This window comes from Paenibacillus sp. SAFN-054 (assembly GCF_051966755.1).
Taxonomy (GTDB): domain Bacteria; phylum Bacillota; class Bacilli; order Paenibacillales; family Paenibacillaceae; genus Paenibacillus_AQ.
The window spans coordinates 1-57,671 of record NZ_JBQCKS010000009.1; the positions used below are offsets into that span (position 1 = coordinate 1).

General features: G+C 51.7%; 52 protein-coding genes, 5 tRNA genes and 1 other RNA gene. 48 read left to right on the top strand and 10 right to left on the bottom strand.

The annotated features are described in order from the left end of the window. Window positions 1-88: 88 nt before the first annotated feature. The 23 genes from ACTHPM_RS25960 to trxB all read left to right on the top strand — a co-directional run bounded on the left by ACTHPM_RS25960 (window position 89) and on the right by trxB (window position 19,505). Window positions 89-165, top strand: a tRNA-Asp gene (locus tag ACTHPM_RS25960). A 72-nt stretch (window positions 166-237) separates the two neighbouring features. Continuing rightward, window positions 238-310 (top strand) — tRNA-Phe (locus ACTHPM_RS25965). A gap of 8 nt (window positions 311-318) precedes the next feature. Next, window positions 319-404 (top strand) — tRNA-Tyr (locus ACTHPM_RS25970). Between the two features lie 7 nt (window positions 405-411). Then, window positions 412-484 (top strand) — tRNA-Lys (locus ACTHPM_RS25975). Between the two features lie 148 nt (window positions 485-632). Then, the gene (locus ACTHPM_RS25980; protein ID WP_440421731.1) at window positions 633-1,802 is read left to right on the top strand and encodes a PucR family transcriptional regulator; all 1,170 of its coding nucleotides are present in this window, start codon (window positions 633-635) and stop codon (window positions 1,800-1,802) included. A gap of 104 nt (window positions 1,803-1,906) precedes the next feature. Then, on the top strand, window positions 1,907-3,031 hold the full coding sequence (locus ACTHPM_RS25985; protein WP_440398191.1) for an ABC transporter ATP-binding protein: 1,125 nt from the start codon (window positions 1,907-1,909) through the stop codon (window positions 3,029-3,031). A gap of 200 nt (window positions 3,032-3,231) precedes the next feature. Beyond that, window positions 3,232-4,170, top strand: a complete 939-nt coding sequence (hprK, locus tag ACTHPM_RS25990; RefSeq protein WP_440398192.1) for an HPr(Ser) kinase/phosphatase — start codon at window positions 3,232-3,234, stop codon at window positions 4,168-4,170. 12 nt (window positions 4,171-4,182) lie between these two features. Next, window positions 4,183-5,223: a prolipoprotein diacylglyceryl transferase gene (gene lgt / locus ACTHPM_RS25995; protein ID WP_440398193.1), complete on the top strand. Its 1,041-nt coding sequence runs from the start codon at window positions 4,183-4,185 to the stop codon at window positions 5,221-5,223. Between the two features lie 7 nt (window positions 5,224-5,230). Continuing rightward, entirely contained in the window at window positions 5,231-5,875 is a 645-nt protein-coding gene (gene ppaX, locus ACTHPM_RS26000; RefSeq protein ID WP_440398194.1) for a pyrophosphatase PpaX, read from the top strand. 97 nt (window positions 5,876-5,972) lie between these two features. Further along, a complete protein-coding gene (locus ACTHPM_RS26005) occupies window positions 5,973-6,512 on the top strand; it encodes an acyltransferase (RefSeq protein WP_440398251.1) in 540 nt (179 codons plus the stop codon). A 44-nt stretch (window positions 6,513-6,556) separates the two neighbouring features. Then, the gene (locus ACTHPM_RS26010; RefSeq protein ID WP_440398195.1) at window positions 6,557-7,738 is read left to right on the top strand and encodes an acyltransferase; all 1,182 of its coding nucleotides are present in this window, start codon (window positions 6,557-6,559) and stop codon (window positions 7,736-7,738) included. A gap of 270 nt (window positions 7,739-8,008) precedes the next feature. Continuing rightward, window positions 8,009-9,175, top strand: coding sequence for an ATP phosphoribosyltransferase regulatory subunit (locus ACTHPM_RS26015; RefSeq protein WP_440398196.1), 1,167 nt, complete (start codon window positions 8,009-8,011; stop codon window positions 9,173-9,175). 95 nt (window positions 9,176-9,270) lie between these two features. Then, complete coding sequence (gene hisG, locus ACTHPM_RS26020; RefSeq protein WP_440398197.1) at window positions 9,271-9,903, top strand: ATP phosphoribosyltransferase; 633 nt, start codon at window positions 9,271-9,273, stop codon at window positions 9,901-9,903. Window positions 9,904-9,936: 33 nt separating this feature from the next. Then, window positions 9,937-11,244: a histidinol dehydrogenase gene (hisD, locus tag ACTHPM_RS26025; protein WP_440398198.1), complete on the top strand. Its 1,308-nt coding sequence runs from the start codon at window positions 9,937-9,939 to the stop codon at window positions 11,242-11,244. Continuing rightward, window positions 11,234-11,842, top strand: coding sequence for an imidazoleglycerol-phosphate dehydratase HisB (hisB, locus tag ACTHPM_RS26030; RefSeq protein ID WP_440398199.1), 609 nt, complete (start codon window positions 11,234-11,236; stop codon window positions 11,840-11,842). The genes hisD and hisB overlap by 11 nt, the downstream gene beginning before the upstream one ends. After that, window positions 11,843-12,469: an imidazole glycerol phosphate synthase subunit HisH gene (gene hisH / locus ACTHPM_RS26035; RefSeq protein ID WP_440398200.1), complete on the top strand. Its 627-nt coding sequence runs from the start codon at window positions 11,843-11,845 to the stop codon at window positions 12,467-12,469. A 59-nt stretch (window positions 12,470-12,528) separates the two neighbouring features. Further along, on the top strand, window positions 12,529-13,263 hold the full coding sequence (hisA, locus tag ACTHPM_RS26040; protein ID WP_440398201.1) for a 1-(5-phosphoribosyl)-5-[(5-phosphoribosylamino)methylideneamino]imidazole-4-carboxamide isomerase: 735 nt from the start codon (window positions 12,529-12,531) through the stop codon (window positions 13,261-13,263). A 36-nt stretch (window positions 13,264-13,299) separates the two neighbouring features. Then, window positions 13,300-14,058: an imidazole glycerol phosphate synthase subunit HisF gene (hisF, locus tag ACTHPM_RS26045; RefSeq protein WP_440398202.1), complete on the top strand. Its 759-nt coding sequence runs from the start codon at window positions 13,300-13,302 to the stop codon at window positions 14,056-14,058. After that, entirely contained in the window at window positions 14,055-14,750 is a 696-nt protein-coding gene (hisIE, locus tag ACTHPM_RS26050) for a bifunctional phosphoribosyl-AMP cyclohydrolase/phosphoribosyl-ATP diphosphatase HisIE (RefSeq protein ID WP_440398203.1), read from the top strand. The genes hisF and hisIE overlap by 4 nt, the downstream gene beginning before the upstream one ends. A gap of 13 nt (window positions 14,751-14,763) precedes the next feature. Beyond that, window positions 14,764-15,588: a histidinol-phosphatase HisJ gene (gene hisJ / locus ACTHPM_RS26055; RefSeq protein WP_440398252.1), complete on the top strand. Its 825-nt coding sequence runs from the start codon at window positions 14,764-14,766 to the stop codon at window positions 15,586-15,588. Window positions 15,589-15,611: 23 nt separating this feature from the next. Further along, window positions 15,612-16,559: a ribose-phosphate diphosphokinase gene (locus ACTHPM_RS26060; protein ID WP_440398204.1), complete on the top strand. Its 948-nt coding sequence runs from the start codon at window positions 15,612-15,614 to the stop codon at window positions 16,557-16,559. A gap of 224 nt (window positions 16,560-16,783) precedes the next feature. Then, window positions 16,784-18,538, top strand: coding sequence for a tetratricopeptide repeat protein (locus ACTHPM_RS26065; protein WP_440398205.1), 1,755 nt, complete (start codon window positions 16,784-16,786; stop codon window positions 18,536-18,538). Between the two features lie 19 nt (window positions 18,539-18,557). Next, a complete protein-coding gene (gene trxB / locus ACTHPM_RS26070) occupies window positions 18,558-19,505 on the top strand; it encodes a thioredoxin-disulfide reductase (protein WP_440398206.1) in 948 nt (315 codons plus the stop codon). A 938-nt stretch (window positions 19,506-20,443) separates the two neighbouring features. Here the strand turns inward: trxB and ACTHPM_RS26075 are convergent. From ACTHPM_RS26075 to ACTHPM_RS26090, 4 genes are read right to left on the bottom strand one after another with little or no spacing between them, the layout of a single operon-like run. Continuing rightward, a complete protein-coding gene (locus ACTHPM_RS26075; protein WP_440398207.1) occupies window positions 20,444-21,046 on the bottom strand; it encodes a response regulator transcription factor in 603 nt (200 codons plus the stop codon). Next, window positions 21,043-22,182 (bottom strand): sensor histidine kinase, encoded by a 1,140-nt coding sequence (locus ACTHPM_RS26080; protein ID WP_440398208.1) that lies wholly within the window; start codon window positions 22,180-22,182, stop codon window positions 21,043-21,045. The genes ACTHPM_RS26075 and ACTHPM_RS26080 overlap by 4 nt, the downstream gene beginning before the upstream one ends. A 3-nt stretch (window positions 22,183-22,185) precedes the next feature. After that, complete coding sequence (locus ACTHPM_RS26085; protein ID WP_440398209.1) at window positions 22,186-22,923, bottom strand: ABC transporter permease; 738 nt, start codon at window positions 22,921-22,923, stop codon at window positions 22,186-22,188. Beyond that, window positions 22,923-23,861: an ABC transporter ATP-binding protein gene (locus tag ACTHPM_RS26090; protein WP_440398210.1), complete on the bottom strand. Its 939-nt coding sequence runs from the start codon at window positions 23,859-23,861 to the stop codon at window positions 22,923-22,925. The genes ACTHPM_RS26085 and ACTHPM_RS26090 overlap by 1 nt, the downstream gene beginning before the upstream one ends. 308 nt (window positions 23,862-24,169) lie before the next feature. Here ACTHPM_RS26090 and ACTHPM_RS26095 point away from each other — a divergent pair, with 308 nt between their 5' ends. The 13 genes from ACTHPM_RS26095 to ACTHPM_RS26155 all read left to right on the top strand — a co-directional run bounded on the left by ACTHPM_RS26095 (window position 24,170) and on the right by ACTHPM_RS26155 (window position 37,613). Continuing rightward, window positions 24,170-25,120 carry an ROK family glucokinase gene (locus ACTHPM_RS26095; protein WP_440398211.1) on the top strand — a complete coding sequence of 317 codons (951 nt, stop codon included), beginning with the start codon at window positions 24,170-24,172 and terminating at the stop codon, window positions 25,118-25,120. 111 nt (window positions 25,121-25,231) lie between these two features. Beyond that, window positions 25,232-26,131: an RNase adapter RapZ gene (gene rapZ / locus ACTHPM_RS26100; protein WP_440398212.1), complete on the top strand. Its 900-nt coding sequence runs from the start codon at window positions 25,232-25,234 to the stop codon at window positions 26,129-26,131. Between the two features lie 14 nt (window positions 26,132-26,145). Then, window positions 26,146-27,132 (top strand): gluconeogenesis factor YvcK family protein, encoded by a 987-nt coding sequence (locus ACTHPM_RS26105; protein ID WP_440398213.1) that lies wholly within the window; start codon window positions 26,146-26,148, stop codon window positions 27,130-27,132. 7 nt (window positions 27,133-27,139) lie between these two features. Further along, window positions 27,140-28,069, top strand: a complete 930-nt coding sequence (gene whiA / locus ACTHPM_RS26110) for a DNA-binding protein WhiA (RefSeq protein WP_440398214.1) — start codon at window positions 27,140-27,142, stop codon at window positions 28,067-28,069. 96 nt (window positions 28,070-28,165) lie between these two features. After that, entirely contained in the window at window positions 28,166-28,435 is a 270-nt protein-coding gene (locus ACTHPM_RS26115) for an HPr family phosphocarrier protein (RefSeq protein WP_127604616.1), read from the top strand. Window positions 28,436-28,746: 311 nt separating this feature from the next. Then, window positions 28,747-29,499, top strand: coding sequence for an SIMPL domain-containing protein (locus tag ACTHPM_RS26120; protein WP_440398215.1), 753 nt, complete (start codon window positions 28,747-28,749; stop codon window positions 29,497-29,499). A gap of 422 nt (window positions 29,500-29,921) precedes the next feature. Then, window positions 29,922-30,896 carry an ABC transporter ATP-binding protein gene (locus ACTHPM_RS26125; protein WP_440398254.1) on the top strand — a complete coding sequence of 325 codons (975 nt, stop codon included), beginning with the start codon at window positions 29,922-29,924 and terminating at the stop codon, window positions 30,894-30,896. After that, entirely contained in the window at window positions 30,893-31,744 is an 852-nt protein-coding gene (locus ACTHPM_RS26130; RefSeq protein ID WP_440398216.1) for an ABC transporter permease, read from the top strand. The genes ACTHPM_RS26125 and ACTHPM_RS26130 overlap by 4 nt, the downstream gene beginning before the upstream one ends. After that, window positions 31,741-32,547 carry an ABC transporter permease gene (locus ACTHPM_RS26135; protein ID WP_440398217.1) on the top strand — a complete coding sequence of 269 codons (807 nt, stop codon included), beginning with the start codon at window positions 31,741-31,743 and terminating at the stop codon, window positions 32,545-32,547. Before ACTHPM_RS26130 ends, ACTHPM_RS26135 begins: the two co-directional genes overlap by 4 nt. A 98-nt stretch (window positions 32,548-32,645) precedes the next feature. Then, window positions 32,646-33,701, top strand: a complete 1,056-nt coding sequence (locus ACTHPM_RS26140) for an ABC transporter substrate-binding protein (protein WP_440398218.1) — start codon at window positions 32,646-32,648, stop codon at window positions 33,699-33,701. 160 nt (window positions 33,702-33,861) lie between these two features. Continuing rightward, a complete protein-coding gene (locus ACTHPM_RS26145) occupies window positions 33,862-35,061 on the top strand; it encodes a DUF2087 domain-containing protein (protein WP_440398219.1) in 1,200 nt (399 codons plus the stop codon). Between the two features lie 142 nt (window positions 35,062-35,203). Next, window positions 35,204-36,313 carry a DUF4163 domain-containing protein gene (locus tag ACTHPM_RS26150; RefSeq protein WP_440398220.1) on the top strand — a complete coding sequence of 370 codons (1,110 nt, stop codon included), beginning with the start codon at window positions 35,204-35,206 and terminating at the stop codon, window positions 36,311-36,313. A 190-nt stretch (window positions 36,314-36,503) separates the two neighbouring features. After that, the gene (locus ACTHPM_RS26155) at window positions 36,504-37,613 is read left to right on the top strand and encodes a PdaC/SigV domain-containing protein (protein ID WP_440398221.1); all 1,110 of its coding nucleotides are present in this window, start codon (window positions 36,504-36,506) and stop codon (window positions 37,611-37,613) included. Between the two features lie 178 nt (window positions 37,614-37,791). Here ACTHPM_RS26155 and clpP read toward each other — a convergent pair whose 3' ends face one another. Continuing rightward, a complete protein-coding gene (gene clpP, locus ACTHPM_RS26160; RefSeq protein ID WP_440398222.1) occupies window positions 37,792-38,388 on the bottom strand; it encodes an ATP-dependent Clp endopeptidase proteolytic subunit ClpP in 597 nt (198 codons plus the stop codon). A 185-nt stretch (window positions 38,389-38,573) separates the two neighbouring features. Continuing rightward, window positions 38,574-38,648, bottom strand: a tRNA-Arg gene (locus tag ACTHPM_RS26165). Between the two features lie 303 nt (window positions 38,649-38,951). Here ACTHPM_RS26165 and ACTHPM_RS26170 point away from each other — a divergent pair. The 12 genes from ACTHPM_RS26170 to ACTHPM_RS26225 all read left to right on the top strand — a co-directional run bounded on the left by ACTHPM_RS26170 (window position 38,952) and on the right by ACTHPM_RS26225 (window position 52,730). After that, window positions 38,952-40,004, top strand: a complete 1,053-nt coding sequence (locus ACTHPM_RS26170) for a sugar-binding transcriptional regulator (protein WP_440398223.1) — start codon at window positions 38,952-38,954, stop codon at window positions 40,002-40,004. A gap of 112 nt (window positions 40,005-40,116) precedes the next feature. Further along, window positions 40,117-41,127, top strand: a complete 1,011-nt coding sequence (gene gap, locus ACTHPM_RS26175) for a type I glyceraldehyde-3-phosphate dehydrogenase (RefSeq protein ID WP_440398224.1) — start codon at window positions 40,117-40,119, stop codon at window positions 41,125-41,127. Between the two features lie 220 nt (window positions 41,128-41,347). Beyond that, entirely contained in the window at window positions 41,348-42,529 is a 1,182-nt protein-coding gene (locus ACTHPM_RS26180) for a phosphoglycerate kinase (protein WP_440398225.1), read from the top strand. Between the two features lie 99 nt (window positions 42,530-42,628). Continuing rightward, window positions 42,629-43,381: a triose-phosphate isomerase gene (gene tpiA, locus ACTHPM_RS26185; RefSeq protein ID WP_440398226.1), complete on the top strand. Its 753-nt coding sequence runs from the start codon at window positions 42,629-42,631 to the stop codon at window positions 43,379-43,381. 1 nt (window position 43,382) lies between these two features. Then, the gene (gene gpmI / locus ACTHPM_RS26190; RefSeq protein ID WP_440398227.1) at window positions 43,383-44,927 is read left to right on the top strand and encodes a 2,3-bisphosphoglycerate-independent phosphoglycerate mutase; all 1,545 of its coding nucleotides are present in this window, start codon (window positions 43,383-43,385) and stop codon (window positions 44,925-44,927) included. A gap of 68 nt (window positions 44,928-44,995) precedes the next feature. Continuing rightward, complete coding sequence (gene eno / locus ACTHPM_RS26195) at window positions 44,996-46,282, top strand: phosphopyruvate hydratase (protein WP_440398228.1); 1,287 nt, start codon at window positions 44,996-44,998, stop codon at window positions 46,280-46,282. Between the two features lie 215 nt (window positions 46,283-46,497). After that, window positions 46,498-46,731, top strand: a complete 234-nt coding sequence (gene secG, locus ACTHPM_RS26200) for a preprotein translocase subunit SecG (protein WP_440398229.1) — start codon at window positions 46,498-46,500, stop codon at window positions 46,729-46,731. A gap of 250 nt (window positions 46,732-46,981) precedes the next feature. Further along, complete coding sequence (gene rnr, locus ACTHPM_RS26205; protein ID WP_440398230.1) at window positions 46,982-49,684, top strand: ribonuclease R; 2,703 nt, start codon at window positions 46,982-46,984, stop codon at window positions 49,682-49,684. Between the two features lie 170 nt (window positions 49,685-49,854). Continuing rightward, complete coding sequence (smpB, locus tag ACTHPM_RS26210) at window positions 49,855-50,337, top strand: SsrA-binding protein SmpB (RefSeq protein WP_440398231.1); 483 nt, start codon at window positions 49,855-49,857, stop codon at window positions 50,335-50,337. 241 nt (window positions 50,338-50,578) lie between these two features. Then, window positions 50,579-50,943, top strand: a transfer-messenger RNA (tmRNA) gene (gene ssrA, locus ACTHPM_RS26215). 136 nt (window positions 50,944-51,079) lie between these two features. Next, window positions 51,080-51,694, top strand: a complete 615-nt coding sequence (locus ACTHPM_RS26220) for a TetR-like C-terminal domain-containing protein (RefSeq protein WP_440398232.1) — start codon at window positions 51,080-51,082, stop codon at window positions 51,692-51,694. A 226-nt stretch (window positions 51,695-51,920) separates the two neighbouring features. Continuing rightward, window positions 51,921-52,730 carry an SDR family NAD(P)-dependent oxidoreductase gene (locus tag ACTHPM_RS26225; RefSeq protein WP_440398233.1) on the top strand — a complete coding sequence of 270 codons (810 nt, stop codon included), beginning with the start codon at window positions 51,921-51,923 and terminating at the stop codon, window positions 52,728-52,730. 91 nt (window positions 52,731-52,821) lie between these two features. Here the strand turns inward: ACTHPM_RS26225 and ACTHPM_RS26230 are convergent, their stop codons facing one another. From ACTHPM_RS26230 to ACTHPM_RS26245, 4 genes are read right to left on the bottom strand one after another with little or no spacing between them, the layout of a single operon-like run. Then, window positions 52,822-53,682 (bottom strand): MBL fold metallo-hydrolase, encoded by an 861-nt coding sequence (locus ACTHPM_RS26230; RefSeq protein WP_440421733.1) that lies wholly within the window; start codon window positions 53,680-53,682, stop codon window positions 52,822-52,824. A 35-nt stretch (window positions 53,683-53,717) separates the two neighbouring features. Further along, complete coding sequence (locus ACTHPM_RS26235; RefSeq protein ID WP_440398235.1) at window positions 53,718-55,346, bottom strand: extracellular solute-binding protein; 1,629 nt, start codon at window positions 55,344-55,346, stop codon at window positions 53,718-53,720. 25 nt (window positions 55,347-55,371) lie between these two features. Further along, window positions 55,372-56,274 (bottom strand): carbohydrate ABC transporter permease, encoded by a 903-nt coding sequence (locus ACTHPM_RS26240; protein WP_440398236.1) that lies wholly within the window; start codon window positions 56,272-56,274, stop codon window positions 55,372-55,374. Window positions 56,275-56,288: 14 nt separating this feature from the next. Beyond that, complete coding sequence (locus ACTHPM_RS26245) at window positions 56,289-57,236, bottom strand: ABC transporter permease (RefSeq protein WP_440398237.1); 948 nt, start codon at window positions 57,234-57,236, stop codon at window positions 56,289-56,291. Window positions 57,237-57,671 lie beyond the last annotated feature (435 nt).

The window sequence follows — 57,671 nt, forward strand, 5'->3', positions numbered from 1 at the left end:
CCGGTGTAGCTCAATTGGTAGAGCAACTGACTTGTAATCAGTAGGTTGGGGGTTCAAGTCCTCTCGCCGGCACCATTTAAAATAATGAGGGACCGTGGTGTAGAGGCCTAACATGCCTGCCTGTCACGCAGGAGACCGCGGGTTCGAATCCCGTCGGTCCCGCCATTTATTTTAAATCAGTGCATTTCCACAAAGAGAAGTGGGAAGATTAACATAACCACTTCATTTTTTTTGTAAGGCTCGGTAGCTCAGTCGGTAGAGCAGAGGACTGAAAATCCTCGTGTCGGCGGTTCGATTCCGTCCCGAGCCACCTTATATGGAGGCTTAGCGAAGTGGCCAAACGCAGCAGACTGTAAATCTGTTCTCGTACGAGTTCGGTGGTTCGAATCCATCAGCCTCCACCAGTTTTATGAGCCATTAGCTCAGTTGGTAGAGCACCTGACTTTTAATCAGGGTGTCGAAGGTTCGAGTCCTTCATGGCTCATCCAAAAGACCATTAACCTTAGGGTTGGTGGTCTTTTTGCTATGTATATCCTTGGATTCATGCAGAATAGGATGAAGGCAATATCAAGGGCTTTCGGAATTTAATACATAATATGATAAAATAGAAAATAAAAACGGCAAAGTGGTGGATGACATCGATGGTGGAGATGGAGACGTTACGTAACAGGTTGGAACAGATTGTTGGAACGCCTTTGCGCATGAAGCAGCTGACCAAGCAGCAGTCTGAAAGCGTATATAATGATGCTGAACGTCAAGATTTGCCCAGTCCTTCGCAAGGCAGCGATCATTCTGCGGCGCATAACCTTGGGCTTAAAACGTCGGTCGTGGTCGATGAGATGATCTGGTACCCTCTTTATGTGAAGAACGGACACGTTCATGTGTTGGAAGCTCCTGTCCGGGAACTGAGCAAAGAAACCGCTCAGCTGATTGAGCTGTTGGTGGCGCAGGTAAGACCGGATATCGGAATTCCCGTGGAGGTGCAGGGAGACGAGGAACGGGAGGTCCAGCGTTTGAGTGCCTGGATTGTCGACCAGTTGGAACAAGAACGCGGAGACAGCGAGATTCCGGACGATCTTGAGCTCAAGCGGCGCTTGACGGGTGAAATGATCCCATTCCTGCTCACCTGCGAGAGCGTGCATGCTGCCGATGTGAATCGTGCCCAGCTCAAGAAGCTGCTGAAGAGCTATTTTGACGGGGAAGTCGTGCTCGTCCCTCTGCGAAACCACGAATGGCTGATTCTCGCCAAAAAAGAGCTTGTCATAGGTGCTGGAGAGGACAAGGACGAGGATAACGCCGAGTCGGAGACGGACATGCTTGCTGCCTTTTGCCTCGGATTGTACGAATTGATTGCCATTGAATGGGTGGGGACTTTTCATTTATCTGTGGGATCTTCTTTTTCGCCGGTCAAGTGGCTTCCTTCAATGGTGGCTCTTCTTAGAGAGACGATCTTTCTTGGCCGCACCTTTCATGTGGCGGAGCATGTTCATTTTCCGTGGGAGCTTCTGCTGGAGAGGCTGCTGTACAGCATACCGGTCGATCAGCGCAGATTATTTTTGGAGCAGGCCGGCGACCATGGGGTCCTGTTCTCGGATAATGAGACGCTGTCGACCCTCGAAACGTTCTTTCAACTGGATTGCAATGTGAGCGAAACAGCCAAACGTTTATATATTCACCGTAACACGCTTTTATACCGATTGGATAAGATCAAACAAGAGACCGGACTGGATGTCAGAAGCTTTGGAGATGCGGTTTTGGTGAAGCTGACGATGCTATTGTATAAAGTAACGAAAAGAAAATAGGTTTTTTGTGCAGTTTGTGTATAGCCAGTCTGCGAGATGTTCGTTAATATAGTATTATAAAAATGTATTCGATTTCATAATATACACTTAAGGGGGCAAATCTCATGGCAGGTGTACGTTTAGAGCATATTTTCAAAAAATATCCGGGTTCGGACAAAGCGACGGTTATGGATATCAGCCTTGACATTCAAGACAAAGAATTTTTGGTACTGGTAGGTCCTTCCGGTTGCGGTAAATCTACAACTCTTCGTATGATCGCCGGCTTGGAAGAGATTTCCGAAGGCAAACTTTACATCGGTGACCGCGTCGTGAACGACGTAGCTCCTAAAGACCGCGACATCGCGATGGTGTTCCAATCTTACGCTTTGTATCCACACATGAACGTATACCAAAACATGGCTTTTGGTCTGAAACTGCGTAAAGTGAAAAAAGACGAAATCGACAAGCGTGTACGTGAAGCTGCTAAAATCCTCGATATCGAGCATTTGCTTGACCGTAAGCCAAAAGCGCTTTCCGGTGGTCAGCGTCAACGTGTAGCCTTGGGCCGTGCCATCGTGCGTGATCCTCAAGTCTTCCTGATGGACGAACCGCTTTCCAACTTGGATGCGAAACTCCGCGGTCAAATGCGCGCCGAAATCACGAAGCTGGTTAAACGTCTTGAAACAACTTGCATCTACGTAACACATGACCAAACTGAAGCCATGACCATGGGTGACCGTATCGTTGTTATGCAGGACGGCATCATCCAGCAGGCTGCTTCTCCGGAAGAGCTCTACAACAGCCCTACGAACCTGTTTGTTGCCGGCTTTATCGGTTCCCCTACGATGAACTTCATCACAGGAACCCTGAGCGAATCCAACGGTGCTGTGCGCTTCCGTTCCCAAGGACTTGACGTTGAAGTTCCAGGCGGCAAAGCACAAACCCTGAAGAGCAAAGGCCTGATCGGCAAAGAAGTGATCATGGGCGTACGTCCGGAAGATATTCACGAAGAGCCAGTGTTCATGGAAGCTTCTCCAAACACAATCTTCACTTCCCATGTAGACGTAACAGAGAACCTGGGTCACGAAATGCTCCTCTACCTGAGCGGCGTTGGCAGCGACACTGTAATCGCCCGCGTAGACGGACGTTCCAACACTCGTGAAGGCGCAAATGTACGCCTTGCAGTAGATATGAACAAAATTCATATCTTCGATAAAGAGTCTGAACTGAATGTATTGTTGACGGACTAATCCAGGCGGTATGCCTGAAACCCAAAGCCGCCCGAAAGGGCGGCTTTTTTAATTGCGTTGGGTCGATTCCGGTTGTTGTTTGGCCATGATTGCATTCATTGGAAATTTCCTTTACGATGAGTACATTGGATTCGTTAGAATCGTCTCGGACAGCAACAAGGCTGGATTCTGAGCCAATCGGACAGAAAGGGAGACTTGGGATGGCTAAAAAGGTTAAAGTGGCAGAATTGGTACAGCAATTTCAGCTGGAAGTCATATCCGGTGAGCAAGGCTTAAAACGTATTATTACGACAGATGATTTGAACCGACCGGGTCTTGAGATGGCGGGTTATTTTGATTATCATCCCCAAGAAAGGGTACAGCTGCTGGGAAGAACGGAGCTGGCCTTTTTTAGCATGCTGACAGCTGAGGAGCGCAGGGAGCGTATGGAGCGTCTATGCAGCGAGGTTACGCCTTGCATCGTGGTAACGCGCGGTCTGGACGTGCCGGAAGAGCTTGTGAGCCTTAGCCAAGAGAAGCAGCTGCCAGTGCTGCGTAGCGGGATGGCGACGACGATTCTGCTGAGCCGGATTACGGGCTTCCTGGAAAGAAGATTAGCACCAACGACGACCATACATGGCGTATTGTGTGATGTGTACGGAGTCGGCATGCTGATTACCGGGAGCAGCGGTATCGGTAAGAGTGAAACGGCGCTTGAGCTTGTGAAAAGGGGACACCGGTTGATCGCCGACGATGCGGTTGAGATCCGCCAAACATCGGACAGCCAGCTGCACGGAACAGCCCCGGAGCTGATCCGCCATTTGCTGGAGATTCGAGGCGTCGGCATCATCAACGTCATGACGCTATTCGGTGCTGGAGCCATACGGAACAACAAACGGATTACGCTCGTTGTCCGCCTGGAGGCTTGGCAGCAGGATAAGCAGTATGACCGACTGGGTCTGGATGAGGAGACAACACGGATTATTGATACGGATATTCCACTCGTTACGATTCCGGTGCGCCCGGGACGAAACCTTGCTGTCATCATCGAGGTTGCTGCCATGAACTATCGCCTGAAGCAGATGGGTCTGAACGCAGCTCTGCAATTTACGAACAAGCTGACGGCCACCATTGCGGAAGACATGGAAGATATGGATTAGGAGAGTGAAAAAATGGCCACATTGCTTCTCAATCCGATCGCATTCTCGATTGGATCCCTGTCCGTACACTGGTACGGCCTCATCCTGGGGTTCGGTGCGCTGGCAGGACTTATGGTGGCTATCCGTGAAGGCAAACGTTTTGGAATTTCGCCGGAATTTTTCATGGATATGCTGCTGCTCGGGGTGCCTTCAGCCATTATCGGCGCGCGCATTTATTTCGTAGCCTTTAAATGGGATGATTATAAAGACAACCTGGTCGACGTATTTAAAATCTGGAACGGCGGCATTGCCATATATGGTGCGCTGATCGGTGCCATTATCTGTGCGGTGATTTACTTCCGTTACAGGGGATATAATTTCTGGCGTGTTGCGGACATTTGCGCGCCAGGCCTACTCACCGGGCAGATGATCGGCCGCTGGGGGAACTACGTGAACCAGGAAGCATACGGCGGTCCGGTTGCGGAGTCTTTCTTGCGGGACAAACTGCACCTTCCCAACTTTATCGTGGACCAGATGAATGTCCAAGGCGTGTATCACCATCCGACGTTCTTGTATGAATCGTTATGGAGCCTCGTGGGCATTATTATTTTATTCATTCTCCGCCGTCAAAGATTTTTGCGGGCAGCCGAGCTGTTTCTTTCCTATTTCATCTGGTATTCTATCGGGCGATTCTTCATCGAAGGCTTGCGCACGGATTCCCTTGCATTTGTCGGTCCGAACTGGCTGGCCTCGATCATGAACGGATTATGGAAGCCGATGGAATGGATGGGCTTCGAGCACGGAGCTCTGGATTCGGCATACGGCAACGTACGGATTTCACAGCTCCTTGCAATTTTGATCATTATTGTCGCCATCGTGGTGATTGTTGTCAGACGTATGACAGGAAAAGAGAAAGCCCATTACTTAGACCCGATTTACTCCACCAAAGCCCACCCGGACAATGTGCCTGAGTCGGAGTCAGTGATGGAGGAACGGAATGCAGAACGTGAAGTAAACCGCCCTGAGCCTGTTTCAACACATGATACAGAGGATGCGGAGGATAAAAAGGAGTAAATACAGCATGATCGATACCCTACTATTTGATTTGGACGGAACGATTATCGACACCAACGAACTGATTATCACCTCGTTTATGCACGTATTGGAGAAGCACCAGCTGACGCCGCTGACACGGGAGGAAATTATACCGAAAATGGGTGCGACGCTGGAGCAGCAGCTTCAGCATTTTTCCGGCATGGGGGATATTACCACGCTGATGACGTCGTACCGCAGCTACAATGATGATCATCATGACGCTATGGTTAAGCTTTTCCCGCATGTGGAGGAAGTCGTGAGTCAGCTGCATGCCAAAGGCATTCGATTGGGCGTGGTGACGACGAAGAATAAGCCCGGGACGATCCGGGTGCTTGAACTGTTCGGTCTATCCAAATACATGGGAGCCGTGATCACGCTGAATGATGTCGATCATCCCAAGCCCCATCCGGAACCGGTGTTAAAGGCAGTACAATTGCTGGGCGCGGATCCTTCGCGGACGCTGATGGTCGGGGACAGTCCGATGGATATTCAGTCGGCTAAAGCGGCCGGAGTCCGGTCCGCAGGCGTGGCTTGGTCCTTAAAAGGCGAGAAGGCGCTGCTGGAATACCAGCCAGACTTTATGCTGCAGGATATGAATGATCTATTTTCGTTGTTAGATAAATTGAACTAAAGAAAAAAAGGGAAAGTATTTCTCCTATTTTCCGAATGGAACCTAGGAGAAGCAAGGTTAAACTTTAGTTCATTTTATATAGAACAGGAGTAAAGGCATTGTGAGAAAAGTAACCCGGTATCCGGTGGAGGGGCCAAACGCGCTTTGGCAGATCTACAAGACCGTCAGCCCCTGGAAAGGGGTTAAAAACTTCATCTGCATCCAGGCGGCGCGGTATTGTCCGGTCCTTCCGCTTAAGAACTGGATTTATCGTCACCTCCTCGGCATGAAGGTCGGCGAACATACGGCCTTTGGCCTGATGGTGATGGTTGACGTGTTTTTTCCTGAGAAGATACAAATCGGAAAAAACTCGATTATCGGATATAATACCACCATATTGGCACATGAGTATTTGATCAAGGAGTATCGGCTTGGCGAGGTGATCATCGGAGACCAGGTATTAATCGGTGCGAATACCACCATACTGCCCGGTGTGACGATCGGTGATGGAGCTGTCGTTGCGGCAGGAGCTGTGGTGCATAAGGATGTGGCTCCGGGAGCTTTTGTCGGAGGAAATCCGCTGAGGGACCTGGGAAATAGCGCCGAAGTATCTACTGCCGAGGCAGACTCCTGCGGACACGAAACAAAGGTTCTTTAGGCATTCCGAATCAGGAGATCTATATTCAGGAGCGTTCATACATCATGATAAAAAAAGAGCGAATATATGAGCTCGACATTTTCCGTTCATTCGCCATTATGGCTGTACTTATGATCCATGCAACATCGCAGACCTTGGCCGAGACCAGGGGATCCTCCCTGTACCTGCCGTTTCTGTTTTTGAACACGTTCAGCAGTTTTGCGGTTCCGGTGTTTATTTTCCTAAGCGGATTTGTCTTGTTTTACAATTATATGGAACGTCCGTTGAATAGAGGGCTGCTCAAATCCTTTTACGGCAAAAGGCTGCTCTATATTCTGGTGCCTTATGTGACGTTTACCGTTTTTTATTTCATCTTCCAGTTATATAAACAGAATCGGCTCGACATGCCCTTTCCGCAGATGCTGGACGAGTTCGGACATGATCTGACCCACGGCACGGCCTATACCCATCTGTATTATGTCATTATCATGCTGCAACTATATGTGGTCTTTCCGCTCCTGCTCGGCTGGTTCAAGAAGCAGCGCAGCATCCGGCCATGGCTTGTCGTGATCGGCCTGATTCTGGAGTGGCTGTTCGTGTATCTGAACAAGTACGGCATGCACCTTCCAAGCAACAATTACTCGGGGCAGCATATTCACTGGGGACTGCCGAAAGGCAGCATTCTCATCTCTTACCTTTCCTATTTGTTTCTTGGAGCGGGAATGGCCATCTATTATGATCGGCTGAAGTCTTGGCTCGGAATTTCCGTGAAAGGGCTGAAATCCGGTAAAGGGCTGATCTGGATTCTAGTCTGGGTACTGTGGATCGTGGCCGGAGTTCTCCATACAGCCGTTTGGTACCAATACAATACCGTCGGTAGCAGCATGAACTCCCTGGTATACGAGCTTTTGCGAAATGTGCATGCGTTATTGTCCTGTATTGTGCTTTGGCATATTTCATACGCCGTCTATTATTACGGCTGGCGCTGGCTGCGGACGGCTCTGACCTCGATAGGGGCCTGCTCGTTCGGCATTTACCTCCTCCATCCTTTTATTCTGTACTGGTATAGGGTATGGTTCCATGGAGGCTCGAGCCTGAAGTATACGCTGCAAGTGGCAGGGAGCTGGTTTACGGCACTGGTACTGTCATGGATTGTAGTCTACCTCGCTTTTAAATTTGTGAAAGGATCCTGGATATTATTCGGGTCCAACCCATTAGGATCAAAAAAGAAGTCCGCGAAGGGCTAATCATAGTTCAAGGATGATGACTTGTTCTCATCGCCCGTTATTATCGGCACCGCCCATAGTCCACACATGCTGGAACGTTGGGTGGTTTTTTTATCTGAGGACCTTTCGGTTCATTGACGGACGCTTCAAGGCCATGTTAAAATAGCAAAACATCCTTTACTTTATTAGCAAGGTACCACTTTAATAAAATAAAGCATTTCGTGTTGATATGAACGTTCACGACGCATCATTGGTTGGGAACGGATTATGTATAGATGAGGTGAGATGGACGTGTCGAAACCAAAGGGTTTTGAAAAGCCGGTGGGAGTCCGTGATTATGTGCCGTATGCGGTTGACCGGCTGCGCGCGATTGAGCGCAACGTGCTTGACTGCATGAGCCGCTGGGGCTACCGGCAAATCATGACGCCAACGATGGAATTTTACGAGACGGTAGGAGTGGCCAGCTCCACGTCTGATCGAAAGCTGTTCAAGCTGCTGAATAACCGTGGCACCACTTTGGTGCTCCGTTCGGATATGACGGCACCCATTGCGCGTGTGGTGTCATCGCTTCTCAAGGAAGAGCCGCTGCCCATACGGTTGTCATACCATGCCAATGTATTTCGGGCCTTTGAGGAGGAAGCGGGAAGGGAAGCGGAGTTCTTCCAGACGGGCGTGGAGCTTGTAGGTGACGATTCGCCGGAAGCGGACGCCGAAGTGGTGGCGCTAGCCATCGAATCGCTGAAGGCGGCAGGCGTGGCTTCATTCAAAATCGCGATGGGCCATGTCGGTTTCCTGAACGGATTGTTTGAAGAGGTGCTGCCTGGACGAAGCGATGATCAGCGGGCACTGAAAAAACATCTCCTGGGACGCGATCATGTCGGATTCCGTAAAGCGATCCGGGAGCTGGCGATCAGCGAAGGCCAGCGGGAAGAGCTTGAAGGCATTCTGAGGCTGCGCGGGAACAAGGAGATCTGCGAACAGGCATCCGAGCTGAGCCGCCATCCGCTTGCGCAAGCTTCGACCGACCACCTATGCAAGGTGTGGGAAGTGCTTGAGGCGTATGGGGTGTCGGAGCATGTGCTGATCGACCTGACGATGATCGGCGACTTTTCCTATTATACGGGAATGACGTTTGAAGGCTATGCAGCCGAGCTTGGTTTTCCGGTATGCAGCGGCGGAAGATACGATAACCTCCTGCGCCAGTTTGGCCGGGATGTGCCCGCAACAGGCTTCGCTCTCAAAACCAACCGCATTCTGGACGGGGTCAAGGGCTCGGCAGGGGAAGAAACGCTTCCCATCCTGATCCGGTACACCGCAGCTGGCCGCAAGGAAGGTCTAGCCCGTGCAGCGGAGCTAAGGGAGCAAGGCGAGGTTGTCGTAACACAAATGATCGAGGACGGGCCGGAGGGCCTGCAGGAGTCGGCCGGACGGTACGGCAAGCTGGAGATGTTCTCTTGAAAAACGCATGGATTGCAGCCCACCGGCTTGAAGCTTTGAAGCGGGCTTGATCTGCCGGAAATCAAGAATACAGGACAAATAAGGAGGGAGTAAGCTTGACGGAAACATTGAAAGTAGCCATGCCGAAAGGACGGATCTATAAGAAGGCGGCGAATCTGTTCCGCGCCGCCGGACTTCCGATACCGATAGAAGTAGATGATACCCGCAAGCTGGTGATTGCTCTGCCTGAGCTGAACATGGAATTTATTCTGGCTAAGCCGGTAGACGTGCCGACCTATGTGGAGTATGGCGCGGCAGACATTGGTATTGTCGGTAAGGATGTGCTCATGGAGGAGAACCGGGACGTATATGAAATGCTCGACCTCGGCATCGCCAAATGCCGGATGTCGGTAATTGGACTGCCGAATTGGCAGCCCGGTATTCAGCAGCGCGTAGCGACCAAATATCCGAACGTGGCATCGCAATATTTTCGCGAGCAGGGACAGCAGGTAGAGGTTATCAAGCTGAACGGCTCCATCGAGCTTGCGCCGCTGATCGGCCTGGCCGACCGGATCGTCGATATGGTGGAAACCGGGCAGACGTTAAAGGAAAACGGGCTGGTGGAAATGAACGAAATATTCGAGATTACGAGCCGCCTTATTGCTAACCGGGTCAGCTACCGGATGAAGAACGGACAAATCCAATCGCTGTGTGATCGTCTTCAAAAGGCCATCGCAGCGGAAGTTTAAAGCGTAAAGGCAGGATGGAGAGGGGAGAAGAGCATGAAGATTGTACCGGTACAGGATTTTGATCTGCGGCGTGAAGTCGACTACGGAACACCGGAACAAAATGCAAGTGCGAAGCAGATTGTCAGTGATGTCAAAGCGGAAGGCGATGCGGCGCTGCTTCGCTACACGAAGGAGCTTGACCGTACCGAGCTGACCGTTGGTATGCTGCGAGTGACCGAAGCGGAGCTGAAAGCGGCTTATGAACAGGTAGAGGCGTCCTTTATTACGGCGATCTCCGCCGCTGCGGAGAACATTCGCGCTTTCCATATGCGGGAGAAGCGGAACTCCTGGATGGATCTGCAGCCCGATGGCAGCATTCTGGGTCAGATCATCAGGCCCCTGAAACGCGTCGGCGTGTACGTTCCCGGCGGTAAAGCCGCGTACCCTTCCTCGGTATTGATGAACGTCATTCCGGCCCAGGTCGCCGGTGTGCCGGAGATTGTCATGGTCACGCCGCCCTCCACCGGAGGCGGGGAAGGGATCAATCCTTATATTCTGGTCGCGGCTGCGGAGGCGGGCGTGAACGAAATATACCGCGTTGGCGGAGCGCAGGCTATCGCCGCTCTGGCATACGGCACGGAGACCATTGCGCCGGTCGATAAGATCTGCGGACCGGGCAACATTTACGTGGCGCTTGCCAAACGCGAGGTATACGGGGCTGTCGATATCGACAGCATCGCTGGACCGAGCGAGATCGTGGTTCTCGCCGACGAGTCGGCAGACCCTGAATATGTGGCTGCCGACCTGCTCTCGCAGGCCGAGCATGATGAGATGGCATCCGCCATTCTGGTGACGCCGTCACGGGAGCTTGCGGACCGGGTATCCGCCGAAGTGCAGCGCCAGCTTGCTCTGCTGCCAAGACGCGATATTGCCTCGGCTTCCATTGAGAACTACGGAGCGATCATCGTGACGGAATCCCTCAAGGAAGGGATCTCCGTCGTGAACCGTCTGGCGCCGGAACATCTGGAGCTTATGGTAGCCGATCCGATGGCGCATGTGGGACTCATCGAAAATGCCGGAGCCATTTTCCTTGGGGCCTACAGCTCGGAGCCTGTCGGGGATTACTTTGCAGGCCCGAATCATATTATCCCAACCAACGGTACCGCGAGATTCTCGTCGCCGGTGGATGTGGACGATTTTATTAAAAAATCCAGCATGATTTATTATAGCAAGGAAGCCCTCATGCAAAATGGCGCGGCAATTATGGAGCTGGCACGCGGCGAAGGGCTGGAAGCACATGCACGGGCCATCGAAGTCCGGCTGAAGCGGGAAGGAAAGGCAGGAGAAGAACATGGAAACTAATCAGGAACAAAAGACGAGAAGCGCGGAGATCAGCCGTAAAACGAACGAAACGGACATTAAGCTGGCCTTTTCGGTTGATGGAACCGGCGTATCGGAGCTGGAAACAGACGTACCGTTTTTGAACCATATGCTCGATCTGTTTACTAAGCATGGGCTATTCGATCTGAAAGTAGTGGCACGCGGAGATATCGAGATTGACGATCACCACACGGTGGAGGATATCGGCATCTGCCTGGGTCAAACGCTGCGGGAAGCCTTAGGGGATAAAAAGGGCATCAAGCGTTATGCGAGCGTCTTCGTGCCGATGGATGAGGCCCTTGCCCAGGTGATTGTCGATATCAGCAACCGGCCGCATTTCGAATACCGGGCGGAATATCCTTCGCCGCAGGTCGGCAGCTTCTCCACGGAGCTTGTACAAGAATTCCTGTGGAAGTTTGCGCTGGAGGCGCGCCTTACGCTGCATGTTATCGTACATTACGGACAAAACACGCATCACATGATCGAGGCGATATTTAAAGCACTTGGCCGTGCCCTGGATGAGGCGACCAGCATCGATCCGCGGGTGACGGGGGTCCCATCAACGAAGGGAGTGCTGTAAGTGGCGATCGCGATCGTGGATTACGGCATGGGCAATCTGCATAGCGTAAGCAAAGCCGTGGAGCGCCTCGGAGCCGAAGCGCTCGTCACGGGCGATCGTGCGGAGATCCTGAACGCGGACGGCATTATTTTGCCCGGCGTCGGCGCCTTCGGCGATGCGATGGAGCACCTGCGTGACAGCGGGCTTGGCGAAGTTATGCAGGAGGCTGCTGCCGCAGGCCGGCCGCTGCTGGGCATTTGCCTTGGCATGCAGCTCTTGTTTGGAAGCAGCGAGGAGCATGGCGACCATGAGGGTCTTGGCATTCTGCCGGGTCGGGTAATCCGGTTTGCGAATGCAGACTATAAGGTCCCGCATATGGGCTGGAATCGGCTAGATTTCTTGCACAAAGACGATCCGCTGCTGGCGGGACTTGCGGAAGGGCATGTCTATTTCGTGCATTCTTATCATGTTCTTCCGGAAGTAAAGTCTGATCTGCTCGCAGTTACGGATTACGGACAGCCGGTAACGGCCATTGTCGGACGCGGCAGCGTATACGGAATGCAGTTTCATCCGGAAAAGAGCGGGGAGCTCGGCATGGAGCTGCTGAACCGGTTTTTGAAGATTTGCCGGCAGACAATGAAACCATAACAAAACCAGCGTGATCGTGCGGTAGAAGCATTATAAAAAGGGAAGCGGGGAGTTCATCGATGTCATCATTCATCATTTATCCGGCCATTGATATCCGCGGAGGCAAATGCGTCCGGCTGATTCAGGGGGATTACAGTCAGGAAACGGTATATAACGAAAGCCCGCTGGCGGCTGCCAAGGCATGGGAAGCCCAAGGGGGTTCTTATATCCATCTGGTCGATCTGGATGGGGCTAAAGCCGGGCATCCGGTAAATGACGAAGTGATCGGGGCGATTGCTTCCGGCGTTCAGGTTCCGGTTCAAGTCGGTGGAGGGCTGCGGACCGTGGATGACGTCAAACGCCTGTTATCGCTCGGTGTAAGCCGCGTCATTATCGGGACGGCTGCGATCGAGGACCGCGCCTTTACGGAAGAGGTGCTCGGCACCTATGGAGACAAGATTGCGATCGGCATCGACGCCCGGAACGGCTATGTGGCAACGCGCGGGTGGCTGGAGACCTCCGAGGTTAAGGCAGAGGAGCTTGCGAAGGAGCTGGCTTCCAAAGGGGCGGAAACGTTTATTTTTACCGATATTTCGCGGGACGGCATGATGCAGGGGCCCAACGTCGATGCCATTGTGGCGCTGGCGAAGAGCAGCGGCAGAAACGTCATTGCTTCGGGCGGCGTAAGCGTGATGGATGACCTGGTCCGGCTGAATCAGTACTGCCAAGACGGCGTGGGCGGTGCGATCGTCGGCAAGGCGCTTTATACAGGCAGCATCGATCTGGCCGAGGCCGTCAGAACATTGAAGAAGTAAAGAAAAAGCGAAGCGGCGAAAGAGGGAGAGAAGGCCATGCTGGCAAAACGTATCATTCCGTGCCTGGACGTGAAGGACGGACGGGTGGTTAAGGGAGTCAATTTCGAAAATTTGCGTGATGCAGGCGACCCGGTTGAGCTGGCGGCGCTGTATGACCGGGAAGGCGCCGACGAGCTCGTGTTCCTGGATATCTCAGCATCGGTCGAGGGCCGGCAGACGATGGTAGAGGTCGTACGGCAGACGGCGGGAGAAATCGCAATCCCGTTTACCGTCGGGGGCGGCATATCCCAAGTGGACGATATGAAAAGAATCCTTCGCGCCGGAGCGGACAAAATCGGCATCAACACGGCGGCTGTCCTGAATCCGCAGCTGATTGCCGACGGCGCGCGCCGCTTCGGATCCCAGTGCATCGTGGTGGCCGTGGATGCCAAGTATAACGAAGCGTGGGGCGAATGGGAAGTGTATACGCACGGGGGACGCAAAGCATCAGGAATCCGGGCGCTCGAATGGGTGCGCAAAGCAGAACAGCTCGGAGCCGGAGAAATATTGCTGACCAGCATGGATGCCGACGGGACGAAGGACGGCTTTGACATTCGGCTGACCGCAGCTGTCGCGGATGCAATCCGGATTCCGGTTATCGCCTCGGGCGGAGCGGGAACCAAGGATGACTTTGTCGAAGTATTCACGAAGGGAAAAGCAGATGCAGGGCTGGCAGCCACGATCTTTCACTATAAAGAGATCTCCATACCGGAGCTGAAGCAGGACTTAAAGCAAAAAGGGGTTGAAATCAGATGAGTGAACAAACGAAGCAACAATCGCTCGAGCAGGTGCAGGATCAAATCCGCTTTGACAAGGACGGACTCGTTCCCGCGATCATTCAGGATGCCGCGAGCAAGGAAGTCTTGATGATGGCCTATATGAACGGGGAATCCCTGAAGCGTTCGGTAGAAACCGGCGAAACCTGGTTTTGGAGCAGATCGCGTCAGGAACTATGGCATAAAGGAGCTACTTCCGGAAATACGCAACAAATCGTCTCGGCGCAGTATGACTGCGATGGCGACACTCTTTTATTCTTGGTGAAGCCTGCGGGTCCGGCATGCCATACCGGGGAGAAGACATGCTTCTATCGGGGCATCGAATCTCCGGCGCTTGCTGCCGCTTCAGCCAATGATGCCGCCGGGGACAGACACCGGTTCGCCGTGCTGGAGGAGCTGGAGCAGGTCATTGCCGAGCGTGAAAAGGATCGTCCGGAAGGCGCTTATACGACCTATCTGTTCGATAAAGGCATGGATAAGATCCTGAAAAAGGTTGGCGAAGAGACGGCCGAAACCATCATCGCCGCCAAAAATAAGGATAACGACGAGCTGCGTCTTGAAGTCAGCGACCTGATCTATCACCTGCTCGTTCTGCTGCAGGAACGGAAGCTTCCGCTGGATGACATCATGGCTGAGCTGGACCGCCGTCATGAGCGTCCTCGCCGGGATTAGGGGGCAAAGGCAGATGCTGATTGATTACCACACGCATCATGTGCGCTGCGGCCATGCCGTCGGACAGCTTGAAGAGTACGTGCGCCGCGGCATAGAGATCGGACTTGGCCAAATCGGCTTGTCCGATCATATGCCGCTGCTTCACGTCGATCCGGCAACCTATTATCCGGAAATGGCCATGCCGATGGATGAGCTTCCGCGTTATGTGGAGGAGTGCCTCCAGCTGAAGGAAAAGTATAAAGGGCAAATTGAGATACGATTGGGACTTGAAGGGGATTATATAGAAGGCTGGGAAGAAGCGATCGAGCGGATCGTGACCGCCTATCCATGGGACTACGTCATTGGTTCCGTCCATTTCCTCGGCGAATGGGATATCACGGATCACCGGCAGACGCAGGGCTGGGAAGGCAAGGACCCGCTTGAGGTCTACCAAACCTACTATGATGCCGTTCAAAAGGCGGCAGGAACAGGTTTCTATGACATTATGGGCCATCTGGATGTCATTAAACGGTTCGGGTACCACCCTGGCAGGGAAGCTGCAAAAGAAGTCGAGGCGCTGGAAAATGCGGCTCTGGCTGCCGTGGCCAAGAGCGGTGTGGCAATGGAGCTGAATGCTTCCGGGTTGTCCAAGCCGTGCGCGGAAATGTTCCCGTCGGAGCGGATGCTTCGTGAGGCCTTCAGACTGGGCATCCCGCTTACGGTCGGTTCCGATGCCCACGATCCGAAGAAGCTTGGCGAGAATCTGGACCGTGCACGGGCCGTTTTGTGGGAAACCGGATTTCGCGAGCTTGCCGTATTCGATCAGCGGCAAAGAAGCATGATCCCGCTTGAAGTTTAAATAACAGGTTCAAGGAGGAGCATATGCAGCACAAGGTGCGAATTTTTTCCGGTTCATCGAATCCCCAGCTTGCCGAGAGCATGTGCGAGAAGCTGGGGGCGGAGCTGGGCAGCATTACGTTATCCCGTTTCAAAAGCGGCGAGATTTATGTCAATTACGAAGAGAGCATTCGCAATTGCGACGTATTCATCGTACAGTCGCTCTCGCATCCGATCAACGAGCTCTTTGTCGAGCTGCTTGTCATGATCGATGCGGCTAAGCGAGCATCTGCGCGAACGATCAATATTGTCGTGCCGTACTATGGATACGCCCGTCAAGAGCGGAAATCTGCGCCGCGCGAGCCGATCTCCGCCAAGATGGTAGCCGATGTCCTGACGACAGCGGGGGCGAACCGGGTCATAACGATGGACCTGCATGCGCCAGCGATTCAAGGCTTCTTCAACATTCCCGTCGACCATCTCACGGCGCTGGACTTGATTAGCGATTATTTGAAGTCTCTGAAGCTGGAGAATCCCGTCATCGTATCCCCCGATGCGGGACGGGCCAAGACGGCGGAGAAGCTGGCGAACCGGCTGGACTCCCCGTTCGCGATCATGTTCAAGAAACGGCCGGCCCATAACGAGTCGGTCGTCACGCATGTCATTGGCGACGTCGAGGGAAGGACTCCGGTCATTATCGAGGACATCATCGATACGGGATCGACGATCGTCAACGTGGTGGACAGCTTGAAGGAACGCGGGGCGAAGCAGGCCATCGTCTGCGCGACCCATGGATTGTTCTCGGGGAATGCCCTGGAGCGGCTCAGCCATTCGCATATCCGGGAGATCGTGGTGACGGATTCGATTGCAATTCAGGAGGGGCAGCATGAACGGTTAACCGTTCTGAATGTAGCCCCTACGCTGTCCGCAGCCGTAAGAATTATCATGGAAGGCGGCTCGCTCGCCACCATGTTCAAAGACGCTGGAGTGTAGTTCTCCGGCGTCTTTTTCATCTCATCGAAGTAAAGGTTACGGTTCATGCCGGATCAAATGCAATTCTATCATCAATGAAAATTACATATACAAAATTGTTAGCCTGTTTTATAGCATGGGACAGCATGTATATAATAGATATTGCCTTAGATGCACCTTTAAAGTTATGGTATACTGTTCTCGATAGAATGTTATACGCAACTTAAGGGAGGTGCCTTGCTTACATGGAAAATAATCATTTGCAGGCGGAGGACCTACAACATAAAGTCATACCCATTCACATGGATGCCAATTTCTTTTTTGAACGAGCAGTCCGGTCCTTGGACCGCCTTCAACATGACAAGGCATTAAAATATTTTCGCAAAGCTGTTGAATATGAACCGGAAAATCCGGTGAATCATTGCAATATGGCGGGTATATTATCAGAGATGGGCGATTATGAAGGTTCTAACGCCGTCCTTACCAATATTTTGGAGCATGTCGATGCATCCATGACGGAATGCTATTTCTATATGGCGAACAATTACGCCAATATGGACCATTTTGAAGAAGCCGAACGCGCGCTGATCAAGTACCTGGAGGAGGATCCTGCAGGCCAGTTTTTGGACGAGGCCGAAGAGATGATGGAGCTTTTCCAATACGAGCTGGAGCGTCCGGTGAAGCTGAGCCGGATCCGCAGCCGTGAAGGCATGGTAGAGCATGAAGAGGCGCGGGCGTTGATGGAGGAAGGGAAGTTCTCTCAGGCAGCTGAGCTTCTCGAACGTATCGTGGAAGAGCACCCTGATTTCCTGGCGGCACGCAACAATCTCGCACTGGCTTATTACTACATGGGGCTGTTCCGCAAAGCGAAGGCAACGATTGGCGAGGTGCTGGAGCTGGAACAGGGGAATATCCACGGGCTGTGCAATCTCGCGATATTTTACCAGCATGAGGGAGATACTACTTCTTTGAATCCCCTGCTTGCACTGCTCGAAATCACGGTGCCTTTCCATCAGGAACATGTGTTTAAACTGGCTACCACGATGGGAATTCTGGGCAAACATGAGTCTGCCTACGGGCACTTCCGCCGCCTTTTGAAGGATGAGGAAGTGAACGGAGACCCGAGCCTGTACCATTACACGGCGGTGGCTGCCTTTAACAGCGGGCGTTATCAAGAAGCGCAGCGTTATTGGCGCCAGTTGCATAAATTAGACCCGGCATCGGATATCCCGCGGTTTTATTTGGCTCAGCTGGAGGAACTCGATCTGACGGGCACGCAGCAAATTGAGCTGAGCTACCACTACCATTTGCCGTTTGAGGAGCAGTTGAAGCGCTGGGAACAGAATGAAAGCGAGCTGTGCGAAGAAATCAAAACCAATCCGCTGATTCGTTCCTCGTTCTATTGGGCGCTGCGGTATGGAGACAAGGGAACCAAGCTTCAGGTGATTCGCGCGCTGGGCTGGATTGCCGACGAAGAAGTGAGAGAGACGCTGGAAGCTTTCCTCCAAGAGCCGGATGAAGCGGCTGAATTGAAAAGGGAAGCGCTGCGCATTTTGCAGGACATGGGACCGGAAGGTTCCTCCCAGGCCGTACTGGAAGTGAGTGCAGCTTCTGCGGTATCTATGATCGCGGAAACGCAGTCGGCATACGAATTTCATACGGGGGGAGAATCCCTTCAGGCGGTCGTGGACCAGGCATTTCTGCACATGGACGATCAGAAGGACAGGGAGCAGAAAATGCATTTGCAAAATCTGTGGTCCCAGTTTCTGGGCAAGCTTCATCCGGACACGCCGATGATCCGTCATACGGAGGGCTGGTCTGCGGCGCTGGAATACTTAACGTCCAAGCAGCACGGAGGTTCTCTGACCTATCAGGATGTAGCCCAGCGGTACGGGGTCTCCGTATCCACGGTCAGCCGCTATGCGAAACGCATCGACAGTGTATGCTCGCTCAAGGAAGAAAAGGATGAACTTTTCCGGCCTTTCACCGAAAATATATAAAAAAGAGGAGAGGATAGATATGTACAAATCCATCGTAATCGGAACGGGTCCTGCGGGACTGACGGCAGCCATTTATTTGGCTCGCGCCAACATGCAGCCGCTCGTCATTGAAGGCATGCAGCCAGGCGGACAGCTGACCACGACGACGGACATCGAGAACTTCCCGGGCTTCCCGGACGGCATTATGGGACCGGAATTGATGGACAACATGCGTAAGCAGGCCGAGCGTTTTGGCGCCGAGTTCAAAACCGGATGGGTGGACAAGGTGGATTTCTCCAAGCGTCCATTCAAATTGACCGTCGAAGGCATGGGTGAGATTGAAGCGGAATCCGTGATCATCTCGACCGGCGCTTCCGCGAAATATCTCGGCATTCCGGGAGAGCAGGAGAACGTCGGACGCGGCGTCAGCACCTGCGCAACCTGCGACGGATTTTTCTTCCGCGGCAAAAAGATTCTCGTGATCGGCGGCGGCGACTCCGCGATGGAGGAGGCGAACTTCTTGTCCCGGTTCGGGTCCAGCGTGACGCTGGTGCATCGCAGAGAAGAACTGCGCGCCTCGAAAATCATGCAGGACCGCGCACGCGGCAACGAGAAAATCATTTGGGCGCTGAACCGCGTACCGCTTGAGGTTGTAGCGGGCGATAACGGCGTGAAGGGCCTGAAGGTGTTCAACAACGAAAGCAAGCAGGAAGAGCTGATCGAGGCGGACGGCGTATTCGTGGCGATCGGCCATACGCCGAACACCAAGTTCCTGGATAACCAGATCACGACCGACGAAGTGGGATACATTATGGTGAAGCCGGGCACGACGGAAACGAATATTCCGGGCGTGTTCGCCTGCGGCGACGTGCAGGATGTGAGGTACCGCCAGGCGATCTCCGCAGCCGGTACAGGATGCATGGCCGCGATGGACTGCGAGAAGTTCCTCGAAGGCAGCATGGTGCATGACTGGAGCGAAACGCTGTAAGTCTTGAAAGCAGCAAGCACCGGAAACTGTAAGTGCCTGAAATATAAAAAGGGTGTCCTAAGCCAGGGTATGGCGGAGGACACCTTTTTTCATTAGTAATTATCTGATGTATTCGGTTTTTCACATACAATCGGCTCAGTTGCCGTCCGTATCGCCTCATGTATTCGGTTTTTCACATACAATCGGTTCTGTTGCCGTCCGTATCGCCTCATGTATTCGGTTTTTCGCATACAATCGGCTCAGTTGCCGTCCGTATCGCCTCATGTATTCGGTTTTTCACATACAATCGACCCGTTTCCTTCCGTGTCCCATCATGTATACGGTTTTTCGCATACAATTGGCCCGTTTCCTTCCGTGTCACACCATGTATTCGATTTTTCGCATACAATCGGCTCGTTTCCTTCCGTGTCGCATCATGTATACGGTTTTTCGCATACAATTGGCTCGTTTCAGCCCGTATCACATCATCTACTCGATTTTTCGCATACAATCGGCTCGTTTCCTCCCGTGTCGCATATATGTATTCTGTTTTTCACATACATTCGGCTCTGTTGCCGTCCGCGTCGCACCATATAATCGAATTTTTAGCGGTTAAATAGGGAATGCAGCAGGGGAGACGAATTCATTCACAAATCAGCAGCAAGTCCCACGTTTGCCCCGAACACAGATAAATTCCATGAATTAATGAAAGAAGCTGCCGACGGGTCGAAGACCCGGCGCAGCTTCTTAGTTCCATCTCGCCGAAGAATGAGGTGAGGAGAGTATTTGCCTTTAAAAGAAGGAGGAGCGGAGGTTTGGGGATAGCCGATCCTTTGAGAGCCAGTTTTCACCTTAGACCCTTCCAATCCTAAAACTGGCGAACAACAGAGCGGATAGCGCCAAACCGGAGCGGCTCAGAGCGGATAGCGCCAAACCGTAGCGGCTCAAACCGGAGCGGCTCACAACCACCCATTCTCCTCCGCCAAACCGATTGCCTCAATCCGGTTTTTGACCTCCAGCTTGTTCAGCATTTCGGAAATATAATTGCGCACCGTGCCGTGCGATAAGTGCAGGGAGCGGGCGATCTCGCTTGCGGTCTTACCTGCCGCGATCAGCTGTAATATCTCGCCCTCCCGCGGCGTGAGCGGGTTCTTCCGCACGGCCGAGTCGAAGACCAGCTCCGGGGAAATGGCTCGGTGCCCCTGCATTACCCGCCGGATCGATTCGGCCAGCCTGTCGCTCGGCTCGTCCTTCAGCAGATAGCCGCTGACGCCGGCCTTGACGGCTCGCTCGAAGTATCCCGGGCGGGCAAAGGTGGTTAGAATAATGACCCGGCATGGGGATGCCTTCATTTTAAGCTGCTCCGCCACCTCGATACCGGTCTGAACGGGCATTTCAATGTCGAGCAGGCAAATGTCGGGCGTAAGCTTCAAGATCATGGACAGCGCCTCCTGGCCGTCCCCCGCCTGTCCCACGACCTGCAGGTCGTCCTCCAGATCAAGCAAAGAGGCAAGAGCGCCGCGCAGCAGGCGCTGGTCTTCGGCGATCACAATTCGGATCATGCGGTTTCACACTCCTTGCCGGTTTCGTTTTTGACAATCGGGATGCGGATTGTGACCCGGGTGCCCTCCGAGACGGCGAGCTCGAGGCTGCCATCAATCAGGGACAACCGCTCCCTCATGCCCGTCAGGCCGTTGCCTTCTATTCCGCGGTCCTCATGTCCCGCGTTCCAGCCGATGCCGTTGTCGCTGATCGTCAGCCGGATTTCGCCCGACGTCTGCTCGATCGCGATCGTACAGGTATCGGCGAGGCTGTGTTTGACGATGTTGGTGATGGCTTCCTTCAGGCACATACTGAGCATGTTCTGCACAAGTCCCGAGATGTTCTCCACGCGGAAGTCCCCTTCCGCTATATACCGAATGCCTGCACTATCCAGCATCCGCTCTGATGCCTTCAATTCTTCCATGAGAGTTAACATGCGCATGTCGGTCACAAGCTCCCGTACCTGGCGCAGAGCAGCTCTGGAGGTCTGTTCAATCTCCTGCGCTTCATGTAGCGCTTTTTCGGGATCGCGTTCGATCAGGCGGGTGACGAGCTGGCTTTTCAGAGTAATCAGCGACAGTGTATGCCCCAAGGTATCATGCAGGTCCCTTGAAATGCGCATCCGCTCTTCACGCTTCACGAGCTCCGCAATCCGGTCGTTGGCCTGGTTCAGGTCGCGTTCCAGCTGCTGCTGCTTGAACATGGAGCGCATCCCGAACGGGGACATCATCATCACGATAAGAAAGGGAAGAACAATGTAGACATCCTGTCTTTCGAGACGCGGAATATTAAGGATGAGCGGCAGAATCAGCATCGCGTAAAATACGGCCAGCGCAGTGTAGAAGCGCCTCGTTTCCTTGTAATAAGCAACGAAGCTGGCCGTGTAGAAGCCCAGAAACAAGTTGTAGGGACTGTATGTGATGCAGAGAATAAAAGCGAGAAGCATCTGCAGGCCCAGCCAGAGAGTAAAGGATTTTTTGGCGAAAAACAGCTGCCTGTAGGTCAGCAGGAACAGGGCGATCAGCGCATAGCCCGCAAGCATCTTGAGCCCGTGCTCCCGGCTGATATAGTAGATCGGCATGGAGATATAAATAAGCCATACGTAGGGGAAGAACCCGAGCTCGCTCGGGAACAATCGTAATCGGGAACGAATCAAGGATTACACCGCTTCCTGTTTTTTTCGAATATATATGGATAGTACCATAAACAGGAATAAATATCCGGCCAGAATCAAAATCGGTTGAAGCGCCGGGAACTCCCCTGCCGCGATGGACCATACGCCGCTGCCGTAGTTATAGGAAGGGAGCCATCGGCCGATGGCCTTCAGCACAGACGGGAAGCTGTCAAGCGGAAACCACATGCCGCCCAGCACCGCCATCAGCATATATACGACATTGCTCACGCCGCTTGCGGTATCGACTCTTTTCATCGTACCGAACAGCGTCCCGAGGGCAAGAAACGGAATGGAGGCCACGAGGATCCAGAGTCCGCTGCCGATCCATTGGCCCGGAGACATCTGCACTCCATTAATCAGAAAGCCCGAGACGAAAATGACGATGACAGAGAAAGCATGCATGACGGTTTGGCCGAACATTTTGGAAATGAAATAGACGCTTCCCGGCAGCGGAGTGATCCGCATATAGACAGACCAGCCGAGGCTTTGCTCCTGCACCATGCGAATGCCGACGGTCATAACGGCCGACCCCATCACGCTGAAGGTGGTCATCGACATCAGATAATGAGCCTGCCAGGCTTCCGGGTTATCAACGCCAGTGTTAACGAGCTTGGTAAAAATGAAATAAAACACGATGGGCATCAGAAGGGACCAGAATACATAGTACGGATTGCGGATGATCCGCAGCATTTCCACCCTGCACTGCATAAACAGCATTTTCATTACGATACAGCCTCCTTGTTGTCGTCATCATGCGTGACCATCAGTTCAAATGCGTCGTCCAGCCGCCCCTGTTCGGTGCGGATGTCCCGCACGGGAATGTTATGCCGGATAATCGCAGCCAGCACCGCATCCGTATTGTCCGTCGTAACGGTCCATCTTCCTTGTTGCTCCTTGCAGTCGCTTACGCCGGGAACGGACCGCAATCTGTGAATCATGTCGCTTGCAGAATAGGAATCATCCCGTCCGAGATCGGCTATAAAAGAAACAGAGCGGCTGGTCAGCCTGGATACGATTTCATCCGGACTGCCGTCGGCGGCAATCTTTCCTTTATTAAAGAGTAGAATCCGGTCTGCGGTATCCTCGGCCTCCTGCAGATAGTGGGTGGAGAAGAGGATGGTTTTTCCCCGCTTCGCAAGCGCATTGGTCTGCTGCCAGAATGCCTTGCGGGCAGGGGCATCAAGTCCCACGGTCGGCTCATCGAAGAATAGAAGATCCGGGTCTCCCGCCAGGGCAAGCGCAAATCCGAGCCTGCGCTTTTGGCCTCCGGACAGCTTGTCGGCCCGCTTATTCAGCTCATCCGGCGTGAATCCGGCCAAATGGACCATTTCGGCCAGTTTTAACGGGCTGGGATAATAACTCCGGATGAGACTCATGATTTCATGCACCTTAAGTCCGTCAATCACGCTGACATCTTGCAGCATGGCGCCGATGCGTCTTTTGACCTGGGCATGCTTGGGGGATTGGCCGAAGAGTTTCACGCTTCCCTGACTGGGTTCCTTCAGGCCGAGCATCATGGAGAGTACCGTCGTTTTGCCGGCTCCATTCGGGCCGAGAACGGCGGTGACCGATCCCCGCGGAATGACGAAGGATACGTCGTCCACGGCTGTCTTGCCTGCGAAAACTTTAGTAACATGCTGAAGCTCTGCGATATGTTCCATATATGGGCCTCCATCCGAATCGTTATGGTGTTCGTTATTCCTGATACTTCCATTCTAGCTTCGCGTGAAGCGGACGGTTAGTGTATGCTGTCATGAAAAGCATGTGACAGTTGTCATGGAATCGAAAGGCGGGGAATGGGGCGAGCGGACTGTTTCACGAAATCTTCACAAAGCTGTTTCAGCCCGTGGCACGGGCATTGCAGGGGGTTTGTGACGGCTCTCACATCTCTTGACCGATAGTAAGGCTTCAATTATAGTGGGTACAGTAGGAGCAAACTATTATTTAAGGAAAAAAGGTGGCTTGTAACATGTCTGAGCAAATCTACGTTGGTGTCGATTTAGGCGGAACCTCGATCAAGGTCGGCATCTGCAATCAAGCAGGACAGCTTATTCAAACGTATGAAGGACCCACAGAAACGGAAAAAGGCGTGGATGTCGTCGTCGACAACATCGAGAAGTACGTGCGGCATATTGTTGACCAGTCTCCGTACAGCTGGGATCAGCTGGCTGGTGTGGGAGCGGGAGTTGCCGGCTTTACCAATGTCCGTGAGGGAATCATCATTTTCGCACCTAACGTAGGTTTCCGCGATGTGCCGATCCGCGCTATTTTGGAGGAAAAGATCGGCAAGCCTATTAAAATAGACAACGACGCTAACGTTGCTGCCCTCGGGGAAGCCTGGAGCGGAGCGGGACGCGGCGTCGACAACTGCGTATGCTACACGCTCGGTACGGGTGTCGGCGGCGGTATCATTATCAACGGCAAAATTTATCAAGGTTTCTCGGGACTGGCCGGCGAGCTCGGCCACATTTCGGTTGTTCCGGACCTGGAGGCTATTCAATGCGGATGCGGTAAGATGGGCTGCTTGGAAACTGTATCCTCCGCAACCGGCATTATCCGGATGGCGAAGGATGCCGTGGAACGCGGAGACCGCACTTCCCTGGCACTCGAGGCGCATATTGCGGCGAAGGAAGTATTCGATGCGGCTAAGGCTGGCGACGAGGTATCCCAACGGATCGTGAAGCGTGCGGCATTCTATCTGGGCAAATCGATGGCAGCTGTCGCTGCTGCGCTCAATCCGGAAGTGTTCATTATCGGCGGCGGCGTGTCGAAAGCGGGAGATATCCTGTTTGACGAAGTGCGCGAAGTGTTCGCCAAACTGACACCGGAGCCGCTGCAGAAGGGCGTTTCCATCCTTCCGGCGCAGCTTGGCAACGATGCGGGCATCGTTGGCGCAGCCGGACTGCTGCTTCGCTCCTAGAAATCAGTTTTGTAAGAACAGATACACGGCGGGCGGTGCAGGAAGAAGTTTTGAAGGTTTTGCGGCCCGTTTTTTCGCTTTCTGAATACCATAACAAGGGAGGGAAAGCTGATGCAAGACGTTGACAATAATGCGTCGGCCATGGCCACCCTGATTATTATCACAGGCATGTCGGGGGCTGGAAAGACGTTAGCGGTACGTAGCCTGGAGGATCTCGGTTTTTTCTGTGTGGATAACCTGCCTCCGGTGCTGATTCCCAAATTTGCGGAGCTCATTGAGCAATCCAAAGGCAAAATCGCGAAGGTTGCGCTCGTTATTGACCTGCGCGGTCGTGAATTTTTTACGGCATTATCGGAATCCTTAAATTATATCAAGGACCATTTTACGATCCATTGCGAAATTCTGTTCCTGGAAGCGACCGACTCGGTGCTGGTGCAGCGCTACAAGGAAAGCCGGCGCCGGCATCCGCTCGCGCCCGAAGGCATGCCGCTTGACGGCATCCGGCTGGAGCGCAAAATGCTGGAGGAGCTGAAGAGCTCTGCCACCGTCGTACTGGATACCAGCACCATGAAGCCGGGACAGCTGAAGGATAAAATCATTTCGCGGTTCTCCCATCTGGAGGGCAACACGCTTTCCATCAATATTACGTCGTTCGGCTTCAAATATGGCATTCCGATTGACGCCGACCTGGTATTCGATGTCCGTTTTTTGCCCAATCCCCATTACGTGGAGAACCTGCGGCCGAGGACCGGACAGGACAGCGATGTATACGATTATGTAATGAAGTGGCCGGAAACCCAGGCTTTCCTGACCAAGCTGCTGGATATGCTGCATTTTCTTATTCCGCAGTACCGGAAGGAAGGCAAGAGTCAGGTCATCATCGGCATCGGATGCACGGGCGGGAAGCACCGCTCGGTAGCGATCGCCGAATACTTAGGCAAAATGCTGGGAGCCAGCGAAACAGAATCGGTTTCGGTCAGCCACCGGGATTCCGAACGTGATCGGCATTAATGAGAGTGGAAGTGATGAGAGTGGCTGAACAACAAAGAGAGCGGCCGCGGATCGTGGTCATGGGCGGGGGCACAGGCTTATCGGTCATGCTTCGGGGCCTGAAGGAGATGCCGCTGGACATCACGGCCATCGTCACCGTGGCCGATGACGGCGGCAGCTCGGGCATTCTGCGGAGCGAGCTGCAGATGCCGCCTCCGGGCGACATCCGCAATGTCCTGACGGCACTCGCCGACGTGGAGCCTTTGATGTCGGAAATGATGCGATATCGTTTCAGCAGCGGCTCGGGTCTGGCCGGACACAGTCTCGGCAACCTGATTTTGGCCGCGATGACCGACATCAGCGGCGACTTTGTTACGGCAGTGCGGGAATTAAGCCGCGTATTCGCGGTCCGCGGCCGCGTGCTTCCTGCCGCAAACGAAGCGGTCGTGCTGTCTGCAGAGATGGAGGACGGGTCCAGAGTGACCGGCGAATCCAAAATCCCCGAGGCGGGGCTGCGGATCAAACGCGTGTTCCTGGAGCCATCCGAAGTGGAGCCGCTGCCTGAGGCTGTTGCCGCCATTGAAGAGGCGGATGCGATTCTGATCGGTCCCGGAAGCTTGTATACCAGCATTCTGCCGAATTTGCTCGTTCCCAAGCTTGCTGAGGCCGTCATGGCTTCGGAAGCGATCAAAATATTCGTCTGCAACGTCATGACCCAGCCGGGAGAAACGGACGGTTATACCGTCAGCGACCATCTCCAGGCTATTTATGATCATATCGGCAAGCACTTGTTCGACTATGTCATCGTGAACAGCGGGGACATCCCGCCGCAGGTACAAGACAAGTACGCCGAAAAGGGCGCCAAGCCGGTTGAGCTGGACTACGAAGAGGTAACCAACCTCGGATACAAGGTCATCGCCGACACGCTGGTGCTGTTCCGGACGTATCTGCGGCATGATGCCGACAAGCTGAGCCACCATATTTACCAGCTGGTTCAAGACTGGATTACACGAAAGAGGTGAGATTCCCGTGTCGTTTGCGGCGCTGACCAAGAAAGAACTGACCATGATCGAAGCAGACCATTGCTGCGAAAAGGCCGAATTGTCGGCACTCATCCGCATGAACGGGGCGGTCCAGCTTTCGAACAAGAAGGTCATTTTGGATATATCCACCGAGAATGCGGCGATTGCCAGACGCATTTACACGCTGATTAAGAAGCATTTTCAGGCTCATACCGAGCTGCTCGTCCGCAAAAAAATGCGCCTGAAAAAAAATAATGTCTATATCGTCCGTATTCCGGCGCGCGTTCAGGAAATACTGAAAGAACTGAAGATTGTCTCGGAGGGCTTTTTATTCCGGCCAGACATCGATCCAGACCTGGTCAAGAAAAACTGCTGCAAGCGCGCTTACCTGCGCGGGGCGTTTATGGCCGGGGGTTCGGTGAACAATCCGGAAGGCTCTTCGTACCATATGGAGATTTCCTCTATGTATGAGGAACACTGTCAGGCGCTGGTCGATCTGGCGAATGAATTTCAGCTCAATGCCCGTTTGATCGAGCGGAAGAAGGGATTCATTCTCTACATCAAGGAAGGCGAGAAAATCATCGAGTTCCTGAGCCTGATCGGAGCGCATCAAGCGCTCTTCAAATTTGAGGATGTACGTATCATGCGCGACATGCGGAATTCCGTGAACCGGATCGTGAACTGCGAAACAGCCAATCTGAACAAGACGATCGGAGCTGCCGTACGGCAGATCGACAATATCAAGCTGCTGCAGAAGGAAATGGGGCTTGAGAACCTTCCCGACAAGCTGCGCGAGGTTGCCGAGATCCGTTTGGCGCACCCGGACATGAACCTGAAAGAGGTCGGCGAGCTCCTTAAGGGAACCGTCAGCAAATCCGGTGTGAACCACCGTCTCCGCAAGATTGACGAGCTGGCTGAGAAGATTCGGAACGGCTAGTTTTTTCTTCTAGTGTCGTTCATGTTATAATGTTATAATGTTACCAAATATGGTATGAGAGCTATGCAGATTTCTTAATTAGGGGGTAAGGTTTCCATGACAAAGCATCCGGTAGTTGTCCGCTTGAAAACGGGTCTTCATGCCAGACCGGCAGCGTTGTTCGTCCAAGAAGCGAATAAGTACTCGTCTGAAATTTTCGTGGAAAAAGATGATAAAAAAGTGAATGCCAAGAGTATCATGGGAATTATGAGCCTTGCAATCAGTTCGGGGACGGAAGTCATCATCAGTGCCGAAGGAGCGGACGCAGATCAGGCTGTAACCGCTTTAGTCAGTTTGGTGGGTAAGGAAGAACTCGAGAACCAATAATATGGTTGATTCATACTCTGCCGGAAGATCGTAACCTTCCGGAAAATATTCAACAGCAGCCCTTTCTTCAAGCAGAAGAGAAGGCTGTTTTTTCATTGGTATCGCCCCGGAATGGATCCATATATTCCTTAAATAACCTTCTCAAACCGGTTCGTAACCATTTATTTAGAAAAAGTTTCGTTACCTGCAACATTTACCAATTCCCTGCGTCTAGTAGACAAATCAGGCAGAAGCGAAAAAGTAGGAGCTCTTGCTTTTGAGCTGCCGCGTCTTTGGGCAAACTGCTGGATAATCAGAGGAGGTCAATGAAGATGAACAGATGGATCAAACCTGTCGGATCGGTGCTGATCGCTGGCGCGCTATTGGTTGGCGGTGCGGGTGTAAGCGGTATCGGAGTCACATCTACGGCTTATGCGGACCAGGACGTGCAGCGCAATGTGGTGAATGTAGTAGGCAAAGGCGAAATTTCCGTGAAGCCGGACATCGCGTATCTGTCAATCGGGGTAGACACCCAGGCGGCAACCGCAGCAAGCGCGCAAAAGGCGAATGCCGAGAAAATCCAGAAGATTACCAATCTCCTGAAAAATACGTGGAAAATCGCCGACAAGGACATTCAAAGCGTATCCTTCTACGTGCAGCCGAACTACACTTACAATGATAAGGAAGGCCAGAAGGTCAAAGGCTACACAGCCCATCATACGCTTCAGGTTACCTACCGCGATCTCTCCAAGATCGGCAATCTGCTGGACGACGCGTCGAATGCAGGGGCCAACAACATCGATAATGTGAGCTTCTCGGTGGAGAACCGCGAGCAGTATGAAGAGCAGGTCATCACGAAAGCGATGGCTAATGCGGACCTGAAGGCAGGAGCGATTGCCAAGGCCGCCAAACGCCAGCTGGGCATGGTGCTGGTCGTAAGCCAAGGGGATGTGAACAATCCGGTTATTTTCACCCAGGCGAAAATGGAAGCCGCATCGATGGCCGATTCCGCAAACTCCACAGCGGTAGCGCCAGGCGAAGTGAAGGTTTCGACGCAGCTGAGCGTCCAATATGAGCTGAAATAGTTATTGAACAGCCCCTTAGCCGTCCGTTCCGGGAGAGCATCGTTTGCTCTTCAGGAAGCGGGCGGCTTTGTCGTTAAAAAAGGCTATGTAGCTTTTTCCTGTCGAATCCAACAGAAAAGTGTTGTACCCAGGGGGAAAAAACGTTATAGTGAATATGCGAATTTTTGTACTTACAACGTTTATTCGTGGGTCATTACGGTGAGACTTCGCATAATTGAATCATTTCGAGCCTGGTAAGCCATACCAATGGATATGGCTTTTTTTCTTAATGGGCTTTTTCACAATGTCGAGGGAAACTCCTTCATCAGCAGCGGTCTGTCGATTAAGAAGTACGCCGATAGACGTTTTTCTTTTGTAATGGGGTTTTCGCTGAAATAGCAGTTTAACGGCTTTATGAATTCAGAAGTATTGTTAGGGGGTTGATGCATATGATTGACCTTGTCCAGATCGAGAAACAGTTTGAAGGACAAGTGGTCGTGCATCCGCTGTCACTGAACATTGAAGAGGGAGAATTCCTGACTCTGCTCGGTCCAAGCGGCTGTGGTAAGACGACCATACTACGCATGATTGCCGGCTTTGAGACGCCAACGCACGGAGACGTGGTATTGGCAGGTCAGAAGGTAACGAATCTTCCGCCGAACCAGCGGGACTTGAATCTGGTGTTTCAGCATTATGCCTTGTTTCCGCATATGACCGTTGAAGATAATATTGCTTTCGGGCTGAAAATGAAGAAGATGCCGAAAGCCGAACAGAAGAAACGCATCGAAGAGGCGGTAGCGATGACGCAGCTGACGGCGCTGACGAAGCGTTATCCGCATCAGCTGTCCGGCGGACAGCAGCAGCGCGTAGCCATTGCGCGGGCCATCGCCAACAAACCGAAGGTGCTTTTGCTGGACGAGCCGCTGGGCGCGCTGGATCTGCAGCTCCGTAAGAACCTGCAGTCCGAGCTGAAGCATCTGCAGCGCTCACTGGGCATTACCTTCGTCTATGTGACGCATGATCAAGAAGAAGCGATGATGCTGTCGGACCGCATCGTCATTATGAATAACGGGAAGGTTGAGCAGGTAGGTACGCCAAGAGAGATTTATGCCACGCCGAAAACCCTGTTTGCCGCTACCTTTGTGGGTGAGAATAACATTTTCTCTTCATCGGAAGGGCTTTTTGCCGTGCGTCCGGAGAAGCTTCGTCCCGTGCGTGAATCGGAGCAGGCCCGCGTGACGGGGGTCATTCAGGACGTCCTGTACCTGGGCAACGTGCATAAGCTGACCGTTCAGCTCGACAATATGCCGATGACCGTGACGATTGCGCTCGACTTCACGGATGAAAGACCGTGGCAAATCGGCGAGAAGATCGGGGTGAACTGGAGTCCGAAGGACGAGGTGGTCATCGGGGCATGAGAAAATCAAAATTCCTGATGATACCCGTGCTGCTGTGGATGGCGCTTTTCCTTCTCATTCCGATGGTCATCGTCGTGGTCATATCTTTCATGAATCGCGACACGCTGGGTAATGTTGTCTTTGGCTTCAGCCTGACCGGATATAAAACTTTTTTTGACTCGCTGTACCTAGGCATCTATTGGGACACGTTGGTCCTATCGGTGCTGACGACCTTGATATGCCTGCTTGTCAGCTATCCGCTGGCCTATTATATCGCCAATGCCGCTCCGAAGATTCAAACGTGGGGCCTCATATTGATTACGATCCCGTTCTGGATTAACTTCCTGATCCGTACGTATGCCTGGGTGCTGCTGCTGCGGACGCAGGGGATCGTGAATTCCCTGCTGCTGCATTTCGGCTGGATCCAGGATCCGGTCCAGATGCTGTATACCAAGGGCGCGGTGCTGCTCGGCATGGTGTATAACTTCATCCCGTTCATGGTGCTGCCGATATACGTAGCCCTGGAGCAAATGGACAAGAGGCTGCTTGATGCGGCCAGCGACCTGGGCGCTTCGCGCTGGAAGGCGTTCCGCCACATTACGCTGCCTCAGAGCAAATCCGGCATCATGACCGGCTGCGTGCTGGTGTACGTGTCCACGACGGGCATGTTCGTCGTGACGGATATCCTCGGCGGAGCGAAATCGATGATGATCAGCAACATCATCCAATCGCAGTATCTGGGGGCGCGCAATTGGCCGTTTGGCTCGGCGTTGTCCGTCATCTTCGTTATCACGTCGCTGATTTTGATTCTGCTGTTCAACCGGGCGATGCAGTCCAAGGCTGACCGCGTAAAGGAGGGGAGCGCATGAAGAAGAAAAGTCATCCTCTCTTGGGCATTCACTCGGTATTGATGATGATCTTTATTTACGTGCCGATCCTGCTCATCATCATCTACTCCTTTAATAACACGAGACTGAGCGGGGATTGGAAAGGTTTTACGTTCGACTGGTACACCTCGCTGTTCGAAGACCGGCATGTGATGGAGGCACTGACGAACAGCTTGACCGTTGCCGTCATCTCGACGATCGTGGCAACGCTGCTCGGTACGCTGGCGGCATTGTCGCTGCGGAAGCTGAGCCGTCGCTGGAAGGGCAGCATGAACGGACTGATGTACCTGCCTGTCGTCATTCCCGATATCATCATGGGGCTGTCGCTGCTCGTGTTGTTTAACCAGATGCATATTCCGCTGGGCAAAGCGACAGTTATCATCGCTCATATTACGTTCAGCATGTCTTATGTGTACGTAGTCGTCACCGCGAGGTTGGCCGGCATGGGCCGGCAGCTCGAGGAGGCGGCATCCGATCTCGGAGCCACGGGCTGGAAAACCTTCCGGTATGTGACCCTTCCGCAAATTTCGCCGGGCATTATTTCGGGCGCCCTGATTGCGTTCACGATGTCCCTGGACGATTTCATGGTCAGCTTCTTCGTGGCGGGTCCAAGCTCAACCACGCTGCCGATCTACATTTATGGCCAGGTGAAGCGGGGGATCTCCCCTGAGATCAACGCCCTTTGTACACTGCTGATCCTGGTGAGCGTCGGGCTTATTCTGCTGGCGCAATTCTTCCTGAACCGCGGCAAGGGCCAGAAGAAGCACAAGACGCTGCCGATTTAAAGCCGTTTGAAGCATAAACGGACAGGAGACTGTTCGCTTGATGAAATATCGTACGATTCAAAAAAACGGAGTAACGGAAAGAGAGGAGATATGTAACTGTGAAAAGAAAGGGTATCGCCGGCTTGGTGCTGGCAGGGGCTTTTGCTGCATTGTCATTGACAGCTTTGGGGGGCTGTTCTTCCTCCAAGGAGACGCTTCATATTTACAGTTGGGCGGATAATTTCGATGAGGACGTACTGAAAGATTTCGAAAGCAAATTCAACGTCAACGTCACCTACGATAACTATGCAAACAATGAGGACCTGCTCGCCAAGATCAAGGCAGGCGGAGGCGGCTACGATCTGATCCAGCCATCCGATTACATGGTGTCTACCATGATCAAGAGCCAGCTGCTGGAGCCGCTGGAGATGAAGAACATTCCGAACTTCGCCAATGTCCAGGAATCGCTGAAGGATCCGGTTTATGATCCGGGCAATAAGTATTCGATCGTGTATATGTCCGGCGTAACCGGCATTGCCTACAACAAGAAATACGTGAAGGATAAGATCGACAGCTGGGAAGACCTGTGGAATCCGGCCTATAAGGGCAAGGTGCTGCTGCTGGACGACAACCGCGAAGTCATCGGTATGGCGCTGAAAAAGCAGGGCCATTCCAACAGCTCCACGAATGAAGGCGAAATCAAATCCGCCGTGGATGATCTAAAGAAGCTGCTGCCGAGCGTGCTTGCGTTCGATACGGATACGATCAAGCAGAAGATGATTCAGGAAGAAGGCTGGATCGGTACGGTATGGTCCGGAGACGCCGCTTTCATCGTGAAGGATAACCCGGATATCGAATACGTGGTTCCAAAGGAAGGATCAACGATCTTCTCCGACAACTACGCGATTCCGAAAGGCGCCAAAAACAAGGAGCTGGCGGAAAAGTTCATCAACTACATGCTGGACCCCGAGGTCAGCGCGAAGAACTATGAGACGGTTGGATACAGCGATCCGAACGCCAAGGCGATGCAGTATCACAGTGAAGAATACCGCAACAACCATATGATTAACCTGTCCGAGGACCAAATGAAGCGTACCGAGTGGCTCGGCGATGTGGGTTCGACGCTTCAGGCATATGACCGCTATTGGACAGAGCTGAAGAGCGGGCGTGAATAAATCCAATTAAGCTCACAGTTTGAATAGGAGTGAATAGCTAATCCCCTTTCTATGCAGAAAGGGGATTTTTGCGTGCCTAGATAAGTGTCTTCTTGATAAATAATAGACAATAATATAAAATGTCTAATATATACTAAATAATATAAGGGGTTGTTTGCTGATGGATATCGTGTCTGAACAGCTGCTGCAAGCCAGCCTTCACGATCTGAAGCGCGGCTATGCCGAGGAGGCAGGCCTTGATCGATATACATGCCTGATTTGCGGGCACCAAACGGAGAAAGGAGTTGTCTACCCGGAGGGCGAGGTGTTCTATGAAGCGGAGAAATCCATGCGCCGCCATATCGTGCAGGAGCATGGCTCTATGCTGGAATATTTGCTAAGTCTTGATAAGAAGCTGACCGGACTCACGGACCTGCAGCGTACGCTGATCGGATTGTTCTATCAGGGACTCAGCGATCAGGACATCGTAGCGGAAATCGACGGAGGCAGCACGTCCACCATCCGCAATCACCGTTTCATGCTGCGCGAGAAGATGAAGCAGGCGAAGCTGTTTCTGGCTGTGATGGAGCTGATGGAGGATGGCGGGAGGAATTCAAACCGGCAGCCGTCCGCGTCCAAGCCGTCTCCTTCGAAGCTGCCGGGCAAGCTGGGGCAGCGGTTGTCCATATCGAAAGAAGAGAATACGCAGATTCTGGGCAAGTATTTCGCAGATGGCCTTTACGGTCCACTCAAGTCTTTCCCCAAGCAGGAAAAGCGCAGAGTAGCCGTACTGCGCCACCTGGCCGGAGACTTTGAGGAAGGGCGCGTGTATTCGGAGAAGGAAGTGAATCAAGTTCTCGAGGCGCGTTATGAAGATTACGTTACCATCAGGAGGTTTTTGATCGAATACGGTTTTTTGGACCGTTTGCCGGATGGCAGCGAATATTGGGTCAAACAGCCTGATGGATCAGGAAAGGAGAACAAAGACATGAAGAACCAGAGAAGAAAAGAATTGGTGGATGAGTATATGAATACCCCGCGCCCAATGGGCGTGTTCCAGATTCGCAACAAGGAGAGCGGCAAGATTTATGTCACGAGCAGCACTAATTTGCCCGGGGCTTTCAACAGCCAGAAGGCGAAGCTGTATTCAGACTACCATGTCAGTCCGGCCCTGCAAAAAGATTGGAAAGAGCTTGGCGAGGATGCCTTTGCCTTCGAAATTTTGGAGGAGCTTGAGCCGGATCCTCAGGCAGCGAATGACCTGAAGCAGCAGAAGATTTATAAAGACAAGGTAGCAGGCATGGAAAAGGCATGGCTTGCGAAGCTTCAGCCTTACGACGAGAAGGGCTACAACAGACGCCCAAGGGCAGATAAAGTCTAAAAAGGTGGTCAGCGATCTGCTTCACGTCTGTCATCTTCTTGTTACTTGTCCCTCATTTGTATCGTTTAGGATATACATACCTGCAAAAGCGGGTAATAATCCTTAGCGTATACAATTTGTGAAATGGGAGAGAACCGGATAGATGAATAGATGGATGAAATGGAGCTCGGTTTTGATGTCCGCAAGTCTGCTGATGGGTGGGACTGCTTCGGTTACGGCAGCAAAGGTCCCTGCTGATGAAGAAGTAAAAGTGATCGCACCCGAGGCCGCGAAGACGGCGGAGGTCGGTTTGGTGTTTAACGGAGAACGGCTTCAGCAGAAAGGACTTCTGATCGGTGAGACCACGATGGTTCCCGTTACGGTGCTTCGGGACGTAATGGACCTGCCGATCACCTACGACTATAGTACGTTTACGTATAACGTGGGCGCGGGAGCAAGCCAGCTGAATTTGACCACATCGGAATATGGCGTTGTCACGAGTGTGAACCAATTTTATATGGGAGGCATCCATTCCGAATACAGCGCCGTCAATCTTCAGGGCAGGCTCTATGTGCCTTTCCGGCTGCTAAACGACATCCTGGGCTTTCAGGGTGCTTATGACACGGCCGCTCAAACGCTGGTGCTGGAGAAGAGGGAGGCCAATCCCATTCAGATTACGACCGGGACGCTGACGCAAAAAACCGAGGATTTGGAGATGCAGATTCGCTATCCGCAGATCACCGGGCTCGCGGACGTGAAGGTGCAGCAAAAAATGAACGAAGCACTGAAAGCAAAAGCAGATGCTTTTGCCAAGGAGGGAATGGAGAGATCCACCCACCGCAATTCGGAGCTTGTTCCTTTTCCATACAGCTACAATGCAAATTACGTGGTGACCTACAATCAGGACGGCGTGCTAAGCGTATTGATTGACCAGACCACATATACCGGCGGCGAGGATCCGGTACAGCGTGAAGCGATGACCTTCTCCTTGAAGGACGGTCATAGGATCGATCTGAACGAGCTGCTCCCGCAGGACAGCGGCAGCCAGGAGAAGCTGTATCCGATTCTGGCGCAGCGCATTCAGCAGGACGGCAGCCAGATCAGTCTGGATCAAATGGAGAGTTCGCTTCATTACTATGTTTCCGGCGCTGGCCTGCAGTTTTATTTTGGCGAGACGGGTCCCGATTCGTTTGCCAAGGGGATTCGCACCTACAAGGTTCCGTTCAACGAACTGCTTCCGGCAGGAGCGGATCCTTTTGCAGCCTTCAAATAGGTTGCAGCGATGCGTAGGTCTGGAAAAATGATGAACAGAATTATACTTTTTTCGCCTGTATGCGACAATACTGTAACCGCCTTTGTCATCCAATCCGGTTCGGCTCTTCGTATAATGGGGAAGTGGATAAATTCAGTAATCATTCATGTGACTAGCATATGTAGCAATGTTTGGAGAGGAGACATAACCAATGAATAAGACGATGAAATTCAGCGCGGCTGTCCTGGCCGCAGGAGTATTGTTTGGCGGAGCGAATGTAACGGGGGGAGCGATGGTGCATGCTGCAGCCGCCAAGCCGGCGGTAAAGCAGACGGTGGAGCCGTCCGTTGTCCTTAAATATAACGGAACGACGCTGAAACAGCAGGGTAAAATCGTTAACGGCATCACGATGATTCCAGTGACGGTCCTGCGCGATTCGCTGGGTCTGCCACTGAGCTACAATCCGGGAACCAAAACCTACAGCGTTGGCAGCGGAATCACCAAGCTGAACCTCGAAGTATCCGAGTATGGCGTGATGAGCAATCTTAACGGTTATTATATTTACAATTATACCGGCGATGTTGATATCTATGAATCCAAGAATATCAATGGACATCTGTACGTGCCGTTCAAGGTTCTGAACGATTTCATGGGCTTTAAAGGTGCATGGAACCCATCCCTGAAATCGCTGGATATCAGCAAGCAAACGATGAACAGCATCAATATTTCCAGCGAAACGCTGACCAAGTCGAACAAGAATGCAAGCATTGTGGCACACTATCCGCAGGTGAGCGGACTTCCGGACGACGTGCAGTCCAAGATCAATAAAGTATTTAAGGATGATGCTGAAGCCTTCGCTGCCGACAGTGAAAAGCAGGCATCCCATCGGGACGGCAAGGTCGAGAACATGTATGACTTTGTCCAAAGCTTCGTCGTGACCTATAACCGCGACGGCATTCTCAGCGTAGTGACCGACAAGTATGGTTACACGGGCGGGGCGCATGGCGGCACTTATCGTGAGGGCCTGACCTTCTCCTTGAAGGACGGCAAGCAGTTAGGCCTTGGCGATGTACTGAAGGGTGCACCGGATTACAAGCAGAAGCTCGACAAAATGCTAAAGCAGCGGGCGAAGAAAGATGCCTTTTTGGATATGGTCGTCAAATTAAAGGATAAACCGGATTTCTACGTCAAAGAAGGCGGCATTGCCATCTACTATCAACAATATGAAATCGCGCCGTACGCAGCCGGATTCCCTACTTATATGTTTAGTTTCGGCGAATTGCTGCCTGCGGGCACCGTCCCCTTCGCGGATTACAAGTAATCATTTCTAAATCAAAATTCGCTGATAAAAAAGAAAAGGCATTCCGGGCTCTAAAGCCTGGGATGCCCTTTTGGCGTGTATAACAGCAGTACACGACAGCGGTGTTCGGAGGAGATATTAAAAGATCCGCTTCCCTGAAAACAAGGAAGCGGATCTCTTGTATAAATATGAAAGGGGCTTATACGCCTTGTACCGGAGGATGCTCCAGCACTTTATCGATCAAGCCGTACTCCGCAGCATCTTTCGCGCTCATGAAGTAGTCGCGGTCCGTATCCTTCTCGATGCGTTCCAGCGGCTGGCCTGTGCGCTCTGCGAGAATGCGGTTCAACGTATCGCGCATTTTCAGGATGCGGCGGGCGCGGATTTCGATGTCCGTTGCCTGGCCTTGAGCACCGCCGAGCGGCTGGTGAATCATGATCTCACTGTTTGGCAGGCCGTAGCGTTTGCCTTTGGCGCCTGCATTCAGCAGGAATGCGCCCATGGAAGCGGCGAGACCTACGCAGATCGTAGAAACGTCCGGTTTGATATACTGCATCGTATCGTAAATGGCCATACCGGCTGTAATGGAGCCGCCCGGGCTGTTGATGTAGAGATGAATATCCTTTTCAGGGTCTTCGGCAGCCAGGAACAGCAGCTGGGCAATAATCGAATTGGCAACCACGTCGTTGACATCGGAACCCAGGAAAATAATGCGGTCCTTCAAGAGTCTGGAATAAATGTCGTACGCGCGCTCGCCGCGGTTGCTTTGTTCAACGACCATAGGTACATAACTCACGTGGAAAACCTCCCTATTCATGGATCAAAATGTAATCATTCTATTCATACTGTTACCGTATTAACCACATGATAAACAATTTCAAACAAAAAGTCAAAGAAAGTCAAACTCAGGGTAAAAAAAATAGCCGATGATTGGCTTTTGTCCTGCTGGTTAAACATATGGTAGAAGTTTGGTAATTATAATGGCGCGCCCGCGAGGAATCGAACCTCGATCTCAGGCTCCGGAGGCCTACGTCATATCCATTGGACCACGGGCGCACGATGCAACCTTACTTCTATTTATTGATATTGTGCAGCAAAAATGATTATATGTCATATTGCGAAAGATTGCAAGAGGTTATTTGGTGAATGCGGACAAGCCCTGGTTTCATGCAGCTTTTAATCCCTTCGGCCCCTACGCCTGTATAAGAGGAAGAAAGAATGTAAAAGATAGTCGTTGGACTACTTGCAACTGGGCTGAAAATTGAGTAGAATGTAAGTGGGACTTAAAACGTTAACCCGGGACATTTTAAGGCCATGGAGTCGAAGTGAAGGAAGCTGAAGTTGCAGGAGTGGAAAGCAATGCGGAAAATATTAGAGATACAAAAGCAGCTTCTGCCTGATCTCATGGACATTCTCAAGACAAGGTACACCATTCTTCATCAGATCATGCTCTCAGAACTCATAGGCCGGCGTACGCTGGCGGCATCCCTTCATATGACGGAACGGGTGCTGCGTGCGGAGACGGATCTGCTTAAGGCCCAGGGCCTTATTGAAATTGAGAGCTCCGGCATGAGGATCAGTGAGGTTGGACGCACGCTGCTGGAAGAGATGGGACCGATGGCCAAGGAGCTGTTCGGACTGAACGAGCTCGGGGAGAAGATTCGCCTCGCCTACGGCCTGCGGAAGGTGGTTGTCGTGCCGGGGGATTGCGAATCCTCGCTGCTGACCAAACGGGATCTCGGACGCGCAGGGGCCAAAGCGCTGCTGGGAGTCATGAGTCAGGGAGACACGGTTGCCGTTACAGGCGGTTCGACGCTGGCTGCGGTTGCAGAGGAGCTGAACCCGCAGGGTTCGGTACCGATGAAGAACAGCTGGTTTGTACCGGCCAGGGGCGGACTTGGAGAGAGCATGGAATTCCAGGCCAACACCATTGCATCAACGATGGCGAAGCGCGTAGGCGCGCAGTACCGGCTGCTGCATGTGCCGGATCTGCTGAGCGATGACGCTTACCAATCGCTTGTACAGGACCGAAACATTCAGGAAATCGTACAGGTGATAAGGCAGTGCCGCATCATCGTGCACGGCATCGGCGACGCTATGGAGATGACCCGGCGCAGGAAGCTGGATTTGTCTGCGGTGCAGGAGATTCAGAAGGAAGGCGCGGTAGCCGAATCCTTTGGCTACTACTTTAACGAACAGGGTGAAGTCGTCCATCGCATGATTACGCTGGGGCTCCGGCTCGAGGATATTATGCGAACGGAGATTGTCATTGGAATCGCCGGCGGGAAAGACAAGGCGAACGCCATTCATTCCGTGCTGAAATTCGGCCATGAGAATATTCTCGTGACGGATGAAGCTGCTGCCATCGAGATTTGCAGGCAGATTGACGAATCATCCCTCGAAAACCATTAAACGAGTTATCAATACAGGTGTAATTGCCTGTTTTGAATAAATACTGGATTTTGCGGGCCGCTTCGGCTCGACAGGATCCTCAAAAAAACGAAATTACTAGGAGGACTATTCAATGAGTGTAAAAGTAGGCATTAACGGTTTCGGACGTATCGGACGACTCGCATTCCGCCGCATTCAAAATGTGGAAGGTATCGAAGTTGTGGCAATCAACGACTTGACTGATGCTAAAATGTTGGCTCATTTGCTTAAATATGATACAACGCAAGGCAAATTCGACGGAGAAGTTGAAGTTCATGACGGATTCTTCAAAGTGAACGGCAAAGAAGTTAAGGTTCTTGCGAACCGCAACCCAGAAGAGCTTCCTTGGGGAGACCTCGGCGTTGACATCGTTCTGGAGTGCACAGGCTTCTTCACAACGAAAGAAAAAGCTGAGCTTCACTTGAAAGGCGGAGCTAAGAAAGTCGTTATTTCCGCTCCAGCGACTGGCGACATGAAAACCGTCGTTTTCAACGTAAACCATGAAATTTTGGACGGAACTGAAACGGTTATTTCCGGCGCATCTTGCACAACGAACTGCCTGGCTCCAATGGCTAAAACGTTGAACGACAAGTTCGGCATCGTAGAAGGCCTGATGACAACGATTCACGCTTACACTGGCGACCAGAACACACTAGATGCTCCACATCCAAAAGGCGACTTCCGCCGCGCTCGCGCAGCTGCTGAGAACATCATTCCTAACACAACAGGTGCTGCCAAAGCCATCGGTCTGGTTATCCCTGAGTTGAAAGGTAAACTTGACGGCGCAGCTCAACGCGTTCCGGTTCCAACAGGTTCCCTGACTGAGCTCGTAACAGTACTGAACAAAAAAGTAACAGCTGATGAAGTGAACGCAGCCATGAAAGAAGCTTCTGACCCAGAAACTTATGGCTACACTGAAGATGAAATCGTATCTTCCGACATCAAAGGCATCACTTTCGGATCCCTGTTCGACGCAACACAAACCAAAGTTCTGACTGTAGGCGACCAACAACTCGTTAAAACGGTTGCTTGGTATGACAACGAAATGTCCTACACAGCTCAATTGGTTCGCACATTGGAATACTTCGCTAAACTGGCTAAGTAATAACGGCGCCGTTTAACGAACATATGGAGCGGAAACAGACCTATTGTTTCCGCTCTTTATAAATCATCAAGGTTTTTTTGGATGGAAGACCGATTAGATATTGGATAGTGAAACTGGAGAGTTTGGATAGATAAACATATAAGAGGATTGTAAAAATCCCGATCATAGTTACCCCTGGATTCCTGATAAAAACAAATAAATGGGTGCGGAGGAACGAACAATGAATAAAAAGTCTGTACGTGACGTGGAAGTAAATGGCAAACGCGTATTTGTACGCGTGGATTTCAATGTGCCTCTCGAAAACGGTGCAATCACTGATGATACGCGGATTCGCGAAACGCTGCCAACGATCAAGTACTTGATCGAAAACGGTGCGAAGGTGATCCTGGCGAGTCATATGGGTCGTCCTAAGGGACAATTCGTGGACTCCATGCGCCTCACTCCTGCGGCAGAACGTCTGTCCCAGCTGCTTGGCAAACCGGTCGCTAAAGCGGACGAAGCCATTGGCGAAGCCGTGAAAGCGGAAATTGCGAAACTGCAAAACGGCGACGTGCTGCTGCTTGAAAACGTGCGTTTCTACCCTGGTGAAGAGAAGAACGATCCGGAACTTGCGAAGCAATTTGCTGAGCTTGCGGACCTGTTCGTCAACGACGCTTTTGGCGCCGCTCACCGCGCACATGCTTCCACGGAAGGTATTGCGCACTTCCTGCCGGCCGTTTCCGGCCTGCTGATGGAAAAAGAATTGTCCGTACTGGGCAAAGCCCTTTCCAATCCGGAACGTCCTTTCACAGCCATTATCGGCGGATCGAAAGTAAAGGACAAAATCGATGTCATCGACAACCTGCTTAACATTGCAGACAATGTGTTGATCGGCGGAGGCTTGTCTTACACCTTCATGAAGGCGCAAGGCTATGAAATTGGCTTGTCCCTGTGCGATAATGATAAACTGGACGTAGCGCTCGGATTTATTCAAAAAGCGAAGGACCTCGGCAAAAACTTCCTGCTTCCGGTCGACATCGTGATTGCGGACGATTTCAAAGCCGATGCAAACATGGATATCGTTGAAGTGGGCAACATCCCTGACAAATGGGAAGGCGTGGACATCGGACCGAAAACCCGTGCCAAATATGCCGAAATCATCAAGAACTCCAAGCTGATCGTATGGAACGGACCGATGGGCGTATTCGAACTGGATCCATTCTCCAACGGTACGCGTGAAGTGGCTGAGGCCTGTGCAACAACCGAAGGCTACACCATCATCGGCGGCGGCGACTCTGCTGCGGCAGCGGAGAAATTCCATCTGGCTGACAAAATGGATCATATCTCCACAGGCGGCGGCGCTTCGCTGGAGTTCATGGAAGGCAAGGCGCTTCCAGGCGTCGTAGCCCTGAACGATAAGTAATCCGGGTGAACCTGCTATAAGGACCAGGGGATTTGCTCCGCCACATCAGGCAGCTGAGACGCGTCTGCAAATCCCTGACTTGAGAAGGAGTTGAAACGTGTGAGAACACCAATCATCGCTGGCAACTGGAAAATGTTCAAAACAGTTCCGGAAGCCAAAACATTCATCGAAGAAGTGAAAGGCAAAGCAGAAGTGGAAGGCGTGGAAAGCGTCATTTGCGCGCCATTCACGAACCTTCCGGCTCTGGTTGAGGCAGTGAAAGGCACGTCCATCAAAATCGGTGCCCAAAACCTGCACTTCGAAGACAACGGCGCCTTTACCGGCGAAATCAGCGGCGAAATGCTGAAGGAGCTGGGTGTGGACTATGTCATCATTGGACACTCCGAACGCCGCGCTTATTTTGCGGAAACCGACGAGATCGTAAACAAAAAAATGCATGCGGCATTCCGCCACGGCCTGACTCCAATCGTATGCGTAGGCGAAAAGCTCGAAGAGCGTGAAGCCGGCCAAACGAAGGAAGTTTGCAAAGTGCAAACGGAAGCTGCCTTTCAAGGATTGTCTGCCGAACAGGCGGCTGAAGCAGTGATTGCTTACGAGCCGATCTGGGCCATTGGAACAGGTAAATCTTCAACAGCACAGGACGCGAACGAAGTTATTTCCTACATCCGCGACCTGGTCAAAGGATTGTACGGTAACGATGTTGCAAACAAGGTTCGCATTCAATACGGCGGCAGCGTGAAGCCTGAGAATGTAGCCGAGTACATGGGCCAAAGCGATATCGACGGGGCTCTCGTCGGCGGCGCCAGCCTGCAGCCAGTTTCCTACATCCAGCTTGCTCAGGGGGCGAAGTAAGATGACCGCACCTAAACCTGTAGCACTGATCATCATGGACGGTTTCGGTCTTCGCGGCACCGATGAAGGCAATGCTGTTGCTCAAGCCAAGAAACCGAACTACGACCGTTTGATGGCGAAATATCCGCATACAACGCTGACGGCTTCCGGTGAAGCTGTAGGCTTGCCGGCAGGTCAAATGGGCAACTCCGAAGTAGGCCATTTGAACATCGGCGCTGGCCGCGTTGTATATCAGGATCTGACCCGTATCTCGAAGTCGATCCGCGAAGGTGAGTTCTTCGGCAACCCGACCCTCGTTGAAGCGGTACGTGCAGCCAAGAACAGCGGCAAAAAGCTTCACCTGTACGGCCTGCTGTCGGACGGCGGCGTACACAGCCACATTGAGCATTTGTTCGCGATGCTGGATCTTGCCAAAAAAGAGGGCATGGATGACGTATACATCCACGCTTTCCTGGATGGGCGCGACGTGGCTCCGGATTCCGGCAAGAAGTTCGTCGAAGCGCTTCAAGCCAAAATCAAGGAAGTGGGCGTCGGCAAAATCGCGACCGTACAAGGCCGCTATTATGCGATGGACCGCGATAAGCGCTGGGAGCGCGTAGAGAAGTCCTACCGTGCGATCGTGTACGGAGACGGACCGAAATACACCGACCCGCTGCAAGCCGTTACGGAATCCTACACCAAATCGGTATTCGATGAGTTTGTAGAGCCTACGGTCATCGTGGACGAGAACGGCCAGCCGGTATCGCTCGTGGAAAGCGGCGATTCCGTCATATTCCTGAACTTCCGTCCGGACCGTGCCATTCAGCTGTCTCAAGTGTTCACGAACAAGGATTTCCGCGGCTTTGACCGTGGACCGAAGTTCCCTGAGAATCTTCATTTCGTATGCCTGACCCTTTTCAGCGAGACGGTTGAAGGGTTTGTGGCTTACGAGCCGAAGAACCTCGACAACACGCTCGGCGAAGTGCTTGTACAACAGGGCAAAAAACAGCTGCGCATCGCGGAAACCGAAAAGTACCCGCATGTGACGTTCTTCTTCAGCGGCGGACGCGACGTGGAGCTTCCGGGCGAAACTCGTATCCTGATCAACTCGCCGAAGGTTGCAACGTATGACCTGAAGCCTGAGATGAGTGCTTATGAAGTGGCAGACGCTTGCGTGAAGGAAATCGAAGCCGACAAGCATGACGCGATCATCCTGAACTTTGCGAACCCCGACATGGTTGGACACTCCGGCATGCTGGAGCCAACGATCAAGGCGGTTGAAGTGACGGACGAGTGCATGGGCAAAGTCGTAGATGCCGTCATCGCCAAAGGCGGGGTGGCGATTATCATCGCTGACCACGGAAACGCCGACATGGTGTTTGACGAAGAGGGAAGACCTTTTACGGCACATACGACCAACCCGGTACCGTTCATTCTGACGGCCGATAACGTCACTTTGCGCAACGAGGGCATCCTGGCTGATGTGGCACCGACCATTCTCGACCTGATGCAGCTGCCTAAGCCGGCTGAAATGACCGGAGAATCGATGATTGCAAGCCGTAAATAAGCGGTATAATGATAGAGACGTGTTTTTATATTTGAACCAAATATGAATGACAAAGGAGAACAAGTACTATGACTATTATTTCTGACGTGTACGCTCGCGAAGTCCTCGACTCCCGCGGCAATCCGACTGTTGAAGTTGAAGTTTATCTCGAATCCGGCGCAATGGGCCGTGCGATCGTGCCATCCGGCGCATCCACAGGCGCTCACGAAGCTGTTGAGCTTCGCGATGGCGACAAAGACCGTTACCTCGGCAAAGGTGTCCTGAACGCCGTTAATAATGTAAATGAAATCATCGCTCCTGAAGTGATCGGCATGGACGCTCTGGACCAGCTCGGCATCGACAAGATGATGATCAAACTGGACGGAACGCCTAACAAAGGCAAACTGGGCGCCAATGCGATCCTGGCTGTATCCATGGCTACGGCACGTGCAGCAGCAGAAGCTTTGGACCTGCCACTGTACGTTTACCTCGGCGGATTCAACGCTAAACAACTGCCAGTACCAATGATGAACATCGTGAACGGCGGCGCTCATGCCGACAACAACGTGGACGTGCAAGAGTTCATGGTTCTGCCAGTGGGCGCTCCTACATTCAAGGAAGCACTGCGCACAGGCGCTGAAATCTTCCACAGCTTGAAATCCGTACTTAAAGGCAAAGGCTTGAACACGGCAGTAGGCGACGAAGGCGGCTTTGCTCCGAACTTCACGTCTAACGAAGACGCTTTGTCCTCCATCATGGAAGCTATTGAGAAAGCCGGCTACAAACCAGGCGTAGACGTATTCCTCGGCATGGACGTTGCTTCGACCGAGTTCTACAAAGACGGCAAATACCATCTTGAAGGCGAAGGCAAATCCTTCACTTCCGCTGAATTCGTTGATCTGCTCGCTTCCTGGGTTGATAAATATCCGATCATCACGATCGAAGACGGCTGCTCCGAAGACGACTGGGAAGGTTGGAAGCTTCTCACCGAGAAACTTGGCGACAAAATCCAACTTGTTGGCGACGACTTGTTCGTAACCAATACCGAGCGTCTTGAAAAAGGCATCAAAGAAGGCATCGGCAACTCGATCCTGATCAAAGTAAACCAAATCGGTACGCTGACTGAAACATTCGACGCAATCGAAATGGCTAAACGCGCAGGCTACACGGCTGTTGTCTCCCACCGTTCCGGTGAGTCCGAAGACAGCACCATCGCTGACATCGCCGTGGCTACCAACGCCGGTCAAATCAAAACGGGTGCGCCTTCCCGTACAGACCGTATCGCCAAGTACAACCAATTGCTCCGCATCGAGGACGAACTGGCTGAACTGGCTCAATACAACGGCCTGAAATCCTTCTACAACCTGAAAAGATAATTGAGCTTCGAAGCTCGTGTTCTAAAAATCCGTTCCGGCCTGGTGCCGGGCGGATTTTTTTATTTCTTTTTGGCAGGAGGGGCGGGGGAAGTCCTTGTTTTAGGAAATAGGCTATGGTACAATAAAAATGCTGTTTTATGGACGATTCTTACTTATATATGGATTTTGCAAATTCAAGCATAGAATGATGTTTACGCTATTAGGAGGTGGAACGAATGGATATCTTATTGAAAGTGCTGCTTGTGATTTTCTCGATCGCATTGATCGCAATTGTTCTTTTGCAGAAAGGGAAAAGTGCAGGTTTGGCCGGTGCCATCTCCGGTGGCGCAGAACATCTTTTCGGAAAAACGAAAGCACGCGGCATGGACCTGGTCCTGCAGCGTACAACGGTGGTTGTGGCAGCCTGCTTCTTTATTCTTGCGATTCTGGTGGCTGTTTTTACGAAATAACATAGCCGGCAGTCCTTGAAAACCTTCGCTCTTGCAAATGATGGAGAGCGGGGGTTTTTTAATATATGCCGGAAGCTTGACCTCGTTACTCCTGCAGTGGTGCATACGGCTCCGGGTAGGGATGCAAACGATTAAATCCGTGTATACTAGGGTATGTGTATACTAAAGCGGCAGAACACCAATTACGAATCATTACATAGATACTTGCGGATGGTTTACCCCTACCTGCAAGTCAACTGAGGAGATAATCATGATAACGGAACAATCGATACTGGATTTGATGCAGGCACCGGAATATAAACCAATGACCTATCAGGAGCTGGAAAAGCATTTTGCCATTGCTGACGCCGTGGAGTTCAAGGAATTCCTGAAGCTTCTGAACGGTCTGGAGCAGGAAGGCAAAATTATGATGACGCATTCGGACCGCTACGGTCTGCCTGAGCGTCTTGATTTGCTGCGCGGACGGCTGCAGGTGCATGCCAAGGGCTTTGCGTTCCTGATCCCCGAGGACAAGGAGCATCCCGATGTATATATCGGCGCCCATGATTTGATGAGCGGCATGAACGGCGATACGGTACTCGCCCGTGTAACGACAAGAGGACCTGCCGGCGGCAAACTGGAAGGCCAAGTCGTCAAGATCGTCACGCGCGCCACGAGCCAGGTGGTCGGCGTGTTCCAGGGGCATGAAGCATACGGCTTCGTACTGCCTGACGATAAGCGGATCGTGCGCGATATTTTTATCCCGAAGGAATCCGTGAATGGAGCGGTGGATGGCGACAAGGTTGTCGTGCATCTCGTAAGCTACCCGGAAGGCCGTTCTGCGGCTGAAGGTGAAGTCATTGAGGTGCTCGGGCACAAGGATGATCCGGGCGTAGATATTCTCTCGATTATCCGCAAGCACCAGCTGCCGGAAGGCTTCCCGGAAGAAGTGATGGCCGAAGCGGAAAGCGCTCCGGATTCCATTACAGAAGAAGAGATCGTGAAGCAGGGCAGACGTGACCTGCGCGGCAAAAGAATAGTTACCATCGACGGTGAAGACGCCAAGGACCTGGACGATGCGGTGAACGTCGAGCGTCTCTCGAATGGGCACTACCGTCTTGGCGTTCATATCGCCGATGTCGGCTATTATGTACGGGAGAACTCCGAGCTTGATAAGGAAGCTTATAACCGCGGCTGCAGCGTGTATCTCGTGGATCGGGTCATTCCGATGCTGCCGCACCGTCTATCGAACGGGATATGCAGCTTGAACCCGCAGGTGGACCGGTTGACGCTGTCCTGCGAGATGGAATTCGACGAGCATATGAAGGTAGTGAAGCATGACGTCTTCACCAGCGTCATCAAGACGAAGGAACGCATGACGTACAACAATGTCCGCAAAATTCTCGAGGATGAAGATCCCGAGCTGATGGAGCGTTATAAGGATCTGGTGGAGGACTTCCGCCTGATGAAGGAGATTGCACTGCGGCTGCGTTCCAAGCGCATGAACCGCGGCGCCGTCGACTTCGATTTCGTCGAGTCGAAGGTCATCGTGGACGAGAACGGCAAGCCGGTCGATATCGTGAAGCGCGAGCGCTCGATTGCCGAGCAGATCATCGAAGAATTCATGCTGGCAGCCAACGAGACCGTGGCGGAGCATTTCCACTGGCTCAAGGTGCCGTTCATTTACCGGATTCACGAGAATCCCGATCCGGAGAAGCTGCAGAACTTCATGGCGTTCGCCGAGAACTTCGGCTACCACGTGAAAGGCCGCGGCAATGCGATTCATCCGCGCGCCCTGCAGAATCTATTGGAACAGATTAAAGACACGAAAGAGCAGACGGTCATCAGCACAATGATGCTGCGTTCCATGAAGCAGGCGAAATACGATGCGGAGATGTCCGGCCACTTCGGCCTGGCGGCGGAGTTCTATTCTCACTTCACCTCGCCGATCCGCCGTTATCCTGACCTTGTTATCCACCGCGTCATCCGCGAGGTTCTGGAGAGCAACAACGTGCTCTCCGAGAAGCGTCAGGAATATCTGGCATCGCGCATGCCGGAAATTGCGCAGCATTCCTCGGAACGTGAGCGCGTGGCTGTGGAAGCGGAGCGCGACACCGACCAGCTGAAGAAAGCCGAGTTCATGCTCGATAAGGTCGGCGAGGAATTCGACGGCATGATCAGCAGTGTAACGAACTTCGGCATGTTCATCGAGCTGCCGAACACGGTGGAAGGCTTGATCCGTCTGGCAGCCATGACAGACGACTATTACAATTTCGACGAATCGTCGATGTCGCTCATCGGCGAGCGCACCTCGAAGGTGTTCCGGATCGGCGACGAGATCAGAATCCGCGTGGCGCGCGTCAACATGGACGATCACACGATCGACTTCGAGCTGCTCGACATGAAGCCGCGGCGCGAACGCAATCGCGGCGGCGGGTTTGGCGGCCGCGGCGGCGAACGCGGCGACAAGGGCGGTGCCGCGCGCGGAGGCCGCGGCAAGGCTGGCGGTAACGGCGGCGGCAAAGCCGGCCGTCCGGGCAAGCGCGAGCGCATCGCCGCAGGCGCAGCCGGTGAGGCTGCGGGCAAGGGCGGCGCCAGCGCGGGAGCTGCCGCAGGTAAGCGCGGCAAACGCGGCGGCGGCACCGGAGGCGGGGGCCGCGGCCCGGCGCCTGTGGATGCGAGCGTCGAAGCGAAGCGACCGATGACGTTCGGCTTCGGTTCCGGCAAGGGCGGGTACACCTCGCCGGCCGGGGAGAACTCCAGCAGCGGCCGGAAGAAGAAAACGTCCGGCAGCGGCATATTTATCGGCGAAGGCGGAGCTTCTGCGGAAGGCGGACGCCGGAAGCGAAGCGGCGGAGAGCCGGAAGCGGGCGGTGCGTCAGCCGGTGGCGAGGGCGGCTTCCGCAAGCGCAAGAAGAAAAAAGGCGCCGCGAAGAACGGCACGGCCGCTTTTGTACGGAAGAAGAAAAAGTAGTTGCTGCGCTTGTTGGAGTGCAGAAGCTGATTTCCGGCATAGGGCGGAGCCTGTCTCCGCCTTGATTTTGCCTGGATCAGTTGATACAATGGACTTCTGGTATGATGCATCTGAGGTGATGCGGATGACCGGAAGTCCAGCTATTTTGTAATGGGTGAGGAGTGAAGGACATGGGTGGTAAGAAGAGTGACGGGAAGGTACTGGCCCAGAACAAGAAAGCTTCCCATGATTATTTCATCGAGGATACGTACGAGGCGGGCATGGTGCTGACCGGGACCGAGATCAAGTCGATCCGGAACGGGAAGGCGAACATCGGCGACGCTTTCGCGACGATCCGTAATGGGGAAATTCATATTCACAACATGCACATCAGCCCGTTCGAGCAGGGCAACCGGAGCAATCCGACCGATCCGACACGGACGCGCAAGCTGCTGATGCATAAGGAGCAGATCCATAAGCTGCTCGGCCAGTCCAAGCAGGACGGTTTCTCGATCGTTCCGCTGAAGATTTATATCCGCAACGGCTATGCCAAGCTGCTGCTGGGCCTCGGCCGTGGTAAGAAGCAGTACGACAAGCGCGAATCGGCTGCGAAGCGCGATGCACAGCGCGATATCCAGCGCGCACTGCGCGAGAAACAGAAAATTGCGCGGTAATGCGCGGTTAAACGAAGAATCAACCAAGTTTCACCTGCATTTCCTGCATCCTCTGTGTCATTTTGGCCGGATGGTGTGATATAATAAGTAAGGTAAGAGGCGAGCTTAACACGCGGTCTTTTACATGAACTCATGAATTTTGCTTCTGATCATCCTTTCTTATGGAGGGAAAGGATGCGGAATAGATTGCTTCTTATGCTGCAGAGCAGCTCATCTAATCCGAAGAAGCCCTTTATAATAAGGGGGCGTTCTTGGATTCGACGGGGATAGTTCGAGCATAGGTTGCGGGTAGTGGGGACGCGTCCGCTTCATCAACGCTAACGCCAATTAAACGGCAAACAACAAAACAACTACGCTCTCGCAGCTTAATAACCTGCAGACGTGCTCTCGCTCTGTATCGCCCATGTACCGGGATGAGGGCTCAACTTTAGTGGGATACGCTGTCTAGTCTCCGCCTGCGGCTAGCTGAAGAAGACAAACAGGCTGACCCTTTCGAGATCCGGTGACGGGGAGCTTGATCGGGTGACATCAAAACTGTCACTACACCCGTAGAAGCTTATGTGGCGTTGTCTTCGGACAGGGGTTCGACTCCCCTCGCCTCCATACATAAAGCCCCGCTCAGTTGAGCGGGGCTTTTGCTATCTTAACGGAATCCGGTGGAGAGCCTTAGTTGTTTAATAAAAAGATGGTTGAATGATATAATACATGAGTACTTTGCGTTAGATTACAGGGGGATAATGCTTTGAGTGATAAGCTTGATCCAAGACAACAGCGATCTAAAGATAAGCTTCGTGAGGCTTATTTAACACGAATAACTGCTGCGAATTCAGCTCTTTCCATTAAAGAAATATGTGATGAAGCAGGTGTGACAAGGCCGACCTTTTATAAGCTTTATCAGGATGTCAATTCTTTGAGAACAGCGATGCATAAGGAAATGCTGGATGAGTTAAATCAAAAGTTAGTGATTAAAGAACAGATGAGGGTAGAAGATGTTGGGGTTGAAAATTTGCCTATTAATATGGTGAATTTATTTCAGCATATTTTAGATAACGCCATATTCTATCGCGCATTTCTTCTGAGCAGTCCAGATGCTGATTTCATCAGTGAATTAAAGAGTATATTAAAAAATTACATTGAGGATGGGCTTCGTATTGCAAATTCGGGGGAAGATAAGTTGAGCATACCCTCTGAATTTGTCATTAATTATGCAGTTGGAGCCTATTTTGAGAGTATTTTATGGTGGATACAGAATGACTATAAATTCTCTGCCGAGGAAATGACGATGTTACTGCTGCGAATATCATTAAAGGGTCCATTCACCGACGAAATTCAGCGATTGTTTAAATTAGAAAAATAAGAAATTCCTTCATGATACAAAAACGAAAATTTTTCGTATCATCAAGGAATTTTTTTGTTATACAGGTCTGTCCACCAAGTCAGCTTCGGTGACTTCAAAACATGAGGAGGTGTGACCCATTTCATAGACTTTTTTAAAATACTTTCACCCAACTGGTTTACACTGTGTAAACTAGTTGGTATGCTATACATATGGTGTCATATATATTAAATGGGAGGAATTCATTTTGGGTCGTTTAGAGAATAAAGTCGCCATCGTAACTGGCGCAGCATCTGGCATGGGGGAAGCGACGGCTAAATTGTTTGCGCAAGAAGGCGCTAAAGTCGTCGTTGCGGATATTAACATAGAGGGTGCACAGCGAGTTGTCGCAGAAATTGAAGCTATGGGTGGAACGGCGCTTGCACAACACGTTGATATTGGCTCACCTGAAAAAATAGAAGAAATGGTGCTAGCAGCCAAGAATGCATATGGTCGCTTAGACATCCTTCACAACAATGCAGCCCGCCTTAATTTTAAAGGTGATGTTGATGTCGTGGGAATGGATGTGTTCGAATGGGATGAAACGATGCGGTTTAATTTAAGATCGGTTCTCTTGGGAACCAAATATGCGATTCCAGTCATGCTGGAAACGGGTGGAGGCTCCATTATCAATACTTCCTCCATGGGCGGCTTGGTGGCGGAGCTTGGTAAATCCGCATATGCAGCTGCCAAGGCGGGAGTGATATCCTTAACGAAGTCGACGGCGGTCCAATACGGCAAACAAAATATTCGCTGCAACGCCATTGCACCAGGTATGGTACTAAGCGATTCGATGGTTGAACATGCGCCAGAGCCATTGAAGAAACTGATAGATATCTATACCGATGTAAAATGCACTCCGCGCATTGGTAATCCAATGGATGTGGCTAATTTGGCTGTGTTCTTGGCGAGTGACGAATCTGCATTTATTACAGGCCAAGTCATTAGTGCAGATGGTGGTCTGCTTATTAAAAACCCAGCCGTTTCCGAAATACAAAAACAAAACTTGAGCTGGTAGTTTCACAGCAAAAATCCACAACCAAATGGGGTTGTGGATTTTGTTTTTTTGAAATAGGAATCTCCATTCATTAGCTGTAAAGGTTACGTGTCTAATCGATCGCCAGCCCATCCCGAGCCACCGTTATTTTGCACGGAAAGTCCTGCTTGGCGAACCAGTCTACCAGCTCCGCGTGGGTGGAAGTGTAGTGGTTGATATGCGTCAGGTAAATTTGTGAATCGACATGCAGCGTTCCTTGCTCCAGCAGCTCGCGAAATAGTTCCATGCAGCTGAATGCATCCAGATGGCCACTCGGGTGGAGGCCGCGTCCGGTGGTGAGACCGAAGGTACATTCGCTTAAGAGCACATCCAGCGAAGCATGTTGGAGTAATTGAAACGTTTCAGGCAGATACCAGCCTGTATCGACTCCATAATACAGCTTTCTCCCATCCGGCATCTGAATCAGATAGTTCGCGCAATGCTCGCCCATGTTCCCGAGATGATTCCCGCGAAGAGGAGTCACTTCCATGCCGGAAATGGTGACGGGCTTGTTGAACTCCAGCTTATGAAAGGCAATAATGCCGCGCGCTTCAAGGTCGGATGTCAAACCCTTTATGATGGGGCGGCTTTGCCGATAGAAATCGACGATATCATAAGCCTGATCCGTGAAATAGTAATGAAGGGGTTCTTCCGTTCGTTCCATCGCCATATTTCGGACGTTCATCATCATGTAATTCAAATGGTCTTCATGGGTATGGCTTACGAGCACATGTTGGAGTTTGGTAAAGTCCCCATATTCAATTGCTTGCTGAAAGGAATCCGCCCCTAGATCAATGCACACCTGCTCATTCATTCGAAACGTCGACCGGCGGCGGATTTCGGCGCCTCCTTCCTTTCGTGCGTTATGGCAAACCGGACAGGAACAAAACGGATTGGGAATTCCTTCAGCCGCGCTTGTACCGTAAAATATCATCTGAGTTTCTCCTTTCCCATCTGTTAAAGGGCTCGTTATTTCTTATTCCAGCGGTCATAGGCTGCTTGGTAGATCGCAAGGTATTTATCCAAATGCATTTTATTCAGCGTGCTTACATAGGCGTCCCATTCACTGATGGGTCTCGCACCGGTGATGAATTTGATCACCTGTTCATCCGTATAAGCCCCAATATCCGTGGTATAGGCGCTTAATTGGATATTCTCCTCTTCCGTAAAGCTGGGAATCATTAATTTCTCATCGGGTACCAGGTTCGGACGAATGACATCCTTATTCGCAATCATTTCCGGAAGAATCGCTGCGCTTTGGTCAACCTTCTGCGTTACACGCTGCGGAATTTGACCTCCCTGGAAAATCGTATACTCCGAAAGTGCCTCATCGACCGTAAGTCCATTCGGATTATTCGCAAATTCGTCCTTTAGCTTGTAGAATCCTTTGCTGTCTACGGTGTAGGTCACATCCTTGATTCCAAGTCGGGCCATAGCGGTCCCTTCTTCACTGAGTAAATAGTCTGCCCAGCGCAGCGTGGCTTCAGGATTAGGGTTCTTGCTCGTAATGATAAAGGAGCCCGTATCCCGAACTTTAGGGCTGATGCTTGTCCAATAGACGTTACCGTCAATGGCTCTCATCACCGGATTCTGTACATAATTGCTGCGATGATTCCCCATCCAGAGATTGTTGTTGCCTTTGGCCACATAACCGATTCTTTCTGCATCGATTTTGGATACGACCTGATTCATATCCTGGGAGAATATCTCTTTATCAATGAGTCCCTCTTGCCAGAGCTTGTTGAAGTAGGTCAGCATTTCTTTGAATGTAGGATCTATGGCGATATAGCGTACTTTACCGTCGTCATCCACATCCATATAAGGGGCAATAATGCCGGAATTACCGCCAAATCCCCAGCTGCCGTAGAAGGATTTGAAGAACTCATTTCCGCTGCTGGCAGCTTCTTTATAACCGGAAATCGGGATTTCGTCTGCTGTATGGTTTCCATTGGGGTCCTTCTCTTTAAACGCTTTCAGAACCTGATAGAACTCATCCATCGTTGTCGGCATTTCAAGCCCAAGCTTGTCTAACCACGCCTTATTGATCCACGATGAGCCAATACGTCCGTCGGCTTCGCTGATATTCGGTAGAGAATAAATATGCCCGTCAGCAGAAGTAATGGCTTTGCGGATGCCTTCATTTTCTTTCATCAAAGCCGAAAGGTTTGGCGCATAACCTGCTTCAATCATGTCATCCAGCGGAATGATTTGGCCTGCAGCAGCATAAGAGGCGATAAGCTGCGGTGACATCATCGCCCGCATAACAAAATCGGGAAGGTCATTAGACGCAAATAACAGATTTCTGCGTTCTTCAAAAGAATTTTGAGGTACGCTGTCCCAATCAATGATGACATTGGATTTGGATTCATAATCCTTTAATCCCTTATGCTCATTCCAATCCTTAACCAGCTCATATTTAGCAACAAGCCCTTTGAGATGAACAGGCTCTTTTGCAATCGGCATGCCGGTTTTGTTAATATTGGCCGTTGTCTCAGCTGCATCTGCCGCATTCCCGCTATCGTTACTTCCACAAGCCGTCAGCGTTAGCAGTGCGGCGATCTGCACGGCGCTAACCAATAAGACCATATTTTTTCTCATATATAAGTTCGTCTCCTTTTCAATGTTATCCTTTAAGTGCACCAACCATCATACCTTTTACAAAATACTTCTGAAGGAACGGATACAGCATGAGAATAGGTACGCTCGACACAATAATGACGGCATATTTGACGCCCTCGGCAACGAGGAATTTGCTCGTATCCATCTCGATGGAATCCATCATCACGTTATCGGACTGATTCATGACGAGAATTTCCCGGAGGAATAGCTGCAATGGATATAGGGAGCGGTCTTTCAAATAAATCATGGCCTCAAAATATGAGTTCCAGTGGAACACGGCATAAAATAGAACAAGGACAGCTAAAATGGGGGTACTCAGAGGCAGCACAATCGAGAAGAATGCCCTGATATTGTTGCAGCCGTCCATATAAGCCGATTCATAAATTTGCTCGTCAATGGATGTCTCCATAAATGTCCGGGCCACAATCATGTTGTATACGTTGATTGCCGTCGGCAGGATCACGGCCCAAATCGAGTTGTAGAGGCCCAGATTTTTGACCAGCAGATACATAGGCACAATTCCGCCGCTGAAAAACATGGTGATCGTGAAAAAGATCATGCAGGCGCGGCGCCAAGGGAAATTTTTGCGTGACAGGGGGTATGCCCCCATCATGGTGAGCGAAATATTCACGATGGTGCCTATGGTCGTGTAGATCAGCGTATTGCGGTATCCAATCCAGATTTCCGGGTTAGCGAACACCCGCTGGTAGGCCTCCAGATTGAAGCCTTTGGGGAGCAGCCCGATTTTCCCGGAAATGACCAGCTTCGGATCGCTAAACGATGCGCTGACCACATAAATCAGCGGATACAGAATAGCCAGCACCAGAATGCCGATGAGTGTATACGTAATGATCAGAAAGATCCGATCTCCGCTGGACTCCCGAATTTTGTAAGAAGCAGCCTCCATAATCATCTCTCCTTTTAGAACAAGCTGCTGCTGCTATAGCGTTTGGCAATTTTGTTGGCGGTAAGCAGCAAGACGATGTTGATGACATTGTTAAAGAGTCCCACAGCCGTGGAGAATCCGTAATCCATATTGATGAGACCCATTTTGTAAGCATAGGTAGAAATGACTTCGGATGATTCCATATTCAAGCTGTTTTGCATGAGAAGAATGCGCTCGTAGCTGAGGGTCATCATTTTTCCCATCTGCAAAATAAACTGAATGATAATCGTCGGCATAATGCAGGGGAGATTCACATGAATGATCCTTTTGAGCCGGCTGGCCCCATCGATTTGGGCAGATTCATGCAGTTGGGGATCGACGCCAGACAAGGCCGCGATAAAGATAATGGAATTCCAACCACAGTTGCGCCAGATATCAGATCCTACATACACGCCTGAGAAATAATCAGGGTCCGTCAGAAAAGGAATCGGATCGAGTCCGAACGTCCCCAGGATATGATTCAAATATCCGTTTTCTCCCCCAAGGAATAAATTAATAATTCCGACGAAGACGACTGTAGAGATAAAATAGGGTGCATAGGTGACTGTCTGAAATGTCTTCTTGAGCTTCTCACGTTTAATTTCATTGAACATGAGCGCCAGCAGAATCGGGATGGGAAAGCTGATGAATGTCTTTAACAGGTTAATAAACAGCGTATTTTTCAAAATACGTGCAAACTGGAACGAACCAAAAAGTCTTTCGAAGTGATCCGTTCCAATCCAGGGACTGGAGGTAATCCCCAGCGCCGGATTAAAGCGTTTAAAAGCTAACTGCACACCGTACATAGGACCATAGCAGAAGATCAGAAAATACAGAATAACCGGGACGATGAAGATTAAATAATCCCAATTACTTCGCATGCCGAATCTTCTTTTACGAGATCCAGGGATGGACGCGGATGCAGCCTTTGTCTTAACACGCATCAGGCAAGCCTCCTCAATTATTCAAATGTGTCAAAACCGATTCGGCGCCGGAATCGTTTGCTTATGGACCTGATGATAAGTGAACTTGCAGCTCTCAACAAGAATTGAAAATTGACTTTTAACGGCAGGTATTGATGTTTGCGGATGGATGACACCCTGCAAATTTATTAGCAGCTAGTCTATTTTTGCTATTTGACGTGGATGAATTGATAACCGGAGACAAAATTCGTATACTTGAGGGGAATTTTAGCCTATACCAGCATAGGAAGTGAACACGGTGCGGAAAGCCCTTCAGTCCAGGTTATATCGGCAATTTCTTCGGAGGTACCTTTTGATTTTGGCGGTATCCGGTCTTCTATTATTGACAACGAATATCATCTCTCTCTTCAATACCTACAACCGCTTAACGGATAATACCCACAGGTTCATGGCCCA

Bases quoted from the DNA above. Each gene is read 5' to 3' on its own strand.
- ACTHPM_RS25980 (WP_440421731.1), top strand. From the start codon at position 633: ATGACATCGATGGTGGAGATGGAGACGTTACGTAACAGGTTGGAACAG.
- ACTHPM_RS25985 (WP_440398191.1), top strand. From the start codon at position 1,907: ATGGCAGGTGTACGTTTAGAGCATATTTTCAAAAAATATCCGGGTTCG.
- hprK (WP_440398192.1), top strand. From the start codon at position 3,232: ATGGCTAAAAAGGTTAAAGTGGCAGAATTGGTACAGCAATTTCAGCTG.
- lgt (WP_440398193.1), top strand. From the start codon at position 4,183: ATGGCCACATTGCTTCTCAATCCGATCGCATTCTCGATTGGATCCCTG.
- ppaX (WP_440398194.1), top strand. From the start codon at position 5,231: ATGATCGATACCCTACTATTTGATTTGGACGGAACGATTATCGACACC.
- ACTHPM_RS26010 (WP_440398195.1), top strand. From the start codon at position 6,557: ATGATAAAAAAAGAGCGAATATATGAGCTCGACATTTTCCGTTCATTC.
- hisD (WP_440398198.1), top strand. From the start codon at position 9,937: ATGAAGATTGTACCGGTACAGGATTTTGATCTGCGGCGTGAAGTCGAC.
- hisB (WP_440398199.1), top strand. From the start codon at position 11,234: ATGGAAACTAATCAGGAACAAAAGACGAGAAGCGCGGAGATCAGCCGT.
- hisA (WP_440398201.1), top strand. From the start codon at position 12,529: ATGTCATCATTCATCATTTATCCGGCCATTGATATCCGCGGAGGCAAA.
- hisF (WP_440398202.1), top strand. From the start codon at position 13,300: ATGCTGGCAAAACGTATCATTCCGTGCCTGGACGTGAAGGACGGACGG.
- hisIE (WP_440398203.1), top strand. From the start codon at position 14,055: ATGAGTGAACAAACGAAGCAACAATCGCTCGAGCAGGTGCAGGATCAA.
- hisJ (WP_440398252.1), top strand. From the start codon at position 14,764: ATGCTGATTGATTACCACACGCATCATGTGCGCTGCGGCCATGCCGTC.
- ACTHPM_RS26060 (WP_440398204.1), top strand. From the start codon at position 15,612: ATGCAGCACAAGGTGCGAATTTTTTCCGGTTCATCGAATCCCCAGCTT.
- ACTHPM_RS26065 (WP_440398205.1), top strand. From the start codon at position 16,784: ATGGAAAATAATCATTTGCAGGCGGAGGACCTACAACATAAAGTCATA.
- trxB (WP_440398206.1), top strand. From the start codon at position 18,558: ATGTACAAATCCATCGTAATCGGAACGGGTCCTGCGGGACTGACGGCA.
- ACTHPM_RS26075 (WP_440398207.1), bottom strand. From the start codon at position 21,046: ATGATCCGAATTGTGATCGCCGAAGACCAGCGCCTGCTGCGCGGCGCT.
- ACTHPM_RS26085 (WP_440398209.1), bottom strand. From the start codon at position 22,923: ATGAAAATGCTGTTTATGCAGTGCAGGGTGGAAATGCTGCGGATCATC.
- ACTHPM_RS26090 (WP_440398210.1), bottom strand. From the start codon at position 23,861: ATGGAACATATCGCAGAGCTTCAGCATGTTACTAAAGTTTTCGCAGGC.
- ACTHPM_RS26095 (WP_440398211.1), top strand. From the start codon at position 24,170: ATGTCTGAGCAAATCTACGTTGGTGTCGATTTAGGCGGAACCTCGATC.
- rapZ (WP_440398212.1), top strand. From the start codon at position 25,232: ATGCAAGACGTTGACAATAATGCGTCGGCCATGGCCACCCTGATTATT.
- ACTHPM_RS26105 (WP_440398213.1), top strand. From the start codon at position 26,146: ATGAGAGTGGCTGAACAACAAAGAGAGCGGCCGCGGATCGTGGTCATG.
- ACTHPM_RS26115 (WP_127604616.1), top strand. From the start codon at position 28,166: ATGACAAAGCATCCGGTAGTTGTCCGCTTGAAAACGGGTCTTCATGCC.
- ACTHPM_RS26120 (WP_440398215.1), top strand. From the start codon at position 28,747: ATGAACAGATGGATCAAACCTGTCGGATCGGTGCTGATCGCTGGCGCG.
- ACTHPM_RS26125 (WP_440398254.1), top strand. From the start codon at position 29,922: ATGCATATGATTGACCTTGTCCAGATCGAGAAACAGTTTGAAGGACAA.
- ACTHPM_RS26130 (WP_440398216.1), top strand. From the start codon at position 30,893: ATGAGAAAATCAAAATTCCTGATGATACCCGTGCTGCTGTGGATGGCG.
- ACTHPM_RS26135 (WP_440398217.1), top strand. From the start codon at position 31,741: ATGAAGAAGAAAAGTCATCCTCTCTTGGGCATTCACTCGGTATTGATG.
- ACTHPM_RS26145 (WP_440398219.1), top strand. From the start codon at position 33,862: ATGGATATCGTGTCTGAACAGCTGCTGCAAGCCAGCCTTCACGATCTG.
- ACTHPM_RS26150 (WP_440398220.1), top strand. From the start codon at position 35,204: ATGAATAGATGGATGAAATGGAGCTCGGTTTTGATGTCCGCAAGTCTG.
- ACTHPM_RS26155 (WP_440398221.1), top strand. From the start codon at position 36,504: ATGAATAAGACGATGAAATTCAGCGCGGCTGTCCTGGCCGCAGGAGTA.
- ACTHPM_RS26170 (WP_440398223.1), top strand. From the start codon at position 38,952: ATGCGGAAAATATTAGAGATACAAAAGCAGCTTCTGCCTGATCTCATG.
- gap (WP_440398224.1), top strand. From the start codon at position 40,117: ATGAGTGTAAAAGTAGGCATTAACGGTTTCGGACGTATCGGACGACTC.
- ACTHPM_RS26180 (WP_440398225.1), top strand. From the start codon at position 41,348: ATGAATAAAAAGTCTGTACGTGACGTGGAAGTAAATGGCAAACGCGTA.
- gpmI (WP_440398227.1), top strand. From the start codon at position 43,383: ATGACCGCACCTAAACCTGTAGCACTGATCATCATGGACGGTTTCGGT.
- eno (WP_440398228.1), top strand. From the start codon at position 44,996: ATGACTATTATTTCTGACGTGTACGCTCGCGAAGTCCTCGACTCCCGC.
- secG (WP_440398229.1), top strand. From the start codon at position 46,498: ATGGATATCTTATTGAAAGTGCTGCTTGTGATTTTCTCGATCGCATTG.
- rnr (WP_440398230.1), top strand. From the start codon at position 46,982: ATGATAACGGAACAATCGATACTGGATTTGATGCAGGCACCGGAATAT.
- smpB (WP_440398231.1), top strand. From the start codon at position 49,855: ATGGGTGGTAAGAAGAGTGACGGGAAGGTACTGGCCCAGAACAAGAAA.
- ACTHPM_RS26230 (WP_440421733.1), bottom strand. From the start codon at position 53,682: ATGATATTTTACGGTACAAGCGCGGCTGAAGGAATTCCCAATCCGTTT.
- ACTHPM_RS26235 (WP_440398235.1), bottom strand. From the start codon at position 55,346: ATGAGAAAAAATATGGTCTTATTGGTTAGCGCCGTGCAGATCGCCGCA.
- ACTHPM_RS26240 (WP_440398236.1), bottom strand. From the start codon at position 56,274: ATGGAGGCTGCTTCTTACAAAATTCGGGAGTCCAGCGGAGATCGGATC.
- ACTHPM_RS26245 (WP_440398237.1), bottom strand. From the start codon at position 57,236: ATGCGTGTTAAGACAAAGGCTGCATCCGCGTCCATCCCTGGATCTCGT.